General features: G+C 69.7%; 52 protein-coding genes and 1 tRNA gene (1 of these 53 only partly in view). 16 read left to right on the top strand and 37 right to left on the bottom strand.

Annotation, left to right across the window (positions count from 1 at the left end):
- Positions 1–315: the start of a UbiA family prenyltransferase gene (locus tag ACPL7H_RS16710; protein WP_424797918.1), read on the bottom strand. Its footprint begins 489 nt before the window's first position; the window shows 315 of its 804 coding nt (coding positions 1–315); the start codon lies at positions 313–315; its stop codon lies off the left edge, out of view.
- 73 nt (positions 316–388) lie between these two features.
- On the opposite strand from ACPL7H_RS16710, the gene ACPL7H_RS16705 reads away from it, so the two are divergent.
- The 3 genes from ACPL7H_RS16705 to ACPL7H_RS16695 are packed head-to-tail and all read left to right on the top strand — an operon-like array spanning position 389 to position 3,006.
- Entirely contained in the window at positions 389–1,453 is a 1,065-nt protein-coding gene (locus ACPL7H_RS16705; protein ID WP_424797917.1) for a type III polyketide synthase, read from the top strand.
- On the top strand, positions 1,450–1,980 hold the full coding sequence (locus ACPL7H_RS16700) for an isoprenylcysteine carboxyl methyltransferase family protein (protein WP_424789118.1): 531 nt from the start codon (positions 1,450–1,452) through the stop codon (positions 1,978–1,980). Before ACPL7H_RS16705 ends, ACPL7H_RS16700 begins: the two co-directional genes overlap by 4 nt.
- A gap of 3 nt (positions 1,981–1,983) precedes the next feature.
- Entirely contained in the window at positions 1,984–3,006 is a 1,023-nt protein-coding gene (locus ACPL7H_RS16695; protein ID WP_424797916.1) for an NAD(P)/FAD-dependent oxidoreductase, read from the top strand.
- On the opposite strand, the gene ACPL7H_RS16690 is transcribed toward ACPL7H_RS16695, so the two are convergent.
- Positions 2,959–3,210 carry a CDGSH iron-sulfur domain-containing protein gene (locus ACPL7H_RS16690; protein WP_424797915.1) on the bottom strand — a complete coding sequence of 84 codons (252 nt, stop codon included), beginning with the start codon at positions 3,208–3,210 and terminating at the stop codon, positions 2,959–2,961. The genes ACPL7H_RS16695 and ACPL7H_RS16690 overlap by 48 nt on opposite strands.
- 20 nt (positions 3,211–3,230) lie before the next feature.
- Positions 3,231–4,322 carry an iron-containing redox enzyme family protein gene (locus tag ACPL7H_RS16685; RefSeq protein WP_424797914.1) on the bottom strand — a complete coding sequence of 364 codons (1,092 nt, stop codon included), beginning with the start codon at positions 4,320–4,322 and terminating at the stop codon, positions 3,231–3,233.
- 165 nt (positions 4,323–4,487) lie between these two features.
- Between ACPL7H_RS16685 and ACPL7H_RS16680 the strand changes: the two genes are divergently transcribed.
- On the top strand, positions 4,488–6,368 hold the full coding sequence (locus ACPL7H_RS16680; protein WP_424797913.1) for an acyl-CoA dehydrogenase family protein: 1,881 nt from the start codon (positions 4,488–4,490) through the stop codon (positions 6,366–6,368).
- A 93-nt stretch (positions 6,369–6,461) separates the two neighbouring features.
- Positions 6,462–7,706: an amidohydrolase gene (locus tag ACPL7H_RS16675; RefSeq protein ID WP_424797912.1), complete on the top strand. Its 1,245-nt coding sequence runs from the start codon at positions 6,462–6,464 to the stop codon at positions 7,704–7,706.
- Here the strand turns inward: ACPL7H_RS16675 and ACPL7H_RS16670 are convergent, their stop codons facing one another.
- The gene (locus ACPL7H_RS16670) at positions 7,707–8,408 is read right to left on the bottom strand and encodes a hypothetical protein (protein WP_424797911.1); all 702 of its coding nucleotides are present in this window, start codon (positions 8,406–8,408) and stop codon (positions 7,707–7,709) included.
- A 224-nt stretch (positions 8,409–8,632) separates the two neighbouring features.
- Between ACPL7H_RS16670 and ACPL7H_RS16665 the strand changes: the two genes are divergently transcribed.
- From ACPL7H_RS16665 to ACPL7H_RS16645, 5 genes are read left to right on the top strand one after another with little or no spacing between them, the layout of a single operon-like run.
- Positions 8,633–10,471 (top strand): ABC transporter substrate-binding protein, encoded by a 1,839-nt coding sequence (locus ACPL7H_RS16665; RefSeq protein WP_424797910.1) that lies wholly within the window; start codon positions 8,633–8,635, stop codon positions 10,469–10,471.
- On the top strand, positions 10,472–11,539 hold the full coding sequence (locus ACPL7H_RS16660; RefSeq protein WP_424789126.1) for an ABC transporter permease: 1,068 nt from the start codon (positions 10,472–10,474) through the stop codon (positions 11,537–11,539). It begins immediately after the preceding gene.
- Positions 11,536–12,450, top strand: coding sequence for an ABC transporter permease (locus tag ACPL7H_RS16655; RefSeq protein WP_424797909.1), 915 nt, complete (start codon positions 11,536–11,538; stop codon positions 12,448–12,450). The genes ACPL7H_RS16660 and ACPL7H_RS16655 overlap by 4 nt, the downstream gene beginning before the upstream one ends.
- A gap of 5 nt (positions 12,451–12,455) precedes the next feature.
- On the top strand, positions 12,456–13,472 hold the full coding sequence (locus tag ACPL7H_RS16650; protein ID WP_424797908.1) for an ABC transporter ATP-binding protein: 1,017 nt from the start codon (positions 12,456–12,458) through the stop codon (positions 13,470–13,472).
- Entirely contained in the window at positions 13,469–14,506 is a 1,038-nt protein-coding gene (locus ACPL7H_RS16645; protein ID WP_424797907.1) for an ABC transporter ATP-binding protein, read from the top strand. The genes ACPL7H_RS16650 and ACPL7H_RS16645 overlap by 4 nt, the downstream gene beginning before the upstream one ends.
- Before the next feature lie 19 nt (positions 14,507–14,525).
- Here the strand turns inward: ACPL7H_RS16645 and ACPL7H_RS16640 are convergent, their stop codons facing one another.
- The 15 genes from ACPL7H_RS16640 to ACPL7H_RS16570 all read right to left on the bottom strand — a co-directional run bounded on the left by ACPL7H_RS16640 (position 14,526) and on the right by ACPL7H_RS16570 (position 34,874).
- Positions 14,526–15,386: a S66 peptidase family protein gene (locus tag ACPL7H_RS16640; RefSeq protein ID WP_424797906.1), complete on the bottom strand. Its 861-nt coding sequence runs from the start codon at positions 15,384–15,386 to the stop codon at positions 14,526–14,528.
- A gap of 58 nt (positions 15,387–15,444) precedes the next feature.
- The gene (locus ACPL7H_RS16635; RefSeq protein WP_424797905.1) at positions 15,445–16,278 is read right to left on the bottom strand and encodes a M55 family metallopeptidase; all 834 of its coding nucleotides are present in this window, start codon (positions 16,276–16,278) and stop codon (positions 15,445–15,447) included.
- 36 nt (positions 16,279–16,314) lie between these two features.
- The gene (gene pyk / locus ACPL7H_RS16630) at positions 16,315–17,739 is read right to left on the bottom strand and encodes a pyruvate kinase (RefSeq protein WP_424797904.1); all 1,425 of its coding nucleotides are present in this window, start codon (positions 17,737–17,739) and stop codon (positions 16,315–16,317) included.
- Between the two features lie 53 nt (positions 17,740–17,792).
- Positions 17,793–19,265, bottom strand: coding sequence for a glutamate synthase subunit beta (locus ACPL7H_RS16625; protein ID WP_424797903.1), 1,473 nt, complete (start codon positions 19,263–19,265; stop codon positions 17,793–17,795).
- Positions 19,258–23,841, bottom strand: coding sequence for a glutamate synthase large subunit (gene gltB, locus ACPL7H_RS16620; RefSeq protein ID WP_424797902.1), 4,584 nt, complete (start codon positions 23,839–23,841; stop codon positions 19,258–19,260). The genes ACPL7H_RS16625 and gltB overlap by 8 nt, the downstream gene beginning before the upstream one ends.
- Before the next feature lie 121 nt (positions 23,842–23,962).
- The gene (gene lgt, locus ACPL7H_RS16615; RefSeq protein ID WP_424797901.1) at positions 23,963–25,081 is read right to left on the bottom strand and encodes a prolipoprotein diacylglyceryl transferase; all 1,119 of its coding nucleotides are present in this window, start codon (positions 25,079–25,081) and stop codon (positions 23,963–23,965) included.
- Positions 25,081–25,908, bottom strand: coding sequence for a tryptophan synthase subunit alpha (gene trpA, locus ACPL7H_RS16610; protein WP_424797900.1), 828 nt, complete (start codon positions 25,906–25,908; stop codon positions 25,081–25,083). Before trpA ends, lgt begins: the two co-directional genes overlap by 1 nt.
- Complete coding sequence (gene trpB / locus ACPL7H_RS16605; RefSeq protein WP_424797899.1) at positions 25,905–27,155, bottom strand: tryptophan synthase subunit beta; 1,251 nt, start codon at positions 27,153–27,155, stop codon at positions 25,905–25,907. Before trpB ends, trpA begins: the two co-directional genes overlap by 4 nt.
- Positions 27,152–27,967, bottom strand: a complete 816-nt coding sequence (gene trpC, locus ACPL7H_RS16600) for an indole-3-glycerol phosphate synthase TrpC (protein ID WP_424797898.1) — start codon at positions 27,965–27,967, stop codon at positions 27,152–27,154. The genes trpB and trpC overlap by 4 nt, the downstream gene beginning before the upstream one ends.
- Before the next feature lie 99 nt (positions 27,968–28,066).
- Positions 28,067–28,522, bottom strand: a complete 456-nt coding sequence (locus ACPL7H_RS16595; protein WP_424797897.1) for an HGxxPAAW family protein — start codon at positions 28,520–28,522, stop codon at positions 28,067–28,069.
- Between the two features lie 36 nt (positions 28,523–28,558).
- Entirely contained in the window at positions 28,559–29,239 is a 681-nt protein-coding gene (locus ACPL7H_RS16590) for a Trp biosynthesis-associated membrane protein (protein WP_424797896.1), read from the bottom strand.
- The gene (locus ACPL7H_RS16585; protein WP_424789141.1) at positions 29,236–30,822 is read right to left on the bottom strand and encodes an anthranilate synthase component I; all 1,587 of its coding nucleotides are present in this window, start codon (positions 30,820–30,822) and stop codon (positions 29,236–29,238) included. Before ACPL7H_RS16585 ends, ACPL7H_RS16590 begins: the two co-directional genes overlap by 4 nt.
- The gene (gene hisI / locus ACPL7H_RS16580; RefSeq protein WP_424789142.1) at positions 30,819–31,187 is read right to left on the bottom strand and encodes a phosphoribosyl-AMP cyclohydrolase; all 369 of its coding nucleotides are present in this window, start codon (positions 31,185–31,187) and stop codon (positions 30,819–30,821) included. The genes ACPL7H_RS16585 and hisI overlap by 4 nt, the downstream gene beginning before the upstream one ends.
- A gap of 43 nt (positions 31,188–31,230) precedes the next feature.
- Positions 31,231–33,024: an ABC transporter ATP-binding protein gene (locus ACPL7H_RS16575; protein ID WP_424797895.1), complete on the bottom strand. Its 1,794-nt coding sequence runs from the start codon at positions 33,022–33,024 to the stop codon at positions 31,231–31,233.
- 2 nt (positions 33,025–33,026) lie between these two features.
- Positions 33,027–34,874, bottom strand: a complete 1,848-nt coding sequence (locus tag ACPL7H_RS16570; RefSeq protein WP_424797894.1) for an ABC transporter ATP-binding protein — start codon at positions 34,872–34,874, stop codon at positions 33,027–33,029.
- Positions 34,875–34,981: 107 nt separating this feature from the next.
- On the opposite strand from ACPL7H_RS16570, the gene ACPL7H_RS16565 reads away from it, so the two are divergent.
- Positions 34,982–35,596 carry a TIGR03085 family metal-binding protein gene (locus ACPL7H_RS16565; protein ID WP_424797893.1) on the top strand — a complete coding sequence of 205 codons (615 nt, stop codon included), beginning with the start codon at positions 34,982–34,984 and terminating at the stop codon, positions 35,594–35,596.
- 14 nt (positions 35,597–35,610) lie between these two features.
- On the opposite strand, the gene hisF is transcribed toward ACPL7H_RS16565, so the two are convergent.
- The 13 genes from hisF to ACPL7H_RS16500 form a co-directional block, all read right to left on the bottom strand.
- Positions 35,611–36,384: an imidazole glycerol phosphate synthase subunit HisF gene (gene hisF / locus ACPL7H_RS16560; RefSeq protein ID WP_424797892.1), complete on the bottom strand. Its 774-nt coding sequence runs from the start codon at positions 36,382–36,384 to the stop codon at positions 35,611–35,613.
- The gene (locus ACPL7H_RS16555; RefSeq protein WP_424797891.1) at positions 36,381–37,355 is read right to left on the bottom strand and encodes an FKBP-type peptidyl-prolyl cis-trans isomerase; all 975 of its coding nucleotides are present in this window, start codon (positions 37,353–37,355) and stop codon (positions 36,381–36,383) included. Before ACPL7H_RS16555 ends, hisF begins: the two co-directional genes overlap by 4 nt.
- Before the next feature lie 33 nt (positions 37,356–37,388).
- Positions 37,389–38,783, bottom strand: coding sequence for a Pup--protein ligase (pafA, locus tag ACPL7H_RS16550; RefSeq protein ID WP_424797890.1), 1,395 nt, complete (start codon positions 38,781–38,783; stop codon positions 37,389–37,391).
- Entirely contained in the window at positions 38,780–39,487 is a 708-nt protein-coding gene (prcA, locus tag ACPL7H_RS16545) for a proteasome subunit alpha (protein ID WP_424797889.1), read from the bottom strand. The genes pafA and prcA overlap by 4 nt, the downstream gene beginning before the upstream one ends.
- A complete protein-coding gene (prcB, locus tag ACPL7H_RS16540; protein WP_424797888.1) occupies positions 39,484–40,320 on the bottom strand; it encodes a proteasome subunit beta in 837 nt (278 codons plus the stop codon). The genes prcA and prcB overlap by 4 nt, the downstream gene beginning before the upstream one ends.
- A complete protein-coding gene (locus tag ACPL7H_RS16535; protein ID WP_424789151.1) occupies positions 40,317–40,508 on the bottom strand; it encodes a ubiquitin-like protein Pup in 192 nt (63 codons plus the stop codon). The genes prcB and ACPL7H_RS16535 overlap by 4 nt, the downstream gene beginning before the upstream one ends.
- Positions 40,509–40,575: 67 nt before the next feature.
- Positions 40,576–42,174: a depupylase/deamidase Dop gene (gene dop / locus ACPL7H_RS16530; protein ID WP_424797887.1), complete on the bottom strand. Its 1,599-nt coding sequence runs from the start codon at positions 42,172–42,174 to the stop codon at positions 40,576–40,578.
- Positions 42,175–42,212: 38 nt separating this feature from the next.
- The gene (gene arc / locus ACPL7H_RS16525; protein WP_424797886.1) at positions 42,213–43,871 is read right to left on the bottom strand and encodes a proteasome ATPase; all 1,659 of its coding nucleotides are present in this window, start codon (positions 43,869–43,871) and stop codon (positions 42,213–42,215) included.
- A gap of 78 nt (positions 43,872–43,949) precedes the next feature.
- Positions 43,950–45,023, bottom strand: coding sequence for a tRNA (adenine-N1)-methyltransferase (locus tag ACPL7H_RS16520; protein WP_424797885.1), 1,074 nt, complete (start codon positions 45,021–45,023; stop codon positions 43,950–43,952).
- Between the two features lie 11 nt (positions 45,024–45,034).
- Positions 45,035–46,150: a site-2 protease family protein gene (locus ACPL7H_RS16515; protein ID WP_424797884.1), complete on the bottom strand. Its 1,116-nt coding sequence runs from the start codon at positions 46,148–46,150 to the stop codon at positions 45,035–45,037.
- Between the two features lie 25 nt (positions 46,151–46,175).
- Positions 46,176–46,898, bottom strand: a complete 723-nt coding sequence (locus ACPL7H_RS16510) for an HAD family hydrolase (RefSeq protein WP_424797883.1) — start codon at positions 46,896–46,898, stop codon at positions 46,176–46,178.
- Positions 46,899–46,980: 82 nt separating this feature from the next.
- Complete coding sequence (locus ACPL7H_RS16505) at positions 46,981–47,499, bottom strand: DUF2231 domain-containing protein (RefSeq protein WP_424797882.1); 519 nt, start codon at positions 47,497–47,499, stop codon at positions 46,981–46,983.
- A 121-nt stretch (positions 47,500–47,620) separates the two neighbouring features.
- Positions 47,621–48,322: a YqjF family protein gene (locus ACPL7H_RS16500; protein WP_424797881.1), complete on the bottom strand. Its 702-nt coding sequence runs from the start codon at positions 48,320–48,322 to the stop codon at positions 47,621–47,623.
- A 73-nt stretch (positions 48,323–48,395) separates the two neighbouring features.
- Here ACPL7H_RS16500 and ACPL7H_RS16495 point away from each other — a divergent pair, with 73 nt between their 5' ends.
- Both ACPL7H_RS16495 and ACPL7H_RS16490 read left to right on the top strand, forming a co-directional pair.
- Positions 48,396–49,745 carry a cytochrome P450 gene (locus ACPL7H_RS16495; RefSeq protein ID WP_424797880.1) on the top strand — a complete coding sequence of 450 codons (1,350 nt, stop codon included), beginning with the start codon at positions 48,396–48,398 and terminating at the stop codon, positions 49,743–49,745.
- Between the two features lie 83 nt (positions 49,746–49,828).
- Positions 49,829–50,656: a PAC2 family protein gene (locus ACPL7H_RS16490; protein WP_424797934.1), complete on the top strand. Its 828-nt coding sequence runs from the start codon at positions 49,829–49,831 to the stop codon at positions 50,654–50,656.
- 8 nt (positions 50,657–50,664) lie between these two features.
- Here the strand turns inward: ACPL7H_RS16490 and mshC are convergent, their stop codons facing one another.
- Together mshC and ACPL7H_RS16480 are read right to left on the bottom strand one after the other, a co-directional pair.
- Positions 50,665–51,954 carry a cysteine--1-D-myo-inosityl 2-amino-2-deoxy-alpha-D-glucopyranoside ligase gene (mshC, locus tag ACPL7H_RS16485; protein ID WP_424797879.1) on the bottom strand — a complete coding sequence of 430 codons (1,290 nt, stop codon included), beginning with the start codon at positions 51,952–51,954 and terminating at the stop codon, positions 50,665–50,667.
- A gap of 5 nt (positions 51,955–51,959) precedes the next feature.
- Entirely contained in the window at positions 51,960–52,832 is an 873-nt protein-coding gene (locus ACPL7H_RS16480) for an undecaprenyl-diphosphate phosphatase (RefSeq protein ID WP_424797878.1), read from the bottom strand.
- Positions 52,833–52,875: 43 nt separating this feature from the next.
- Here ACPL7H_RS16480 and ACPL7H_RS16475 point away from each other — a divergent pair, with 43 nt between their 5' ends.
- Positions 52,876–53,841 (top strand): aldo/keto reductase, encoded by a 966-nt coding sequence (locus ACPL7H_RS16475; protein ID WP_424797877.1) that lies wholly within the window; start codon positions 52,876–52,878, stop codon positions 53,839–53,841.
- Positions 53,842–53,858: 17 nt separating this feature from the next.
- Here the strand turns inward: ACPL7H_RS16475 and ACPL7H_RS16470 are convergent, their stop codons facing one another.
- Positions 53,859–54,173, bottom strand: a complete 315-nt coding sequence (locus ACPL7H_RS16470; RefSeq protein ID WP_424797876.1) for a DNA primase — start codon at positions 54,171–54,173, stop codon at positions 53,859–53,861.
- Between the two features lie 53 nt (positions 54,174–54,226).
- On the opposite strand from ACPL7H_RS16470, the gene ACPL7H_RS16465 reads away from it, so the two are divergent.
- Positions 54,227–54,448: a DUF5703 family protein gene (locus ACPL7H_RS16465; protein WP_424797875.1), complete on the top strand. Its 222-nt coding sequence runs from the start codon at positions 54,227–54,229 to the stop codon at positions 54,446–54,448.
- 6 nt (positions 54,449–54,454) lie between these two features.
- On the opposite strand, the gene ACPL7H_RS16460 is transcribed toward ACPL7H_RS16465, so the two are convergent.
- Both ACPL7H_RS16460 and ACPL7H_RS16455 read right to left on the bottom strand, forming a co-directional pair.
- Positions 54,455–55,759 carry a M20/M25/M40 family metallo-hydrolase gene (locus tag ACPL7H_RS16460; RefSeq protein ID WP_424797874.1) on the bottom strand — a complete coding sequence of 435 codons (1,305 nt, stop codon included), beginning with the start codon at positions 55,757–55,759 and terminating at the stop codon, positions 54,455–54,457.
- Positions 55,760–55,878: 119 nt separating this feature from the next.
- Positions 55,879–56,091 (bottom strand): hypothetical protein, encoded by a 213-nt coding sequence (locus tag ACPL7H_RS16455; protein ID WP_424789167.1) that lies wholly within the window; start codon positions 56,089–56,091, stop codon positions 55,879–55,881.
- Positions 56,092–56,624: 533 nt separating this feature from the next.
- Between ACPL7H_RS16455 and ACPL7H_RS16450 the strand changes: the two genes are divergently transcribed.
- Positions 56,625–56,710: transfer RNA gene (locus tag ACPL7H_RS16450), tRNA-Leu, on the top strand.
- The last annotated feature ends 401 nt before the right edge of the window (positions 56,711–57,111 follow it).

Raw genomic sequence — 57,111 nt, 5'->3', positions numbered from 1 at the left:
CGCAGCCCAACCCAGCGCCAGGCTCGAGGCGAGACACACCAGCGCCGATGCGACAAGAGCCGCCACGACCGTCGCTTTGGTCAACTCGCCCGTGGCCAGCGGCTTGTCCGTACGCCCCACAGCCCGGTCCCGATCGGCGTCGAGCAGGTCGTTGGACCAGCCGATCGTGAACTGCCCGGTCAGCACCGCCAGCGCCACGACGACGATGGTCCCGGCGTCGTGACCTGCCTCCAGAGCCAGCAGCGTCGCCAGGGCGGTGACCACCACGGTAGGAGCGGGATGGGTGGCACGCAGCAGAGCGATGACGATGCGCACCCCCTGAGGCTACGCGGTCCCACCGGCGTCGGCACAGGACGCGAACCCCGGCGAATATCCGTACGCTCGAGAAATGACACAGGTGCTCGCCGTCGCGCCGGTGCTTCCTGCGCACCGGTACAGCCAGAGCCAACTCACCGATGCACTGGTGCCGATCATCGGAGTGGACGCCCCCGGCGAACGCATGCTGCGGCGCATCCACGGCGGTTGCGAGGTGGACTACCGACACCTGGCACTGCCCCTGGAACGTTACGCGGCACTGTCCGATTTCGGGCAGACCAACGACGCATTCATCGAAGCCTCCGTCGAGTTGGGTGCCCTCGCCCTGACCAACGCCCTGCGGGAGGCCGGCCTGACCCCGCAGGATGTCGACCTGGTGGTCTCGGTCACGATCACCGGGCTCGCCGTGCCCTCGCTCGAGGCGCGGATAGCCGAACGGGTGGGGTTGCGCCCCGACGTGGTGCGGCTGCCCATCGTGGGCCTCGGGTGCATGGCCGGCGCCGCAGGCACGGCGCGGCTGCATGACTTCCTGCGGGGACGGCCCGACGGCGTTGCTGCCCTGATCAGCGTGGAGCTGTGTTCCCTGACGATCCAGCGTGGTGACGACTCCGGTGCGAACCTGGTGGCCAGTGGGTTGTTCGGCGACGGCGGTGGCGCGCTCATCGCGACCGGAGCGGATCACCCGAGCGTGCCGAGCAGCACCGGCCCGCGGGTGCTGGACTCGGCCAGCCGCCTCTACGTCGGAACCGCCGAGGCCATGGGCTGGGACGTGGGCAGCACCGGTCTGCGCATCGTGCTGGGAGCGGAGGTACCCGATCTGGTTCGCGACAACGTGGGCGACGACGTCGCGGCATTCCTCGCCCGCAACGGCCTGTCCATCGCCGATGTGGGCTGGTGGGTGTGCCACCCCGGTGGACCGAAGGTGATCGACTCCCTCGCCGAGACCCTCGGCCTGCCGCACGAGGCCCTGGAACTGACCAGCCGGTCCCTGCGGGAGGTGGGCAACCTCTCCTCGGCCTCGGTCCTGCACATCCTGCGGGCCGCCTTGGACCGCTCGCCCGATCCGGGTACCTTCGGACTGATGATGGCGATGGGTCCGGGATTCAGCCTGGAACTGGTGCTGTTGGAGGCCCGGTGACCTCCCAGATCCTGTTCACCGTGCTGATCGCGGCCGTCGGGCTGGAGCGGGTGGCTGAACTGATCGTCGCGCGCCGCAACGCCGCGTGGGCCTTCGCCCGTGGTGCCTGGGAGGCCGGTGCCGGCCACTACCCGGTGATGGTGGTGCTGCATACCGGGCTGCTCGCCGGTGCCCTGGCGGAGGTGTGGTTGACCCCGGTCCCGTTCGTGCCGGTACTCGGGGTGACGATGCTGGTGCTGGCGTTGGGCTCCCAGGGATTGCGCTGGTGGTGCATCTCCTCCCTGGGGCGGCGCTGGAACACCCGGGTGATCGTGGTACCCGGGCTGCCCTTGGTCCAGGGCGGCCCGTACCGGTGGCTGCGCCACCCCAACTACGTGGCCGTGGTGGTGGAGGGATTCGCCCTGCCGCTGGTGCACTCTGCCTGGATCACCGCGGCGGTGTTCACGGTGGCCAACGCCGCGCTGCTCACCGTGCGCATCCGGACCGAGAACCGCGCGCTCGTGGCCGCAGCACCGGCACAGGGCTGAGGCGTGGCCGTTGACCTGGTCATCGCCGGCGCCGGCCCCGCCGGTCTGGCCGCCGCACTGCACGCGGTCGCGGCCGGAATGTCGGTGGTGGTGCGTGAGCCGCGCGAGGGCGTGATCGACAAGGCCTGTGGGGAGGGCGTGATGCCCGCGGGGATCGCCCACCTGGAGCGACTCGGTGTGCACCCGAAGGGGCAGGACCTCAAGGGAGTGCGGTACTGCGCTCCGGGCCGGCAGGCCGAGGCGCACTTCCTGGGCCCGCCCGGTCGCGGGGTGCGTCGCACCGAGTTGCACCGCGCACTGCTGCAGGCCACCCGCGAGGCCGGTATCCCCATCGAGCAGACCCGGGTACGGGCCGTCGAATCCCAGGCCAGGGGCGTCGTCGTCGATGGCACGGTGGCCGGGTACCTCATCCTGGCCGACGGCCTACACTCCCCCGGGCGCCGGATGCTCGGGCTGGACCGGCCCACCCGTGGGCCGGGACGGTACGGGTTGCGCCAGCACGTACGCCGTGCGCCGTGGACCGACCATGTCGAGGTGCACTGGTCCGCACACGCGGAGGCCTATGTGACCCCGGTCGCCGAGGACGAGGTCGGCATCGCGATCCTGACCAGCCAGCGGGCACCCTATGAGACCCAGCTGGCCGAGTTCACCGACCTGCGGGCGCGCCTGGCCGGGGCGGCGCCCGCCTCCTCGGTGCGCGGCGCCGGACCATTGCGCCAGCATGCCCGACGGCGAGTGGCCGGCCGCGTCCTCCTGGTCGGCGATGCCGGGGGGTACCTCGATGCGATCACCGGTGAGGGCGTCAGCCTGGCGCTGGCCCAGGCCCAGGGTGCGATCGAGGCGATCGTGCAGGACCGTCCCGGCAACTACGAACGGACGTGGCGGCGGATCGTGCGCCGCCACTCCATCCTGACGCGGGTGCTCATGGTTGCGGGCGCCTCCCCGCTCCGGCCGCACCTGGTACCGGCAGCCCAACGCCTACCATGGTTGTTCTCCGCCGCCGTCAACGAGGTCGGACGCGCCTGAGCAGGGCTCGGTCCGGAAGCCGATCGCCTTGTGGCTGCCGTCGCAGAACGGCTTGATGGCCGACGCCCCGCAGCGGCACAGTGCCACGGTCCGGCGCTCCATGGGGATGGGCGTGCCATCGGCCGCGACGATGGTGACACCACCCCGGACCAGGAGCGGTCCGTTCGGATAGGCGGTGATGCTCGGTTCAGCGGGCTGGTTCATACAGTTCCTCCGTCACGGGGTCAGGCATCGGTCAGCGGCTTGCGCAGGGAGGAACGACCCTGCTGCCAAGCATCCAGCAGGTGCGCCCCGACCCAGTCATCGACCCTCAGGCAGGCCAAGGCGCCGAACATGATGTCCTCAAGGAGGGCCGGCTCATCCTCGGCGAGCGAGCCGGCCATGTCGTGCCCGGCGATCTGTTCGTGAACGGCGTCGGCCTCCACATGCTCATCGAAGTACCAGGTCATCTCCGGTCCGAACCCGAGCCGGCGGAAGCCGTCACCGTAGTGCCGGTTGGGGATCGAGGAGGTCATCTCGAAAGCCGCGAGGTGCCCGACCACGGCACCCCGCAGCCTGCGGTTGATCCCGAACATGGACATCAGGTTGTGCGAGGCCAGCGTGACCGCCGGGACATGGTCCACGTAGTGCCCGTAGTGGTCGCAGAGGCCGGCCCCACGCACCGTGCCGGCGAAGATCGCCGAGTGCATCCGTCCGGGATTGCCGCCGCCGTACTCATCGGCCTGGATCTCCACCAGGGCGGCCTTGGCGCGGCCGGTCAGGCGCGGGATGGCCCAGGAGTGCGGGTCCGCCTCCCGGAGGGTGTAGATGCTGCGGTGTACCAGGAACTCCCGGACCTGCTCTGCGGTGGCGTGCTTGGCCACATAACGCGACAGACTCGGACCGCTGGGGGCGGGAGCGGTCAGGTCGAACAGCGCCTCGGCAACCGCCCCCGCCGTGGCCGCCGGCAACTCAGGAGGCCGGATCCGCTCCCGCAACGCGGACTCGAAGGCGTGCTCGAGGTCGGTGCGCAGCCGGATCAATTCGGGGGACCACTCCCACCGGTCCCCGAACGCGTCGAAGGATCCGTAGGCCAGGCTGTAGAGCGCGAACAGGCTCAGTTGCACATCGTCGTCGGTGATGACCTCACCCGCGCGCCCGAGCGCGTGGTCCCCGATCGTGGCCAACTCACCGACTCCGTCCATACCAGGACCGCTGAGGAGATTGAGCAGGTACGAACTCAGTTCCCCGCGGGGTGAGAAGGGGCTGAACGGTGCTGAACCCGGCGGGAGTGCGGCCACGGTCCGGACCTGCTCGCCGAGGGTGTCTTGAGTCATGTTTGCGCTCCCGTATCGGGCCGCGCCGCGGTGGCGCGAGCCTGAACGCACTTTCTCACCGGCATGTGCGGTGTGCATCTCGGCTCGGGGCCCACATCACCACCGTTGCCGCCGCCGCCGGGATACCCGAGACTAGGGGTACCCGCGTCGATGCAGGAGGCCGTCATGGTGCCGAGACCCGAAGTGGACGAACGCGAGGCCCGACGGGTCGCCGAACAGTCCCGGGACACCCGGTGGGACCAGCCGAGTTTCGCCAAGGAACTGTACCTGGGCCGCTTCCGACCGGAGATCCTCCAGAACCACCTGGCCCCGGATTCCGACCCGGATGAAGGCGGCGAGGCCTTCCTGGGGCGACTGCACGAGGTTCTGGCCGGCATCGACGGCGCCGCGATCGAACGCGAGGCCAAGGTCCCCCAGGGCGTCCTCGACGCTTTGGCGCAGGCCGGGGCCTTCGGGATGAAGATCCCGACCGAGTACGGTGGTGCGGGCCTGGGGCAGGTGTACTACAACCGCGCGCTGATGCTGGTGGGAACGGTCAGCCCCGCGCTCGGTGCGTTGTTGTCGGCGCACCAATCGATCGGGGTACCCGAGCCGGTACGCCAGTTCGGCACCGAGGAGCAGAAGGCACGGTTCCTGCCCAGGTGCGCCGCCGGTGAGATCTCCGCATTCCTGCTGACCGAGCCCGACGTGGGCTCCGACCCTGCCCGTCTGCACCTGAGAGCCACCCCCGACGAGGACGGCAACTACGTGCTCGACGGCTCCAAACTGTGGGCGACCAACGGGTCGATCGCCGATCTGCTGGTGGTCCTGGGCCGGGTCCCGGAGCAGGACGGACACCCCGGCGGGATCACCGCGTTCGTGGTCGAGGCGGACTCCCCCGGCATCACCATCGAGCGGCGAAATGCGTTCATGGGTCTGCGCGGCCTGGAGAACAGCCTGACCCGCTTCAGCAACGTCGTCGTTCCGGCCGCGAACATGCTCGGCCAGGAGGGCCGGGGCTTGAAGATCGCGCTGAGCACGCTGACCACCGGGCGGCTGTCGATCCCGGCAATGTGCGTCGCGGCCAGCAAGTGGTCCCTCAAGATCGGCCGGGAGTGGGCACGGGAGCGGGTGCAGTGGGGCCGGCCAGTGGGCGAGCACGCCGCAGTGGCGCACCGGATCGCCTTCATGGCCACCAACACCTACGCCCAGGAGGCGGTGCTCGAACTCACCTCCCGGCTCACCGACGCCGACCGCGCCGACGTGCGGATCGAGGCAGCCCTGGCCAAGCTCTTCACCTCCGAGCGTGCCTGGCTGATCGCCGACCACCTCGTCCAGATCCGTGGGGGCCGCGGGTACGAGACCGCCGACTCCCTACAAGCCCGCGGCGAGCGTGCGGCGCCGGTGGAGCAGGTGTTGCGCGACCTGCGCATCAACCGGATCTTCGAGGGATCCACCGAGATCATGCACCTGCTCATCGCCCGGGACGCGGTCGACACCCACCTGTCGGTGGCCGGTGACATCATCGACCCCGAGGCCACCGGGCAGGACAGGGCCCGCGCCGCCGTCCGGGCTGCGCGCTTCTACGCCGCCTGGCTCCCCGGTCTGCTCGCCGGCCAGGGGATGGTGCCGGGGTCCTACGCCGACTTCGGCCCGCTGGCCACGCACCTGCGTTTCATCGAGCGGGCCAGTCGCCGGCTGGCCCGGTCCACCTTCTACGGGATGGCCCGCTGGCAGGGCGGGCTCGAGCACAAGCAGGGCTTCCTGGGCCGGGTGGTGGACATCGGCGCCGAACTCTTCGCGATGACCGCGGTGTGCCTCCGCGCGCGGACGCAGCAGGAGGACGGCAGCGCCCCGAATTCTGCTCGGTTGGCCGCGTCGTACTGCCGTCAGGCGCGGCGCACCGTGGCCCGGCTGTTCCACGAACTGTGGATCAACACCGATGCCTCGGATGAGCGGACCGCCCGAGCCGTACTCCGCGGGGACCTCAGCTGGCTGGAAGCGGGAATCCTGGACCCCTCCGAGAACACCGGGCCCTGGATCGCACCGGACGAGGCCCTGCGCTAGCAACCTGGGGCCCAGCATGCGGACGCCGCCGGCATGCCTGTGTCCGCACCGACGCGACTCTGCGAGGCTCAGGTCACCAGCGAACGGAGGACTATGCCCACCAGCGAGACGCAGAGCCCTGAGACGCCCTTCGATCCCGTGCTACGCGAGCAGGTGATCGAGCGTGCCACCAGCCTGCTGGACGAACTCGACGAACTGGCCGGCGCCCTGCACGCCGACCCCGAGACGGCATTCGACGAGCACCGCTCCGTTGCCCGGATCGCCGACCTGCTCACGCGCCACGGCGCGGACGTGGAGGTGGGGGTCTACGGTTTACCGACGGCGTTTCGCGCCGGCGCCGGCACGTCCGGCCCTAAGGTGGCGATCCTGGCCGAGTACGACGCCCTGCCCGAGATCGGGCATGCCTGCGGACACAACCTGATCGCCGCAATGTCGACCGGGGCGTTCGTAGTGGCCCGGGACCTGCTGTCTGATGCCCACGACGGCGCCCCTGCGTCGGGTGCCGGCACCGTGGAACTCATCGGCTCCCCGGCCGAGGAGGGCGGTGGCGGCAAGGAACTCATCCTGCGGGCCGGCGGCTTCGACGACGTCGACGCCGCCCTGATGGTCCATCCCGGCAACACCGACCGACTCGACGGGATGTTCCTGGGCATGCGGCATGTGGAGGTCACCTACACCGGGACAGCGGCCCACGCCGCGGCGGCCCCGGAGCGCGGGTACAACGCCCTGGATGCCGTGGTCACCGCCTACCAGTCGGTGGCCCAGGTGCGCCAGCACATCCTGCCGACCGACCGGGTGCACGGCATCATCACCGACGGCGGTCAGGCGCCCAACATCGTCCCGCACCGAGCGGCGGCGCACTTCTACGTACGCTCCGCCGGTGTGGACAGCCTACGTCACCTGTCCGCCCGGGTGGACGCGGCCCTTCGCGGTGCGGCGACGGCCACCGGCACCACCGCCGAGATCGTCTGGGACCGCCAGCCGGCCTACCTGCCGGTCCGCACCAACTCGGTCCTGACCCGGAGCTTCGCGGGTGTGCTCTCCGGTCGGCGCGACCTGGCCGCCAGATCCGGCGGCGGTGCCTCCACGGACATGGGGAACGTGAGCCAGGTGGTCCCGGCGATCCATCCCAGTCTCGACACCACCGGCGCCGACATCCCCGCCCACACCGCCGAGTTCGCCGCCTCCACCCGCACTCCCCCCGCCCGGGACGCCCTGTTGGAGGGGGTGATCGGGATCGCGGGCACCGTGCTGGACGTGCTCAGTGATCCCCAGGTGCTGGCAGCCGCCCGGGCCGAGTTCGCCGAGACCGGCGGGCCCGTGCGCTGGCAGGACTGATCAGTCCACCTCCAAGGAGTCCACCAGTTGTGCGCAGCCGGCCTCGATCACCTCGCGCTCGCTGGTCCACTGGCAGTACAGGTGCAGGAGCTGGTCCTGGGAGAAGAGCCAGTAGCCGAGGTAGTCGTAGTTGCTCAGACTCACCGACTGGGTGATCGCGGGGTGGCCGGCCAGCAGCGTCATCTCCGCCTCAGAGATCTCCTCGGCCCCGATCTGGTCGCGGTAGTCCGCCAGCCGGTCCTCCACGGCCGCCAACGGCACCCGGTTGCACCCGTCGGCGGCGCCATCCCAGTCCAGGCCGTCGTAGATCGCGACATTGACCACGTTCAAGATCACCGGATCCTCCACCGGCTCGGCCACCCACAGGTCCACCAGGTTCTCCACCGGATTGTCCTCGTAATAGGAGAACGTCTCCACGAACCCCTCCGGGGTGGCCCACTGGGCACCGGCCAGGTCCAATGACGCCAGCATCAACCCCTCGTCCTCATCCAGGGCGTCCGGATCACCGCACTCCAGGAACTCCGGGGGCAGGGTGACGCGATCACGATCGCCGCTGTCATCGCCGTCGGGCTTCTTGGCCTGGTCGGCTCCCGGAGCAGCCCCACCCGGGTCCTGGACCTCATCCTCGGGGGTGCACCCCAGGAGCATCCCGGTCAGCGCTGCCGCAGCAAGCGCCGCTGCCCAGCGGTTCGCGCGCATCACGACGTCCTCCTGTCGACCGATCTCACCGGGCCCTCGGCCCCGCCGATCAGATTAACTCAGTGTCCACCGGAGGATCTGCGGCCCTGGTGAAATGTGTGTCGTGGCACACACGGGTAACCAAGCACCGCTATGGTGGTGCATCTGGCAAACCGTTGACCATCCCCGGCCGCGGTTGTCAGGACACCGACGTCCAGTGCCACGCTGATCAGGAGGCCGAACGAATTATGACCCACGGACGAGGAATGTGGCGCAGAATCGCCGCCACCGCGGGGGCGATCGCCGTAGGAGCGGCCCTCACGGTCCCGGCCCATGCCGCCGGTGAGGAGGAGGTCGAGGACGACCTCGACGAACAGGGCGAGTACGAGGAGTTCGCCGGTGACGACGTCCTGACCATCGCCACCGGCCAGTCCATCGAGAACTGGAACCCCTTCATCCAGATCTACGTGATCGAGCACCAGTTCCGGCAATTGCAGTACGAGCCCTTGGTGCGGATGAGCGCGGAGGACTACAGCCCCACTGAGGGACTGGCCGAAGACTGGGAGGAGTCCGAGGACGGGCTCACCTGGACCTTCCACCTGCGCGAGGCCACCTGGCACGACGGAGAGGAGTTCACCGCCGACGACGTGGTGTACACCTACCACATCATCGAGAACGACCCGGTGATCAGTGCCCGCAATGCCGACGTGGTGGAGTTGATCGAGAACGTCGAGGCGATCGATGACCGGACCGTGGAGTTCACCCTGAGCAGCCCTTCGGTGAACCTGGAGGGCAGCGACCAGGTGATCGTGCCCGAACACATCTGGTCCGAGTACGAGGGTGAGTGGAACGAGTACGGAAACGACGACTTCCCGATCGTCGGGATCGGTCCGTACCAGATGGTCGACTTCTCCACCGACGCCTTCATCCGGTACGAGGCCTTCGATGACTACTGGCAGGGCGCGCCCGGTTTCAGTGAACTGGTCTACCAGTACTACACCGAGCCGGACACCGCGGTCGCAGCCCTGGAGGCCGGTGAGGTCGACCTGGTCGGCGGGTTGAACGAGGCCCAACTGGGCCGGGTCGAGGGCCTGGACCACATCACCACGAACGTGGCCCCGGACCGGCGCTGGCTGGCGTTCCGGTTCAACACCGGTGCCGTCACCCGCGATGGTGAGGAGTTCGGCAGCGGGCACCCCGCCCTGGCCGACCCGCAGGTGCGCCGCGCGCTGCACCACGCGGTGGACAAACAGGAACTGATCGAACGAGTCCGCGGCGGCTACGGCGAGGTGGCCCACTCCATCGTGCCGAACGTGTTCAGCACGATCCACTGGGAGCCCAGCGACGACGAACGGATGGACTTCGACCTCGATGAGGCCGGCCGCTTGTTGGATGAGGCCGGCTATGAGATGGGCGACGACGGCGTGCGTGTCGGTCCCGACGGCGAACCGTTGTCGCTGGTGTTCGGCGTGGACGCCGGCAACGCCGAGCGCGAAGGCACGGCCCAGTTCATCGCCGAGTGGTTCAACGAGATCGGCGTGGAGACCGAACAGCGCATCTCCGAGGACGTCCAGGACGAGTTCGACGAGGGCAACATCGACCTGGCCTTCACCGGCTGGGGCATCAACCCGAACCCGACCTACAACCTGAACCGGCAGAGCTGTGGGCAGTTGCCCGCCGCACCCGGCGACGGCACCACGGACACCTTCTACTGCAACGAGGAGTTCGACTCGCTGGTGCGGGACCAGGAGTCCGAGACCGACCCGGACGCCCGGGCGGAGTTGTTGTTCGAGGCCCAGCGGATCCTGTACGAGGACTCCCCGATCATCTTCCTCTGGTACCCCACGGTGATGGAGGCCTACAACAGCACCGCTGTCGGGGACTTCACCACCCAGCCGGCCGATGAGGGCATGATCATGGGCCAGATCGGCTCCTGGGCCTACCACTCCGCGAGCCCGACCGGCGAGAGCGTCGGCGGGGCGAGCACCGCCGTGCTCATCGGTGTCGGTGTGGTGGTGCTGCTCGGGGTGGCCGTCCTGGTGGTGGTCCTGGTGCGTCGTCGTCAAACCGCCGAGGAACGCGAGTAGATGACGTCCGATGCAACGACCGCGCTGCCGGCCGGGTCCGAGGACGACCCGGCCGGTGGCGCGCCGGACGACGGCGCCCGATCGGGCGCGGGCACGGGGCTGGCGAAGTATCTGCTGAACCGGGTCAGCGGCGCGATCGTGTCGCTGCTGGCGGTGCTGTTCACTGCGTTCTTCATCTTCCGGATCCTGCCCGGGGACCCCATCCAGAACCTGATGACGGACATGCAGTCGGCCTCTCCGGAACTGGAGCGGGCACTGCGGGCCGAGTGGGGTCTGGACGACCCCCTGCACATCCAGTTCTGGTCCTACCTGACCGGAACCCTCAGCGGGGACTTCGGCACCTCGATCCAGTACCAGGTCCCGGTTCTGCAACTGTTCGCCGACCGGGTGTTGCCCACGGTGCTGCTGGGTGGGGTGGCGCTCATCCTGTCTGTGCTGATCGGGTTCTCGCTCGGCGCGAAGTCGGCCTGGCTGAACGGCTCGAAGTTCGACCGGCGCAACGTCAACATCGCGCTGATCTTCTTCTCCGCTCCCACCTTCTGGGTGGCGATGATCGCCATCATCATCTTCTCCCGGGAACTGCGCCTGTTCCCGACCGGGCGGATGGTCTCGGCGCACACTCCGGACCGGTTCTGGCCCCAGTTCCTCGACATCGCCCACCACATGGTGCTGCCCACCATCACGCTCACCGCGATGATTTACGCCGGGTACCTGCTCACCATGAGGGCCTCGATGCTCGACGAGATGGGCAATGACTACATCACCACCGCGCGCGCCAAGGGGTTGCGTGATGTGGTGGTGCGGCGCCGGCACGCGATGCGCAACGCCCTGTTGCCCACCACGACGTTGGTGTTCATGGCGATCGGCAACGTCATCAACGGTGCGCTGGTCACCGAGATGATCTACACCTGGCCCGGCCTCGGCTACACCTTCTTCCAGGCGATCGCGGTGCCGGACTACCCGGTCCTGCAGGGACTCTTCGTGATCTTCGCCTCGGCCACGGTGCTAGCCAACCTGGCCGCGGACATCCTGTACTGGTTCATCGACCCGAGGGCGCGCAAGACATGAGCACCGAGAACGCCGCCGCCACCGTGCGCAGCGCGCGCGCACTGCGTATGCGCCGCTGGCGCCAGTCCATGCGCACCATCTGGAACGACTTCCGCCGGCAGCGATCCGGGGTCGCCGGCCTGATCGGGCTGAGCGTCTTCGTGATGATCGCGATCATCACCCCGATCGTGGTCGCAGAGGAGTCGCTCAGCGTGACGCAGGCGACCGGTGGCCGGATGGCACCGCCCACCTCGGAGTACTGGCTGGGCACCGACGAGTTCGGCCGGTCCGTGCTGCTGCTGACCCTGTACGGCACCCAGGTCACCCTGGTGATCGGGATCGCCGCGGCCCTGGTGGCGATGGTGATCGGCACGTTCGTGGGCATCGTCGCGGGGCACTTCGAAGGCCGCGTCTCCTGGGTGCTGATGCGGATCGCCGAGTGGTTCATGAACCTGCCCACCCTGGTGCTGGCGATCGTGCTCGTGGTTGTGCTGGGACGGAGCATGTGGGTGCTGATCATCGCGATCGGCATTACCTCCTGGGCCGGGACCTCCAGGGTGATCCGGGCGCAGACGCGTGGTATCGAGGGCCGCCCCTACCTGGAACGTGCCCGGGCCCTGGGTGCCGGGCACTGGCACCAGATGGGCCGGCACGTGCTGCCCAACGTCACCCCGCTGGTGCTCGCCAGCACCATCATGGCGATCGCCGGGGCGATCCTGACCGAGTCCACCCTGGCGTTCCTTGGGCTGTACGACCCGAACAACCTTTCCTGGGGCATGCTCCTCAACCGCGCCTGGTCCAACGGTGCGATGAGCGCCGGGGCCTGGTGGTACGTGCTGCCCCCGGGCTTCATGATCCTGCTCGTGGTGCTGAGTTTCACCCTGTGCGGCCGGGCCCTGGAAGTGGCCCTCAACCCCCGATTGCGTCGGTGAGCCTCGTGACACTGCTTCAGATCCAGGACCTGCACGTCACCTACTCCGGCTCACGCGGGACCCTCCCCGCGGTGCGCGGGGTCGACCTGAGCCTGGACCCGGGCCGCACCATCGGCCTGGCCGGTGAGTCCGGGTGCGGCAAGTCCACCCTGGCCGCGGCGATCCTGCGGTTGCTGCCCCCGCAGACCGAGGTGACGGGCAAGATCCTGCTCGACGGCAAGGACGTTCTCGACATGTCCTTCGGCGCGCTGCGCGCGGTCCGGTGGTCCTCGGCGTCGATCATCTTCCAGGGCGCGATGCACGCGCTGAACCCGATGCACAGGATCGGGGCGCAGATCGCCGAACCGATCCTGCTGCACGAGCAGGTCGAGGAGAAGGTCGCGCGCAAGCGGGTGGCCGAGTTGCTCGACCAGGTCGGGCTCCCGGTGTGGCGGTCCTCGAGTTACCCCCACGAACTCTCCGGCGGGCAACGCCAGCGGGTGATGATCGCCATGGCCCTGGCGTGCAACCCGGACCTGATCATCGCCGACGAGGCCACCACCGCGCTCGACGTGATGGTCCAGGCCCAGGTCCTGGACCTGATCAGCAACCTGGTCCGGGAACGTGACGTGGGGATGATCATGATCAGTCACGACCTGTCGGTGCTGGCCGATACCTGCGACGAGGTGGCGGTGATGTATGCCGGCAAGGTGGTGGAGCAGGGCCGCGCGCACGAGGTGTTCGCCGGCGCCCGCCACCCCTACTCCGACGCGCTCGCCTCCGCGTTCCCGGTGATCGGGGACGTCGAGGCCCGGCACCGCCCGCGCGGTCTGGCAGGGGACCCGCCCGATCCGACCGACCTGCCGAGCGGGTGCACGTTCCACCCGCGCTGCCCGGTGGCCCGGGACGACTGCCTCACCGTGGTCCCGCCGCTGGAGGCCCTGGCTGAAGATCCGCAGCGCCGCAGCGCCTGCCACGTCGCCCAGGACGGTCTGCCGATCCGCACGCCCGCTCCCGTCCGACTGGAGGAGTCCACCACGTGAGTGACCAGATCCTGTCCGCACGCGACCTGCACGTCACCTTCGGCCTTCCCGATGGCCGTGAGGCCAAGGCGGTTGCCGGGGTCAACCTCGACGTGGCCCCCGGGGAGATCGTGGCCCTGGCCGGTGAGTCCGGTTGTGGCAAGACCACGCTGGCGCGCACGCTGCTCGGGCTGGAGGCGCCCACCGCCGGCACGGTGACCTTCGGTGGCAGGCCGCTGGGCACCAAGGTGCGGGAGTTGCGTGCCTTCCGGAAGAAGGTGCAGTTGGTACTGCAGGACCCCACTGGCGCCCTCAACCCCCGGCACACCGTCTACGACGCGGTCGCCGAGGGTCTCCGGATCCACGGGATCGACGACGACGAGCACACCCGGGTCTGCGAGGCACTCGCCCAGGCCGGGCTGCGCCCGCCCGAGCGGTTCCTGCTGTCCTACCCGCACGAACTCTCCGGCGGCCAGCGTCAGCGGGTGGTGATCGCCGGGGCACTGGCACTGGATCCGGCCATCATCATCGCCGACGAGCCGGTGGCCTCCCTGGATGCCTCGGTGCGCGGGGAAATCCTGGCGCTGCTGCTGCGCCTGCGCCGGGACTTCGGCCTGGGCGCCCTGGTCGTCACCCACGATCTCGGTCTGGCCTGGTCCATCGCGGACCGGATCGCGGTGATGTATCTGGGCCGGATCGTGGAACTGGGCGATGTGGAACAGATCCTCACCGACCCCCAGCACCCTTACACGAAGGCGCTGGTCTCGGTGCTGCCGGACTCCCCCGTCGGCGATCACATCGTGCTCGCCGGTGAGCCACCCGATGCCACGTCGGTGCCGGGCGGGTGCCGGTTCCACCCGCGCTGCCCGGTCCTGGCCAGTGGTGAGGCGGACCAGGCCGGGGTCGCGTCCGACTGCCGCACCGTGGATCTGCCGGTGCTGGCCGCCCACTCCTCCGAGCGGCAGGTGGCGTGTCACTACGCCCATCGGGTGCTCGGAGCGAGCCTGGGTCCGGGTGCCGGTTTGATCGAGCAGGTGCGGGCCGACCTGACCTGACCTGCCCGCGTCCACCGACTCAGGCCAGGGCCGGTTCGTACAGGTGGATCCCGGCGTCCTCGACCCCCGCGCGCACTCCCAGCGGGACCGTCGCCGAACGGGAGCCATGACCGAACCCGACGTCGGTCAGCACCGGCACACCGAGTGGGCTGAGGCGGTCGATCAGGACCTCATCGACCCCGTCCTCGCAGTCGTGCCAGGACCCAGCGACCACCGCGGCGACGCCGGTCAGCCAGCCCGATCGCAGGAGTTCGGTGAGCATCCGGTCGATCTGGTAACGCTTCTCATCCACGTCCTCGATCACCAGGATCGACCCGGCCGCGCTCGGTGGTCCGGTGGGCCCACCCACGCCGCTGGCGAGCAGGCTCAGGCATCCGCCCATGGTGATCCCGCCGGCCCGTCCGCCGATCAGGGCACGGGCTCCGGTGGCGCTGATGGTCCGGACCAGTTCGGGTTCGAAAAGCATTCTGCGCAGCATCGCCCTGGTGGGTTCGTCGCTGGTGAAGGGTTCGGCACCGATCATCGGGGCGTGCAGGGTGACCACACCGAGGCGGGTGCCGATGGCCTGGTGCAGGGCTGTGACGTCGGAGTACCCGGCCAGGATCTTGGGCCGGGCCCGGCCCATCGCCTCGAAGTCCAGGAGGTCCACCATCCGGAAGGCACCGTACCCGCCCCGGGCACAGAGGATCGCATCGATCCGGGGATCGCACCAGGCGGCCTGGAAGTCGCCGGCCCGTTGGGCGTCGGTGCCGGCGAGGTAGTCCAGTTCGGGGTGGGTCGCCACAGCATGGGGGGCCACGGCCACCTCCAGGCCCCAGGAGCGCAGCACCTGCACGCCACGCTCGAGCCGGTCGGGCGGGACTGGGCCGCTCGGGGACACCACCGCCACGGTGTCCCCGCGCCGCAGCCGGGGCGGCCGGATGCGCTCGGGCTCCACCTCAGCCGTACCGGTGCTCGGTGGCCGCAGAGACCAGCGTGCAGACGGCCTTGAAACACCGGATCATGTCGTAGGCCGTGGCGCTGGTGAACTCCACGGTACGGTCCCCGGTCCGCACCACCGTGGGCACCACTGTCGCGGCCTCGGCGAGTTGGGTGGCATCGGTCTCGACCTGCACCGTGAAGGGACCCTGGTTCACACCCTCGACCTGCCCGGCGAGGGACATCGCGGCGGCGGCGGACTCCTTGATCTGGGCGTGGGTACGCGCGGGCGGCCGGCAGTCCGCGGTGTACCGAGCCACGTGGTCCTTGACCGCCACCGTGCGCGCCGCCGGCGCGTACGTGGCGGCATCGGCACAGGTGCGATCATCACCGGTGATCAGCACGACCGGCACGCCGTACGCGGCTGCGACGTGGGCATTCAACAGCCCCTCACTGCCGATCCGACCGTTCACGAGCACGTTGGTCAACGACCCGGGGATGTAGGTGTGCGAGAGCACGCCCTGGGTCCCGGCCGCGGTGTGATAGCCCAGGAAAGCCACGCCATCCACCGCGCCGCGCTGGATACCCTCGACCATCGTCAGTTCCTTGTGCCGCCCGGTGATCATCGTGGCCCGTGGGTCCAGTTCCTCCAGGAGCAGGTTGCGCATCGTCGAGTGGGCCTCATTGACGAGCACCTCGCTCGCGCCCCCATCGAAGAATCCCTCGATAGCGGCGTTGACGTCGGAGGTGAACAAGGGTCGGCAGCGTTCCCACTCGGGCGCCCCCGGTTCGCAGTCCGCGGGCCAGGTGACGCCGGTGGCGCCCTCCATGTCCGCCGAGATCAGTATCCGCATCGTCCCACCGTAGCCGCGCACCCTTCGCCGTTTGGTTCAGCGCGCGGGGAACTCCTCCCCCACGGTGTGCAACCGGATGGAGTTCGTGGTGCCCGATTTCCCGGGGGGCATTCCGGCGACGACGACCACCTGGTCCCCGTCCGCGGCGAGGTCATCCCCGCGTAGCACGCTGTCGAGCTGGTCGACCATGTCGTCGGTGTGCTGGACCTGGTCCACGGTGAAGCTCTGGATTCCCCAGGACAGTGCGAGTTGGTTCCGGACACCTTCATCGGGGGTGAACGCCAGCAGCGGGATCGCCGAACGGAGCCGGGACATCCTGCGCGCGGAGTCACCGGACTGCGTGAAGCAGGCCAGGTACTCCGCCCCCAGGGTCTCTCCGATCTGGGCGGCGGCCTTGGTGATCACACCCCCTCTGGTGTGCGGTGTGGCCCGTAGCCGGGTGACCCGTTCCAGGCCGTGCACCTCGGTGTTCGTGATGATGCGTGCCATCGTCTCGACGCACTCGATCGGATACTGGCCCACCGAGGTCTCCCCGGACAGCATCACCGCGTCGGCGCCGTCCAACACGGCGTTGGCGCAGTCGGAGGCCTCGGCGCGAGTGGGCCGGGGCGCGGAGATCATCGACTCCAGCACCTGGGTGGCCACGATCACCGGTTTGGCGTTGCGCAACGCCAGTTCGGTGGCGCGCTTCTGCACCAGCGGCACCTGCTCCAGCGGGAGCTCCACGCCCAGGTCGCCGCGGGCCACCATGATGGCGTCGAAGGCATCGACGATCTCCGCGAGGTTGTCCACCGCCTGGGGCTTCTCGATCTTGGCGATCACCGGCACGGTGCGTCCCTCCTCGTCCATGATCGCCTTGACGTCGTCGTAATCGGCTGCGGAGCGCACGAAGGACAGCGCGATCATGTCCGCCCCCAGGCGCAGCGCCCAGCGCAGGTCCTCGGCGTCCTTCTCCGAGAGCGCCGGAACGTTCACCGCGACCCCGGGCAGGTTCAGTCCCTTGTTGTTCGACACCGGGCCGGGGACCTCCACGCGGGACACCACGCGCGGGCCGTCCACCTCGGTGACCCGTACCGCGACCCGGCCGTCGTCGATGAGGATCCTGTCGCCGGCGTGCACGTCCCCGGGCAGGCCCTCGAACGTGGTGGACACCAGATCCTTGGTGCCCGGGACGTCCTCGGTGGTGATGGTGAAGACGTCACCCTCGTCGAGGTCGTGGCCGCCCTCGACGAAGCGTCCGAGCCGGATCTTGGGACCCTGCAGGTCCACCAGCACCGCCACCGCACGCCCCGAGGCCCTGGCCGCAGCACGCACGTTGGCGTACACCGCCTCGTGGGTGGCGACGTCGCCGTGGCTGCGGTTGATCCGGGCCACGTCCATCCCGGCATCGACCAGTTTCTGAACCATGTCCATCGATTCGGTGGCGGGACCCAAGGTGCACACGATCTTCGCTCTTCGCATGGCTCCAACCCTATTGTGTCTGCGGGGTGGCTCGTGCCACTGCCCCGGGCCGCTCACCCGACTTTCATCGCTACCGTGCCGGCCGCGATCGGGGCGGGAAGTTCGGTGTGCCCACGCAGGTAGGAGTCCACCGACGCCGCCGCCGATCTGCCCTCCGCGATCGCCCACACGATCAGGGACTGCCCGCGGCCACAGTCGCCGGCCACGTAGACGCCGGGCACGCTGGTGCCGAAGTCCTCACCGCGGACGATCCGGCCCCGCTCATCGACCTCCACCCCGAGTTGGCTCAGCAAGCCGTCGGCGGGCACACCGGTGAAGCCCATCGCCAGCAGGACCAGTTGTGCCGGGATCTCCCGCTCGGTCCCCTCGATCGGCTCCAGGCGTCCGGAACTGAGGTCCACCTCCACCACCCGCAGCGCCCGCACCCGGCCGTCGTCGTCGGCCAGGAACTCCGCGGTGGAAGTGGCGTAGACGCGTTCTCCACCCTCCTCGTGGGCGCTGGAGACGCGGTACAGCATCGGGTGGGTCGGCCAGGGCTGGTTCTCCGGACGTTCGACCGGTGGCTGGGGCATGATCTCCAGTTGCAGCACCGAGCGCGCTCCCTGACGGTGCGCGGTACCCACGCAGTCGGCGCCGGTGTCACCGCCGCCGATCACCACCACATCGGCGTCGGTCGCCAGGATCTGATCGGGGACGTCCTCACCCACAGCGGCCCGGTTGGCCTGGGGCAGGAACTCCATCGCCTGATGGATCCCGGCCACGTCGCGCCCGGGTACGGGAAGGTCGCGGGCCAACTCGGTGCCCATGGCCAGCACGACCGCGTCATACCGCTCACGCAGGTCGGCGCCGCTGAGGTGGCCCGGACCGCCAATGTCCACCCGGGGACGGAACCGGGTTCCCTCGGCCTCCATCTGCGCCAGCCTGGCATCCAGGTGACGCTTCTCCATCTTGAACTCCGGGATCCCGTAGCGCAGCAGCCCGCCGACCCGGTCCGACCGTTCGAAGACCGCCACGGTGTGCCCGGCCCGGGTCAGTTGCTGGGCGGCGGCGAGCCCGGCAGGGCCGGAGCCGATCACCGCCACGGTGGAGCCGGTGAGTCGGTCCGGGATCTGCGGGGTGACCAGGCCCTTGTCGAAGGCGACGTCGATGATGGTCTGCTCGATGTTCTTGATCGTCACCGGCGGCTGGTTGATCCCGAGCACGCAACTGGTCTCGCAGGGCGCGGGGCACAGTCTCCCGGTGAAGTCGGGGAAGTTGTTCGTGGCGTGCAGCCGCTCGATCGCCTCGTCCCACCGGCCGGTGCGGGCCAGGTCGTTCCACTCCGGGATCAGGTTGCCCAGCGGGCAGCCGTTGTGACAGAAGGGGATGCCGCAATCCATGCAGCGGCTCGCCTGCCGGGTGAGCATCGCCGAGTCCTCCGCGCGACGCTCTTGCACCTCCTTCCAGTCCCGGATCCGCACCGGTACCGGTCGGCTGGCGGGCAGTTCGCGTTCGCGCACCCGCAGGAAGCCTCGGGGATCAGCCATGGGTCGCCTCCAGCACTCGGTTCCAGATATCGGGTTCACTCAGGTCCGCGCCGGCGGCCTCGACCTCGGCGAGCACGTCGGTGACGCGGGTGAAGGCCAGCGGCACCACCTTGGTGAAGCGACGGGCCAGGTCTTCGGGATCGGCCAGGAGGTGTTTGGCCACCGGGGAGTCGGTCTGCTCGGCGTACTCGGTGAGCAGCGCGGTCAGTTCCGCCACGTCCGCAGCGCTGACACCGGACAGGTTCAGGTCCCCCGACGCCAGGGCCTGGGCGTTGATCAGCTCCGCCTCGAGGTCCAGCACGAAGGCCGTCCCCCCGGACATGCCGGCGGCGAAGTTGCGCCCCGTTCCGCCCAGTACCACCACCGTGCCGCCGGTCATGTACTCACATCCGTGGTCACCGACGCCCTCGACCACGAGGGTGGCGCCGGAGTTGCGCACCCCGAACCGCTCCCCGGCGGTGCCGCGCAGGAACACCTGGCCGGAGGTGGCCCCGTAGGCGATCACGTTCCCGGCGATGACGTTCGCGGCGGCGTTGAAGGTGGCCTCGGCCGGTGGCCGTACCACCACCCGTCCACCGGACAGACCCTTGCCGACGTAGTCGTTGGCGTCCCCGAACAGGCGCAGGGTGATCCCCGGCGGCAGGAACGCTCCCAGGGACTGCCCGGCCGATCCGTACAGGGTGACGTCGATGGTGTCCCGGGGCAGACCCTCGCCCCCGTAACGGCGGGTCACCTCGTGACCGAGCATGGTGCCCACGGTGCGGTTGATGTTGCGTACACCGACCTCGATCTGCACCGGTTCGCCCCGTTCCAGGGCGGCGTCGGCGCGGGCGATGAGGTCGACGTCCAACGCCCGATCCAGCGCGTGGTCCTGGCTGATCCGTTGCCGTGGATGGGACCCCGGCGGCAGTGACGGCTTGGCCAGGATCGGGGTGAGGTCCAGTCCGGCGGCCTTCCAGTGGTCCACCGCGGCGGAGGTGTCGAGCAGGTCGACCTCTCCGATCGCCTCATCCAGCGACCGCAGCCCGAGTGAGGCCAGGATCTCCCGAACCTCCTGTGCCACGTACTCGAAGAAGGTGACCACGTCCTCGGGTCGGCCGGTGAAGCGCGCGCGCAGGTCCGGGTTCTGGGTGGCCACCCCCACCGGGCAGGTGTCCTGGTGGCACACGCGCATCATCACGCAGCCCGAGACCACCAGCGGGGCGGTGGCGAACCCGTACTCCTCCGCGCCCAACAGGGCCGCGATGACCACGTCCCGGCCCGTCTTGAGCTGGCCGTCGGTCTGGACCACGATCCGGTCCCGCAGGTTGTTCAGCACCAGGGTCTGCTGGGTCTGGGCCAGGCCGATCTCCCACGGCGCCCCGGCGTGCTTGAGCGAGGTCAGCGGGCTCGCACCGGTACCGCCGTCATGGCCGGAGATCAGCACCACGTCCGCGTGCGCCTTGGACACGCCGGCCGCGACCGTGCCCACGCCGATCTCGGAGACGAGTTTGACGTGCACCCGGGCCGCGGGGTTGGCGTTCTTGAGGTCATGGATGAGTTGGGCGATGTCCTCGATCGAATAGATGTCGTGGTGGGGTGGCGGTGAGATCAGCCCGACCCCGGGGGTGGCGTGCCGGGTCTTGGCCACCCAGGGATAGACCTTCGCCCCGGGTAACTGCCCGCCCTCACCGGGTTTGGCGCCCTGGGCCATCTTGATCTGCAGGTCCTGGGCGTGCACCAGGTACTCCGAGGTCACCCCGAACCGCCCGGAGGCGATCTGCTTGATCGCGCTGCGTCGTCGTGGGTCGAGGAGTCGCTCGGTGTCCTCCCCGCCCTCTCCGGTGTTGGACTTGGCTCCGAGCCGGTTCATCGCGATCGCCAGCGTCTCGTGGGCCTCGGCGGAGATGGATCCGTAGGACATCGCCCCGGTGGAGAACCGTTTCACGATCTCGCTGACCGGTTCGACATCGTCGATCCCGATCGGCGCGCGCCCGGAGTCGGCGAAGGTGAACAGCCCTCGCAGCGTCATCAACCTGCTGGCCTGGGAGTCCACCCGGTGCGTGTAGTCCTTGTACAACTCATAGTTGCGGGTCCTGGTCGAGTGCTGCAGACGGAAGACCGTCTCGGGGTCGAACAGGTGGGGTTCGCCCTCGCGGCGCCACTGGTACTCCCCTCCGATCTGCAGCCGCCGGTGCGCCGGGGCGATACCACTTCGGGGATAGGCGGTGGCGTGCCGGGCCGCCACCTCGGCGGCCAGCACCTCCAGGCCCACCCCACCCAGGGGCGTCGAGGTCGCCGTGAAGTAGCGGTCGACGAGGTCCTGGGCCAGCCCGAGTGCCTGGAACACCTGGGCACCACGGTAGGAGGCCATGGTGGAGATGCCCATCTTGCTCATCACCTTCAGGACTCCCTTGCCCAGTCCCTTGATGAGATTGTGCACGGCCCGTTCCGCGGAGATGTCGCTGAGCACACCGGAGTGGACCAGTTCCTCCACCGACTCCATCGCCAGATACGGGTTCACCGCGGCGGCGCCGTATCCGACCAACAGGGCCACATGGTGTACCTCGCGCACGTCACCGGCCTCGACCAGCAGGCTGATCCGGGTGCGGGTGTGCTTGCGCAGGGTGTGGTGGTGCACGGCCGCGCACAGCAGCAGGGACGGGATCGGAGCCAGGAGGGCGTCCGAGTCACGGTCGGAGAGCACCACGAAACTGCTGCCCTGCTCGATCGCGGCGTCGACTTCGGCGAAGATCTCCTCCAAGCGGGCCTGCAGCGCGCTCGCGCCGCCCTCCACCCGGTACAGCCCGGAGATCGTCACCGCGGCGAAGCCTCGCCCCGGGCCCGGGGTGCGGTGGACGTTCTTGATCTTGGCGAGTTGATCGTTGTCGATGACAGGGAAGGGGAGCACGAGTTTGCGGGCATGCTCGGGGGTGGCCTCCAGCAGATTGGGCTCGGGACCGATGGCCCCGCCGACGGCGGTGACGAGTTCCTCGCGGATGGCGTCCAGCGGCGGGTTCGTCACCTGGGCGAAGAGCTGGGAGAAGTAGTCGAACAGCAGGCGGGGGCGCTCGGAGAGGACCGCGATCGGCGTATCGGTACCCATCGACCCCAGTGCCTCCGCACCGGTGGCCGCCAGCGGCCGCAACAGGATGCGCAGTTCCTCCTCCGTGTATCCGAAGGTTTGCTGCCGGCGCAGCACCGAGGACCGGGAGTGCGCCACGTGCTCCCGCTCGGGCAGGTCCTCCAGGTTGATCTGGTTGTCTGCCAGCCACGTCTGGTAGGGATGGGCCCGGGCCAGTTCGGACTTGATCTCCTCATCCTCGATCACCCGGCCGGCGCCGGTGTCCACCAGGAACATCCGGCCCGGGGCGAGTCGTCCCTTGCGCACCACCTCGGCGGCGGGCAGGTCGAGCACGCCGGACTCGCTGGCCAGGACCACCAGTCCGTCGGCGGTGATCCAGTACCTGCCCGGGCGCAGCCCGTTGCGGTCCAGCACCGCGCCGATGTAGCGCCCGTCGGTGAAGCACATCGCCGCAGGTCCGTCCCAGGGCTCCATGAGGGCGCCGTGATAGGCGTAGAACGCGCGTCGCTGCGCGTTCATCGAGGTGTGGTTCTCCCACGCCTCGGGAATCATCATCAGCACCGCGTGCGGAAGGGACCGACCCCCAAGGTGTAGCAGTTCCAGCACCTCATCGAAACTGGCCGAGTCGCTCTGCTCCTCACGGCACACCGGCATCAGCGGCGCCAGGTCACCGAGCGCAGGGGAGGCCAGGGTGCCCTCCCGGGCAGCCATCCAGTTCCGGTTCCCGCGCACGGTGTTGATCTCCCCGTTGTGCGCCACCGCACGGAACGGTTGCGCCAGTGGCCAGGAGGGGAAGGTGTTGGTGGAGAACCGGGAGTGCACCAGCGCGATCTCGGAGGCGAATCGCGGATCGGATAGGTCGGCGAAGAACGGTTCCAACTGGGTGGTAGTGACCATGCCCTTGTACACCAGCGTGCGGGATGACAGGGAGGCGAAGTACACCCCGGCCTCGTGCTCGGCCCGCTTGCGCAGCCGGTAGGTCCGCCGGTCCAGATCCAGCCCGTGCAGGGCGCCGGCCGCATCGGCGACCACGAGATGGCGGAAGGTGGGCATGCAGGCCCGGGCGGTGGGTCCGACCAGGCCGTCCTGCACCGGCACATCCCGCCAAGCGAGTACGTCCAGGCTCTCCTCGGCGGCGATCCGCTCCACCTGCTCCGCAGCACTGTCGGCGCCGGCTGCGTCCAGCGGCAGGAACGCCATCCCGATGGCGTAGTACCCGGCGGCCGGAAGTTCCGCCTCGATCACCGCTCGCACGAACGCGTCGGGGACCTGGGTCAGAATGCCCGCGCCGTCGCCGGAGTCCGCCTCGGCGCCGACCGCGCCCCGGTGGTCCAGGTTCGCCAGTGCGCGAAGTCCGGCGTCGACGATGTCGCGACCGGGCGTGCCCCGCAGCGTGGCCACGAACGCAACTCCACAGGCGTCACGTTCGGCGGCGGGATCGTACAGTCCGTGCGCCGGAGGGATGGCGCTGTACGTTGCGTAGGGTCCTGCGTGCTGCGGGCTACCGCTCATCCGATCATCCTTGCCGCCACCAGGTCAGATCATCTGGTGGACTTTACCGACTCTTGAAGGTTGGGCAAGATAAGCCCATAACGGATTTACAGTACCTATGCTGTCAAGCCGTGAAGGGTCACTAGGCCCTACCCACGTCCTCCGGATCGATCGTGGAGGCATCGGGGTCGATGTGCGCCCCCGTGCCCCGACCGGGGCTCGTCCCCGCCGCGGTGTCGTCGTCTGTCGACCCGCCGTCACCGGGTGCCTCGTCGCCGGGTGACGACTCGCCGTCACCCGGTCCCTGGTCGCCGGGTGACGGCTCGCCGTCACCGGGTGCCTCGTCGTGGTGAGTCGGCTTGCGGTCGCCGGATGCCTCGTCGTCGTGGCCCTCGCCCACCTCTTCGTCCGCGGGCTCGCGCCCCGGCAGCCACACACTCGTGTCGTGGTGGGAGCCCCGCCTGCGCAGTACCACGAACGCGATCAGCGCCGCCACCGCCAGGCCGAGGGCAGCCCAGGCGTTCAGCCGGATACCGGCGAACTCCAGGGCCGGGTCCATCCGCAGCCCCTCGATCCAGAACCGCCCCGAGGCGTACATCAGCACATACAGGGCGAACACCTGGCCACCGCCGAGCCGCAGACGCCGGTCCAACAGCACCAGCAGCGCCGCCATGAACAGGTTCCAGATGAGTTCGTACAGGAACGTCGGGTGAACCAGCGTGCCCGCCTCGAGGCCGTGCGCGGCCAGGATGTGCCCGTCGATCTGCAGGCCCCACGGCAGGTCGGTGGGACCACCGAAGAGTTCCTGGTTGAAGTAGTTGCCCAGCCGGCCCACCGCCTGGGCGACCAGCAGCGCCGGCGCGATGGCATCGGCCATCGGAGCCAGGCGCAGGCCCTTGCGACGCAGTACCAGCCAGCCGGCCAGGGTGCCCAGGGCGATGGCACCGATGATCGCCAGACCCCCGCGCCAGATGTACAGCGCCTCCAGCGGGTCCGCACCGGGCCCGAAGTAGGAGGGGTAATGGGTGAGCACGTGGTAGATCCGGGCACCGATGATGCCCGCCGGGACGGCGACGATCAGCATGTCCGCGAACGCCCCGTCCGGGCCGCCCCTGGCCCGGTATCGCCGGATGGTGATGATGCTCGCGAGCAGGATCCCGGTCAAGATCGCCAGCGCGTAGGCGCGCAACGGCAACGGCCCGAGGTACCAGACCCCCTGAGCGGGACTCGGGATACCCGCGGTGGCGAGCAACTGGCCCATCAGTGCTCCCGACTCACGGGCGACCGGTCAGCCGCGCGCACGCCCTCGGCGAGCTCAGCGGTCAGCGCACTCAGGTCAGCAAGGCCCGCGTCCCGGTCACCATCGGTGCGGACCAGGGTGCGGACCAGTGCCGAACCCACGATCACCCCGTCGGCGTAGGCCGCCACCTGGGCTGCCTGCACGCCGTTGGAGACCCCAAGGCCCACACACACCCGGCTCGCACCGGCGGCGCGGGTCGCAGCGACGAGATCCGCCGCGCGCGCCCCGACTTCGGCCCGGGCGCCCGTCACCCCCATGGTGGAGGCGGCGTAGACGAAGCCGCGGCACGCCGCCGCCGTCATCGCCAGACGCTCGGTGGTGGAACTGGGCGCCACCAGGAACACCCGGTCCAGGTCATGCTCCTGCGCCGCACTGATCCACTCCTGGGCCTCATCGGGAATGAGGTCCGGGGTGATCAGGCCCGCTCCCCCGGCGGCCGCAAGGTCCCGCGCGAACTCGCGCAGCCCGTACCGCAGCACCGGATTGTAGTACGTCATCACGAGCGTGGGGGCGCCGGTGGCGGCGACCTCGCGGACGGCGTGCAGGACGTCGGTGGTGCGGGTGCCGGAGTCCAGGGCCGCTTGCACGGTCTGCTGGATGACCGGCCCGTCCATGCCCGGATCGGAGTAGGGCAGTCCGAGTTCGATGATGTCCGCCCCGGCCGCCACCGCGGCCTTGGCCGCGGCGATCGAACCCTCCAGGTCCGGGTAGCCCACCGGCAGATAGACCATCAGTGCGGCCCGGCCCTCGGCCCGGGCGGCATCGAGTACAGCAGCGGTGGCGCTCATTCGGCGTCCGGCTCCTCATCGATCAGGCCGAACCAGTCGGCCGCGGTGGCCACATCCTTGTCACCACGCCCGGACAGGCTCACCAACAGGGTGGCCTCGGAGCCGTCGCCGGCCGCCTCGGCCAGTTCAGGGCCCAGTTGCAACGCCCCGGCCAACGCGTGGGCGCTCTCGATCGCCGGGATGATGCCTTCGGCGCGGCACAACAGCGCGAAGGCGTCCATGGCCTCGGTGTCACTGATGGGGCGGTACTGCGCACGCCCGATATCGGCCAGCCAGGAATGCTCCGGGCCAACCCCCGGGTAGTCCAACCCGGCCGAGATCGAATGCGAGGGCAGGGTCTGACCGTCGGCGTCCTGCAGCAGATAGGAGTGTGCGCCATGGAAGACGCCCGGTGAGCCCTTGGTGATGGTGGCAGCGTGCCGGTCGGTGTCCACCCCGTCACCGGCCGCCTCGCAACCGATCAGGCGCACCTGAGCATCATCGAGGAAGGCGTGGAAGATGCCCATCGCATTCGATCCGCCACCTACGCAGGCCACGACCGCATCGGGGAGTACCCCGTAGCGCTCCAGCACCTGGGCCCGGGCCTCGGTGCCGATGATCTTCTGCAGGTCCCGCACCATGGTGGGGAACGGGTGCGGGCCCGCCACCGTTCCGAAGACGTAGTTGGTGGTCTCGACGTTGGTGACCCAGTCCCGGAAAGCCTCGTTGATCGCGTCCTTCAGGGTGCGGGTGCCGGTGCGCACCGGCACTACCTCCGCTCCGAGCAGGCGCATCCGGGCCACGTTCAACGCCTGGCGCCGGGTGTCCTCCTCGCCCATGTAGATCGTGCACTCCAGGCCGAACAGGGCAGCCGCCGTGGCCGTGGCCACGCCGTGCTGCCCGGCGCCGGTCTCGGCGATGATGCGCTTCTTGCCGACCATCTCGGTGAGCAGGGCCTGGCCGAGCACGTTATTGATCTTGTGGGAGCCGGTGTGGTTCAGGTCCTCACGCTTCAGCAGCACCCGGACTCCACCGGCATGCTCGGCGAACCGGGGCACCTCGGTGATCGGGCTCGGCCGGCCGGTGTAGTCGGCGTGCAGGGCGTTCAACCGGGCGGCGAAGTCCGGCTCCGTTCTGGCCTTCTCCCAGGCCGCGGAAAGGTCGTCCAGCGCGGCGATGAGAGCCTCGGCCACGAACCGGCCGCCGAAGTCACCGAAGTAGGGGCCCACGGCCAGGCGCAGTTGCTCGGCGCGATCCCGCAGGGTCATCGGGACCGGACCGCACGCAGGGCCGGGTGCGAACCGGCGGCCACCATGTCCGCCACCGCCGCCCGGGCATCTTCTCCGGTCACCAGCGCCTCCCCGACCAGCACCGCGTCGGCACCGGCGCGGGCGTACTCGAACACGTCGTGCGGCCCTCGCACACCCGAAGCCGCGACCTTGACGATGCCGGAGGGCACCAGGGGGGCGAGTTCGTTGAACCTGTTCCGGTCCACCTCCAGGGTGTGCAGGTTCCGGGCGTTGATGCCCAGCACCGAAGCCCCGGCGTCCACGGCGCGGTCCACCTCCTCGGCGGTGTGCGCCTCGACCAGCGCGGTCATCCCCAGCGAGTGGATCCGCTCGGTCAGGGCCGTGAGCACGTTCTGCTCCAGTGCCGCCACGATCAGCAGCACCACGTCGGCACCGTGGGCCCGGGCCTCCCACACCTGGTAGGGCGTGACGATGAAGTCCTTGCGCAGTACCGGTACGTCCACCACGGCCCGTACTGCGGACAGGTCGTCCAGGGAGCCACCGAACCGGCGGGACTCGGTGAGCACGCTGATCACGCACGCTCCCCCGGCCTCGTACTCAGCGGCCAGTTTCGCCGGATCGTCGATCGGCGCCAGGGAGCCCTTGGACGGGCTGGACCGCTTGACCTCGGCGATCACCGTGACGGCATCGGTCTTGGCGATGACCTCGCGGGCCTGCATCGCCGAGGGGCGCGCGTCCGCGCGCTGCTTGAGCTCATCGAGGCTCACGTCGGCCTCGCGTGCGGCGAGATCCTCACGGACCCCTGCCACGATCTCCTCCAGAACAGTCACGCTGCACTCTCCTCCCGGTCCCATCGTAGGGGCCCGAGGTCGTGTGGATGACCGTGGGCCCGACCCGACGCCTCCGGATGGGAACGCGTGAGCGTCGGACTACCTGTCGGCGTCCTGCGCCTCGGCCTCCCGGTTCTGACCCCCGTCGCCCTCGGCGGACTGGACCTGGGCGGCCGGGGACTTCCCGTCGTGAGCCTCCGGTGCCTCGGGAGGGGCGCCCTGCAGGTCGGACTTGCGCGATTCGGCGGCGATCGGACCGGGGCTGCGTAGGTGCGCCAACTCGTCATCGGGGTCCGGCCTCGCGGGCTGGCTCGGTTGACCCATCCCCAATCCGCGCAGCACCAGTGAGATCACCGCACCGACCACCAGCACGATCACGCCGGCCAGGATCACCGGGTTGGACGGCAGGATGATCCCGATCGCCACGATCACCGCACCCACGGCCGACACGCCCATCAACGCCCAACCCGCCGGTGTCCCACCGTGGTTGGCGTGCGGGGCGTGCGACGGCGGTTCGGACGGTGGCAACGGCGGGTACTGGGACGAGTTCGACATGGGTGCAGATCCTCCTGGAATGTGGCTGGACACAGCCTATCGCTCCCGACCGGAGGCATCGCGCCCAGCGCCCCGCTCGCCGGGCTCGTCGTGCCCGCTATGCCCGCTGTGCGCATCGTCGTCGGTCGCGCTGGGATCCAGGCCACTACTGAGCGCATCCCAGTCCGCCCGGGAAGTGGCCTGTCCGGTCGCAGCACCGCTTGCGCGCGTCCCGGCCGGCCCAGCACCCTCGGGACGCACCACAGCGCGCTCATATCTGGCCGCCGCCGGCGCCCAGGTACCGGCCCGGAACGGCAACACCAGGGCCACCAGGACGGTCGATGCCAGCAGCACCACCACCACCCAGGGCCACACGGTCAGTTCGGCCGCGCCGGTGATCTCCCGGACCCCGCCGACCTCCCCGGCCGCCGAGCGCGCCGCCGGGTCCGGGTCGGCGATCAGCACGAGCCCGGCGATCAGCGCCACCACCGCCGCCAGGGCCGCCGCTGCCGGTGCGAGGATCCGCACCACCGGGCCGGACAGACCCACGGCCAGTCCCGCGACCACCACGACCAGGGCCGCGCTGGGCACCACGGGCGCCGCTCCGGCACCGGAGACCCGCACCGGCTGGGGGCCCAGTGTCGTCACCGCCTCGGCACCGACCCAGGTGAGCAGGCTCAGGCCGAACGCGCCGGCGCCCAGCAGCACCAGCACCAGGACCATCCGGCCGCGGCTCATTCCCTCGCCCCGGCCACCACGGTCCGCACCCCCGCGGCCCGCTGCACCGCCCGGACAGCCGCCGCCGCCTTGTTCCGGGACTCGACGTACTCGCTCTCGGGGTCGGAGTCGGCCACGATCCCACCGCCGGCCTGCACGGTGGCCCGCCCGTTCTTGATCACGGCGGTGCGGATCGCGATCGCCATGTCCATGTCCCCGGCGAAGTCGAAATAGCCCACCGCACCCCCGTAGATCCCGCGGCGCGCCGGTTCGAGCTCGTCGATGAGCGCGATCGCCCGTGCCTTCGGCGCGCCGGAAAGGGTCCCCGCCGGGAAGGTGGCGGTGAAGGCCTCCAGCGCCGTGGCGTCGGGCCGCAGATGCCCGGTGACGGTGGAGGCCATGTGCATGATGTGGCTGTAGCGCAGCACCTGCATCAGTTCCACCACGGTGACCGTGCCGGGTTGGCACACCCGGCCCAGGTCGTTGCGGGCCAGGTCCACCAGCATGATGTGCTCGGACCGTTCCTTGGGGTCGGCGAGCAGTTCCTCGGCCAGTTCCTTGTCCTGCGCCGGGGTGGCTCCCCTGGGCCTGGACCCCGCGATCGGGAACCCGGTCACCTCGCGGCCCTCGACCTTCACCAGCGTCTCCGGGGAGGAGCCCACCACATAGAAGTCCTCCCCTTCGGTGTCGGCCAGGTGCAGGTAGTACATGTACGGGCTGGGGTTGATGGTGCGCAGCACCCGGTAGACGTCCAGCGGGTCGGCGGGGCTGTCCAGGTCGAGTCGCTGGGACAACACCACCTGGAAGACCTCCCCGTCCACGATTGCCTGCTTGGCGGTGCGCACCCCGGAGAGGAAGTCCTCCTTGGGGGTGCGGAACCGCAAATCGGGCTCGACGGCGGCGTCACCGGTGACCAGTGGCTGGGCGGGCGCGGGCGCGACCATGGCCTCCTGCATGGCGTCCAGGCGAGCCACGGCGTCGTCGTAGGCCTCCTCGACGCGGGCGTCGGTGTCATCGAAGTTGATCGCGTTGGCGATCAACCACACCGACCCCCCGGCGTGGTCGACGGCGGCGAGGTCGCTGACCAGGCCCAGGCACACCTCCGGTACGTCGAGCTCGTCCGGGGCGTGCCCGGGCAATGAGGGCTCCCATTGATGGATCACGTCCCACCCCATCGAGCCGACGAGGCCGCCGGTCAGCGGCGGTAGGCCCTCGATGGCGGGCGTGTGCAGTTTCTCCAGCGCCTCACGCAGCACCTCGAGCACCGGACCGGTGGTGGGGATGCCGGCCGGGACGTCACCGCGCCAACGGGCCCGGCCCTGGTGGCACGTCAGTACCGCCCGGGCCCGGACGCCCACGAAGGACCAGCGCGACCAGACCCCGTCGGCACCGGCCGACTCCAGGATGAACGTGCCCTCCCGTCCCGCGCTGAGCCGGCGGTACAGGCCCACCGGGGTCACGTCGTCGGCCAGCAGCCTGCGAACCACCGGGATCACCCTTCGGTGGTCGGCAGCCATCGTCAGGAAGTCCTCCCGGGTCGGCCAGGTGTGGCCCCAGGGCAGGTCGGTGGGCGAATTGGGTGTGCCCGGGGCGGGCGCGTTCATGCCCGCACCGCCGAGAGTGCACCGCCGGCGTCGAAGCAACTGTGGGTACCGGTGTGACAGGCCGGGCCGTGCTGGCGTACCTGCACCAGCAGCGCGTCGCCGTCACAGTCCAGTTCCACCCCGCGCACTTCCTGGACATTGCCCGAGGTGTCACCCTTGCGCCAGTACTCGCCGCGGGAGCGGGACCAGAACGTCACCCGCCCGGAGGTGAGGGTGCGATGCAGGGCCTCATCGTCCATCCAGCCGACCATCAGCACCCGTGCGGTGCTCTCCTCCTGGATGACGGCGGCCACCAGGCCCTGGTCGTCTCGTTTCAATCGCGCGGCGACCTCGGGCGCCAGCGTTGCGGGGGATTCTTCAGGCACGGTGTCATCCTCCCACGCCCGCGGCGGTCTTCCACGCCCGCGCTCAACTGCTCTGCACCACCCAGGAGGCGTACATGTCGGCGTACCGGCCGCCGGCCTGCACCAGTTCGTTGTGCGGCCCGAACTCCACGATCCGTCCGGCGTCGACCACCACCACCAGATCGGCTGCCTCGGCGGTGGACAGCCGGTGCGCGATGGCCACCGAGGTGCGTCCGGCGGTCAGGGAGGCCAGCGCCCGGCTGATCCGGGCCTCGGTGGCAGGGTCGACGGCGGAGGTCGCCTCATCCAGGATCAGCACGTCCGCATCGGCCAGGTAGGCGCGGGCGATCGCGACCAGCTGGCGCTCCCCGGCGGACAGGGACTCCCCCCGCTGGCCCACGTCGGTGTGCACCCCGTGGGGCAGGGTGGCCAGCCAGTCGTCCAGGCCCAGGTCCCTCATCGCGGCGGCGACCCGTTCGGCGCCGGCGCGGGTGCGTCCGTACGCGACGTTCTCGGCGATGGTGCCGTCGAAGAGGAACCCCTCCTGGGGCACGATCACCACCCGCTGGCGCAGATCGGCCAGCGCGATCCGGCGCAGGTCCACCCCGTCCAGGCTCACCGTGCCGGTGGCCGGATCCATGAACCTGGTGAGGAGTTTGGCCAGGGTGGTCTTGCCCGAACCGGTCTCCCCCACTATCGCCACCCGGGCCCCAGCCGGAATGTCCAAGTTGATGCCGGTCAGCACGGGGTCACCACCGGGATAGGCGAAACTCACGTCGGTGAAGTTCAGGGCCGCCGGGCCGCGCGGCCCGAGCGGAGCGGGTTCGGCAGGCTCATCGATATCCAGCGGGGTGTGCACGATCGCGATCACGCGCCGCCACCCGGCCACGGCGTTCTGTAGTTCGTTGAGCACCTCGGTGGCGCTCTGCACCGGGCCCACGAAGATCTGCACCAGGAACAGGAACGCGAGCAGGACGCCGATGCTGATGCCCCCGTCCAGTCCCAGGTACACCCCGGCCACCACGACCCCGCCGAGCGCGACCGAGGACAGCAGCACCCCGGAGGAGAAGGCGATCGAGGCGTAGGTCTGGGCGCGTACCGCGGCGTCGCGGTGGCTGGTGATGGCCTGCTCGATGCGGCCCCTGGTCCGCTCACCCGCCCCGTAGGCGCGGATGGTGGAGGCACCCACGACCGCCTCGGAGACCGCAGCCAGCATGGCACCGACGCGTACCCGAACCTCGCCGTAGGCCTTGGAGAGGGCCTTCTGCGCCCGCGGCGCCAACAGCATCATCGGCACGAACGCGGCCCAGACCAGCAGGGTGAGTTGCCAGGAGTAGACCAGCATCACCACGGTGGCCCCGAGGATCTGCAGCGAGGACAGGATGAGCATCAACCCGCCCCACTGCACGAACAGCGAGATCGTGTCCACATCCGAGGTGACCCGGGAGACCAGCGACCCGCGGCGCTCGGTGTTCTGGGTCAGGGAGGACAGATCGTGGATGTGCCGGAAGGCGCGAACGCGTAGTTGGGCCAGGCCACCCTCGGCTGCGCGGAACAGCCGGTAGTTCACCCAGGACGTGCACGCTCCGGTCAGCAGCAGTCCAACCGCGGCGATCGCGCACAGGCGCATCACCAGGCCCACGTCCACCCCGCCCGGGGCCAGGATGCCGGCATCGGTGGTGCGTTGCACCGCCAGCGGCACGATCAGGCGACCCGCAGTGGCCACCAGGGCCAGGGCCAGGGTGAACCCGATTCCGACGCGCATGGCCGGGGAGAGTCGGATCCCTTCGGCGACGGTGCCGAAGACACCGAGTTCGGAGGCCTCGGAGATGCGTGCGGAGGCTCTCTGCTCGTTCATGGTCACTCCCCCTCCCCCTCGCGCTCCTGGCGTTGCACCTGGTAGGCGGTGACGATCTGGCGGTAGCCGGCATCGCGGGTGAGCAGTTCGGCGTGGGTGCCCCGATCCACCACCTGCCCGCGCTCGAGGTGCAGCACGGAGTCGGCCATCGCGATGCTCGCGGTGCGGTAGGCCACCAGCACCACGCTGACACCGCCCACGTGCTCACCCAGGCCGCGCAGGATCTGCTGCTCCACCATGGGGTCCACCGCCGAGGTGGCATCGTCCATGATCAGCAGCCGGGGGCGGCGGATCAGGGCGCGGGCGATCGCGAGGCGCTGGCGCTGCCCCCCGGAGAGGCTGGAGCCGCGCTCGCCGATCACCGTGTCCAGGCCCTCGGGCAGGTCCTTGATGAACCCGTCGGCGCGTGCCACTTCCAGTGCGGACCACACGTGCTCGTCGGTCCATGCCGACGACTGTTCGAGGGTGACGTTGTTACGGACCGTGTCCTCGAACACGAATGCCTGCTGGGACACCAGGGCCACCGCCCCGGTGCGATGGGCGGTGGACACCTCGCGGGCGTCGAGGCCGTCGTAGCGCACCACCCCGGAGGTGGGGTCGCTGAGCCGGGCGAGCAGGTCCACCAGCGTGGACTTGCCCGAACCCGTGGAACCGACCACCGCGAGGATCTGGCCGGGCTCGACGGTGAAGGAGGCGTCCTTGAGCAGGTCCTGGGTACCGGCCGAGCCGTCCGCGTCGCGGCGCGGCACCGTCAGTGTCACGCACTCGGCGGACAGGTGCATCCCACCACCGGCGGTGAGCACACCGGTGCCCTCGCTCAGGTACCCGCGGGCGTCCACCACCCGGGAGATCCGGGCGTGCCCGACCAGGGACCGCGGCAGGTCACCGAGCACGAACCCGATGGCCCGTACCGGGAAGGTCAGGATGGTCAGCAGGTACGCGGTGGTGACCACCCCGCCGGTGTTCATCAGGCCTGCCTCGATCCGGACCGCACCCACGGCCAGCACCCCCAGCGTGGCCAGGGCGGGCAGGTACTCGATCGCGGGATCGAACACCGAACGGATCCGACCGACGCGCACGTTCGCCGCCCGCAGGTCGTCTGCTGCCGCGGCGAACCGCTCCTCCTCCAGCGCCTCGGTACCTAGCGCCTTGACGACGGCGGCGGCCTCGAAGCTCTCGTGCGCGGAGTCGGCGACCACCGCTCGCTGATGCTGCACCTCGGTGACGGCTGGGTTGACGAAGCGCCGGTAGACGGCGTTGAGCACCAGCACCATCGGGAGCACCGCCACCCCGATCAGCCCCGTGACCGGATCAGCGATCAGCATCGCGGCCGAGGCGATGGCGATCATCACCAGCACGCCCAGCGCGAACGGCAGGGCCTGGAACACCCCGCCGGCGGCCTCGGCGTCGGCGTTGGCGTTGGAGAGCAACTGTCCAGCCGGGTGCCGCCGGTGCCAACTCATCGGCAGGCGCAGGTACTGCCGGGTGACCAGGCGGCGGTGACCGGCCTGCACATCCATGGTGCCCCGCCCGGCGAAGACGCGGCGGAGCGCCACACTCAGGGCGGTGACCAGGCCGATGCCGAGGAGCACCAGACCCGCGATCCAGATGCGGGCTGTCGGGACGGCGGACCCGGACAGTGCCGGTACCACCACGGAGTCGGTGATCTGACCAAGTGCCCATCCCGAGCCCACCAGTGCGGCCCCGTAGACGGCGCTGGCGGTGATAGCGACGGCGAACGTGCGTTTCTGCGACGCGATTCCCCGGCCGATCAGCAGCAGCGAGCGGCGCAGCGCGCCACCGGGAAGTGCGTACGCCCGAGAGCTTGCTGCCTCAGGCGGTCCTGCCATGACGGGGTCTGCTCCTCGATGGTGATGTGCGCACCATCGTCCCACACGCCCTCTACCGCCATGTACAACGACACTGTGACGTGGGTCCTGTTGTGCGATCGTGAGGGATGGACTGGTATCGCTGGGAGCAGCGCGAGTTGGCGAACACACTGCGGGCGGTTGGCCCCGACGCCCCCACCCTGTGCGAGGGGTGGCGAAGCCGCCACCTGGCCGCCCACCTGTACCTGCGGTTGCACCGCCCGGGACAGTTCCTCGCCGGACTCCTGCCCGGACTGACCGATGCGGGCACCCGCACCATGGAGTTGGGTGAGGCCCATGCCGATCCGGAGGCTTACGAGGGATTGCTGGATCGGTTCCTGGCCGAGCCTGCCGCCTGGAACCCGATGGCACTGGCCGGGGATGCGATCCACCTGCTGGAGTACGTGGTGCATCACGAGGATGTCCGCCGCGCCGACGGGCCGGTTCAGCCGCGCGATCTGGCGCCGGAACAGTTGTCTACCCTATGGGTGCAGGTCCGCCGGGCAGGCAGGACCACCCAGACCCGGGACCGCACCGGGATGGTGCTGGTGGTGCCCGGTGGACCCAGGGCGGTGGTGCGCCGCGCACGGCACAGCATCGCCGTCACCGGCGATCCGGTGGAACTCGCGCTGTACCTGACCGGTCGCGCCGAGCAAGCCGACGTCGACGTCGTCGCGGTCGCAGCGCAGCAGCCGACGCTGTGAGCAGTGATCTGCAGTCAGCGACGCACGGTGAACCCGGCCCCGGCCAAGGCGTCCTTGACCTGACCGATCGTGAGGCTGCCGTAGTGGAAGACGCTGGCCGCCAGCACCGCATCGACTCCGCAGTGGGCGACCGCAACGAAGTCCTCGACGCTGCCGGCGCCTCCGGAGGCGATCAGCGGGACGCTGACCCGCTCACGCACCGCCGTCGTCATCTCCAGGTCGAATCCGGCTGTGGTGCCGTCGGCGTCCATGGAGTTCAACAGGATCTCCCCCACCCCTGATTCGGCCGCCCGCACCGCCCAGGTCACCGCGTCGATGCCGGTGCCGCGCCGCCCGCCATGAGTGGTGACCTCGAACCCAGATCCGGTCGTGGTCCCCTCGGGCGACCGACGGGCGTCCACGCTCAGCACCAGCACCTGGGACCCGAACCGCTGCGCGATCTCCTCGATCAACTCCGGACGCTGGGTCGCGGCTGTGTTCACCCCGACCTTGTCCGCTCCAGCGCGCAGCAGCGCATCCACGTCGGTGACGGTGCGCACGCCACCGCCGACCGTCAACGGCACCGACACCTCCTCTGCGGTGGTGCTGACGACGTCCACGGTTGTGGCCCGGTCCTCGGTGGAGGCCGAGATGTCCAGGAACGTCAACTCGTCAGCCCCCTCGGCCACGTACCGCTTGGCGAGTTCGACGGGGTCGCCCGCATCGCGCAGATTGGCGAAGTTCACCCCCTTGACCACCCGTCCGCCGTCCACATCCAGGCACGGGATCACCCGTAGCGCCACGCTCATCCGGTGTCCTCCTCCTCGTTGCCGCCGTCCTCGCCGCCGTTCTCGCCGTCCTCGCCGCCGTCCTCGCCGCCGTTCTCGCCGCCGTTCTCGCCGTCCTCGGGGTCCTCGCCGTTCTCCTCCATCGCCGAGACCGCGAGCACATCGATGAGGAACACCAGCGCCTCGGTGCCGAACGCCAGTTCCGGGGGCGTCACCAGGATCAACCGGGATCCGACCTGCTCATCGACCAGCCCGTTCTGCCAAGCCGGGATCAGGCCGGTGAAGGGGATCGTGGTGGGCAACATGCCCTCCCCCCAGAGGGTGTCGGTGATCTCGCCGGTGCTCCAGGAGTAGGTGGAGTAGCGCACCGTGACGGCCTGCCCGTCGCGGACCTGGGGGCCGTCACCACGCAGTACCGGAACCACCTGCAGGTCCGCCGGTGGGTCGGCATCAGGTACCTGCACCACGGGGATCCCGTCGTCGTCGGTACCGACCTGCGGGGTCTGGTCGTCGTTCTTGGGTGCCGGAACCGGTTCGCCCCAGGCGGTGGTGTGGCGGATGTCGTACACCAGCACGGTGGGGTTGGGCCGTTCCCGGGTACCAAGTTCCACCCGGAGCAACCGCGAACCCTCGGTGCGTCCGAGGAGTTCGGCATGCAACACCCCGGCGTCCTCACCGAGCACCATGATCTCCGGGGACTCCTGGTAGTTCTCCCTGATCGTCTCCCCGGTCACCGCGTCGATGGCGAGGTAGGACAGCATCACCGCGGCGGCATCGCGCAGTTCGGTTCCCTCGCCGGTGATGATCTCCTCGGTGTAGGGCGCCGAAATGCTCAATGGCGTCTCGAAGTCGACCCGGGGCATCGTGCCGAACTCCCCGGAAACCCAGACCTCGCCGTCAGACTCCGGATCCGGTTCCTGCCGGCAGGCCACGGCCGCACCGAGCGTGGCCAGGCTCAGCGCACTCAGGACGGTTCGGCGGGATGGCAACACAGATCCAGAGTCTACGGCTCCCGAGCCACTGCCTCAGATCACCGGCATCGGACCCGGGTGGGCCTCATCCATGCTGGCGATCAACCGGTCCACCCGCTCATCGGAGGAGCGGAACGGGTCCTTGCACAGCACCGTGCGGCCGGAGTAGTCGTTCAGTTTCAGGTGCACCCAATCCACGGTGAAATCCCGGCGGCGCTCGGTTGCGGCACGGACGAAGTCGCCCCGGAGCTTGGCCCGGGTGGTCTGCGGCGGTGTGGTGGTCGCCGTCTCCACCTCCTCCACCGAGACCATCGTGGCGGCCAGGCCGCGGGCCTCCAGTTTCGGGAACAACCCGTGCCGCGGTGAGATGTCGTGATAGGCCAGCAGCAGCCGGCTCACCCGGGCGTCGGTCAGCGGCAGGTTCTTCCCGGCCAGGTACCGGTCCAGGAGCCGTTTCTTGATCACCCAGTCGAGTTCGGTCTCAACCGGTTCGAGGTTCCCGGTGCGCAACCCCTCCAGCCCACGCGACCACAGGTCCAGCACCCAGCCGTCGTAGGGGCCGTGCTGGTCGCTCTCGGACAGGTAGGTGCGGGTGCGCTCCAGGTAGTACTCCTGAACTTCCAGGGCACTGGCCGTGGTGCCGTGCGCCAGCGGAACCTGGGTGGAGGTGGTCAGGTCGTGGGAGATCTGGCGGATCGCCCGCACCGGGTTGGCGAAGGTGAAGTCACGCAGGATCACCCCGGCTTCCAGCATCCGCAGGATCAGGTCGGTCATGCCCACCTTGAGCATCGTGGTGGTCTGGGACATCGAGGAGTCCCCGCTGATCACGTGCAGGCGGCGGTACAGGTCGGCGTCGGCGTGCGGTTCGTCCCGGGTGTTGATGATCGGGCGGGACCTGGTGGTGGCCGAGCTGGTCGCCTCCCACATGTGGTCGGCACGCTGGGAGAAGCAGTACCGGGCCCCACCGCTCCCGGGCAGCACGTGCCCGGCGCCGGTGAGGATCTGGCGGGTGATGAGGAACGGGATGAGCGCGTGGGCGGTACGGCTGAAGTCCGAGCGCCGCCGGATCAGGTAGTTCTCGTGGCACCCGTAGGAGTTCCCCGCCGAGTCCAGGTTGTTCTTGAACATGTGGATGGTGCCGTCGATACCGTCGGCGGCCATCCGTTCCTGGGCGTCGGCCAACAGCCCGACCATTATCTGCTCGCCGGCCTTGTCCTGAATGAGGAGCTGGCGGAGGTCATCACACTCGGCCGTGGCGTACTCGGGGTGGGACCCCACATCGAGGTACAGGCGCGCACCGTTGCCCAGGAACACGTTCGACGACCGGCCCCAGGCCACTACCTTGCGGAACAGGTACCGGGCGATCTCCTCGGCCGACGGCGTGCGTCCCGAGGTGGTGTCCGAGGTGATGCCGAACTCGGTCTCCAGGCCGAAGATGCGCGCGGTCATTCGTTCAGCAACGATTCCAGGGCACTCGCATCGAGCCGACGGAACGCCCGGCGGAGCCGAGTCCGGTCCAATACGGCCGCTTCCAGGCCGGTAGCGGGTATCCGGCGCCGTTTCCCGCCCTCCTCGACCTCCGCATCCGGACTGCCCAGGGCGCTCACCGCCAGGCGCATCACCTCGCTCAGCTCCAGGCCGGTGCGCCACTGCTCGGCCACGATCCGGCCGAGCCGGTCCGCCGCACCACCCATGACCACGAAGCCGTGCTCGTCGCTGACCGACCCGTCGTAGGAGAGCCGGTAGATCTGGTCGGTGTCCTGATCCGCGCCTACCTCGGCGACGGCGATCTCGACCTCCAGTGGCTTGGACTCGGTGGTGAACACCGCCCCCAGGCTCTGCGCGTAGGCGTTGGCCAGGCCCCGGGCGTTGACGTCGGTGCGGTCGTAGGAGTAGCCACGCAGGTCCGCGTAGCGGATCCCGGCCACCCGCAGGTTCTCGAACTCGTTGTACTTGCCCACCGCGGCGAAGGCGATCCGGTCGTAGATCTCGGAGATCTTGTGCAATGCCCTGGAGGGGTTCTCGGTGACGAAGGCGATCCCGCCGACGTAGCCCAGTGCCACCACCGAGCGGCCGCGCGCGATGCCCTTGCGCGCGAAGTCCGCCCGGTCCTTCATCAGTTGTTCCGGGGAGACGTAGTACGCCTGCGTCATGACCGGTCTCCTTCCTCGGTCTCGGCGAGCCGGGCGTTGATCTCCTCGGCGTGTCGGCCCAGGTCCGGCGCCGGGATCCGGGTGAACCCCTCGACGTCGATGCGCACCACGACCGGGTAGATCTTGCGCAGCAGGTCCGGGCCGGCCGTTGCCGAGTCGTCATCCGCCGCGTCGACCAGGGCCCGCAGCGCGGTACGCACCGCGGCGTCGGGATCGAGGTCGGGTTGCCAGAGCTTCTTCAGTGAACCGCGGGCGTAGACCCCGCCGGATCCGACGGCGTGGTAGTCACGTTCCTCATACCGCCCGCCGACGACGTCGTAGGAGAAGATCCGACCGGTCCCCTCGCCCTGGTCGTAGCCGCCGAACAGCGGGATCGCGGCCAGACCCTGCAGTGCCAGGGGGAGGTTGGAACGGACCATCGTGGCCAGCCGGTTCGCCTTCCCCTCCAACGACAACAGCGCACCCTCGATCTTCTCGAAGTGCTCCAACTCGAGTTGGAACAGGCGCACCAGTTCCACTGCGAGGCCGGCGGTGCCGGCGATCCCGATCGCGGAGAACTCGTCGGCGGAGAACACCTTTTCCATCCGCCGGTGCGAGATCTGGGAACCCATCGTGGCGCGCCGGTCCCCGGCCATCACCACACCACCGGGGTAGGTCAGCGCGACGATGGTGGTGGCGTGGGGGGCCGGTAGCGAAGCCACGTCCAGTTCCTGCCCGGCATAGCGTCGCCCGGGAAGGAGTTCGGGTGCCGCCTCAGCCAGGAATTCAGTGAACGAGGCGCTGCCCGGACGGGTGTAGACCGCCGGCAGCCGGTCCCCGGCTGCGCCGGTCACTGGCCGCCCTTCTGCACGAAGCCGCGAACGAACGTCTCCGCGTTGGTCTCCAGCACCTCATCGATCTCATCGAGGAGCGCATCGACCTCGGCATCCTGTGCGCGGGCACCCGCGCCGGTCGGGGCCGGAGTGGGTACGTCGTCGTCGGGCGGGTCGGACGGGCGCTTCTGCTCGAACTGGCGGGCCACCGATGCCTCCTAGTTATGCCGGGAGAACTGTTGCCTCGATCCTACGACGCGCGGGCTCGCCCCGGCGTCATGGATTGCCGAGTGCGGCAATCAGATCCTCCGCCCGCGGGTGCGCAGCCAGCAGATCACCCACGTGCTCGGCACTGCCCCGGTAGGGGTCGGAGGTCGGCACCCGCGTCAGGTGTGCCCGGCCGGGCAGGTCGAAGACCACCGCGTCCCAGTTCGCCGCCTCCACCTGGGGACCGTACCGCCGGAGCGTCTCGCCGCGGAAGTAGGCCCGGGTGTCCGACGGAGGGTTGGCGATGGCGTGCTCCACCTGCTGGTCGTCGACCAGGATCTCCACTCCCCCCGCTGCGGCCAGGCGGGCGTAGACACCCTTCTCCGGGCGTAGATCGGACCACTGCAGATCCATCGCGGCCAGGCGGTGGTCGTCCCAGTCCGTCCCCCGGCGGGCGCGCATGCCCTCCAGCAGGCGGAGTTTGGCCACCCACTCCACCTCCCGGGCGCACTGGGCCGGGTCGGTGGCCAGCCTGGACAGCACCTCGCGCCATCGCACCAGGACGTCCCGGGTCTGCTCATCGACCCGGCCGCGCTCGTGCAGCGCCGCCCCGATCACGTCCGCGTAGATCTGCTGGATCTGTACCGCGGTCATGCTGCGGCCATCCTCCAGGTCCACTTTCTCCCCCAGGGTCAGGTCCCGGCTGATCGTGCGGACCGCCGCGACCGGGTCGGCCAGTCGGAGCGCGGACAGTTCCAGCGGGACCTGCCCGGTCTCCAGCAGCCAGAGCAGGAGCGCGGTGGTCCCGAGCTTCAGGTAATTCGACACCTGGACCAGGTTGGCGTCACCGATGATCACGTGCAGGCGCCGGTAGTCGCGGGGATCGGCGTGCGGTTCGTCCCTGGTGTTGATGATCGGGCGGCGCAGGGTCGTCTCCAGGCCGACCTCCGCCTCGATGAAGTCGGCCCGCTGGGAGATCTGGTAACCGGGGTTCTCGCCATGCTGACCAAGGCCCACCCGGCCCGCACCGCAGAAGATCTGCCGGGTCACCAGGAACGGGGTGAGGTAGTCCACGATGTCACCGAAGGGCACCCGGCGGTCCACCAGGTAGTTCTCGTGGGTGCCGTAGCTCGCACCCTTGCCATCGGTGTTGTTCTTGTACAGGGTCACAGTGGGCATGCCGGGGATCTGGGCGAGCAACCTGCTGGCTCGCAGCGCGATCTCGTCGCCGGCCCGGTCCCAGGTCAGCGCTGCCAGCGGTCCGGTGGTCTCGGGTCCGGAGTACTCCGGGTGGGCGTGGTCGACATAGAACCTGGCTCCATTGGTCAGCACGGCGTTGGCCACCAGCCCCTGATCCGGCTCCGGCGCGCCGCGGCGCTGCTCCCGGATGGCCGGCAAGTGTGCCGCCAAAGCGGCCCCGCTCGCCTCGGATCCAGGGGTATCGGTGAGTTGGCTCGGATGGGCCGCCCCGCGCTCCAGCCGCCAGCCCCGGGCATCGTTGAGCGGATCCTCATCGGAGTAGTCCCACCGCGGTGAGGTGCCTTCCGGGAGCGCGTGCCGGGCGTAGGCGGTGACCACCTGGGCCGACATCAGCATCGGGTTCAGCCCGGGACTGTCGCCCATGATGCCGAACTCGGTCTCCATGCCCACGATCCGCCGCACACTCACCCACCCAGCCTAAGTGGCCCCGCCGGTCGGCTGCGCGGCTAGAGGTACTGGCCGGTGGGGCGCACGGACTCGATGGTGCGGCCGGCCTCGGGTGAACCCTTGTGCTGAACGATCGTGCGGATGAACACGATCTGCTCACCCTTCTTGCCCGAGACCCGCGCCCAGTCGTCGGGGTTGGTGGTGTTGGGCAGATCCTCGTTCTCCTTGAACTCCTCCATCGCGGCGTCCAGCAGGTGTTCCACGCGGATGCCCCGCACCCCGGAGGCGAGCAGGTCCTTGATGGCCTTCTTCTTGGCCCGGTCCACCACGTTGGCGATCATCGCCCCGGAGTTGAAGTCCTTGAAGTACAGGATCTCCTTGTCCCCGCTGGCGTAGGTGACCTCGAGGAACTGGTTGTGCGGTTCGGTGGCGTACATCCTGCCCACCACCTGCTCGATCATCGCCGCCACGGCACAGTCCGCGTTGCCGTCGTGCTCGGCCAGGTCGTCGGGGTGGATCGGCAGGTCGGCCGTGAGGTACTTGCTGAATATGTCCCGCGCGGCCTCGGCGTCGGGTCGTTCGATCTTGACCTTCGCGTCCAACCGCCCGGGCCGCAGGATCGCCGGGTCGATCATGTCCTCCCGGTTGGAGGCACCGATCACGATGACGTTCTCCAGCCGTTCCACACCGTCGATCTCGCTGAGCAACTGGGGCACGATCGTGGTCTCCACGTCCGAGGACACCCCGGTGCCGCGGGTGCGGAACAGCGACTCCATCTCATCGAAGAACACCACCACCGGGATCCCCTGGGAGGCCTTCTCCCGGGCCCGGGAGAAGATGAGGCGGATGTGCCGCTCGGTCTCCCCGACGAACTTGTTCAGCAGTTCGGGGCCCTTGACGTTGAGGAAGTAGGACCGCGCCCGACCGGCGGCGTCGGTTTCGGCGTCCTGGGCGGTGGCGGTCCTGGCCAGCGAGGTGGCCACCGCCTTGGCGATCAGGGTCTTTCCGCACCCGGGCGGGCCGTACAGCAACAGCCCCTTGGGGGGTTTGAGACCGTGTTCGCGGAACAGTTCCGGGTGGGCGAACGGCAGCTCCACGGCGTCCCGGATCTGGTCGATCTGGGCCGCCAGGCCACCGATGTCGGAGTAGTCCACGTCCGGGACCTCCTCCAGCACCAGGTCCTCCACGTCCGAACGCAGGATTCGCTCGAAGGCGAACCCGGTGCGCCCGTCCACGGTCAGGGTGTCCCCCACCCGTACGTGCTCGTCCTGCAGCGACCCGGCCAGTCGCACCACGCGCTCCTCATCGGAGCGGCCCAGCACCAGAGCCCGGTCCTTGTCGAGCATCTCCCGGACCGTGACCAGTTCCCCGGCCGGCTCGAACCCGCCGACGCCGACCACGGTCATCGCCTCGTTCAGTTGCACCTCCTGGCCCAGGGTCAACTCCTCCAGGGCCACCGAGGGTGAGACCCCGAGCCGCAACTTGCGGCCGGCGGACATCACATCGGCGGTGCCGTCGGAGTGCGCGCGCACGAACAGTGCATAGGACCCCGGCGGCTTGCTCATCTCCTCCAGTTGGGTGCGCAACTCCACCAGTTGGGAACGCGCAGCGCTCAGTGCCTCGACCAGGCGTTCGTTCTTGCCGGCGAGGTCGATCGCCTGCTGGCGCAGTTCACGCTCGCGCCCCGAGGGCGCCCCACCGGTGTCCACTGAGGGCATCGAAACCTCCTGGTCACCACTGTAAGCCAGGACCGACGACGACGTCGCAGCGGAGTCGGCCTGGTGGCCGCACCCTGATCAGGGGGCTGGGTCTTGGTCAGGGGCTGGGGCTGGGTCGGCCCCGGCACCGGATCGTTCTTCCGGTGGGTTCGGGGAGTCGGCGGCGGCCGCGCGCCGGCGCTGCTCGCGGCGCACCTTGCGCAGTCGCTTCGCGCTCAGGTCCCGCTCGGCCAGGTCAGCGGAGAGAGCGGCCTCGTCGAAGTCGGCCGCCGGTTCGGAGTAGGCCCCCGGCGCCGGACGACGACGGCGCAGCGGTGCCGGGGTGCCCGGTGCCATCCGCCTGGTGGTGAGCAGGAATCCGGTGTGGCCGATCATGCGGTGCTCGGGCCGCACCGCCAGGCCCTCCAGGTGCCAGCCGCGCACCATCGACTCCCAGGCCACCGGCTCGGTGAACCGCCCGTCGGCCTTCAGGTCCTCGGCCAGCCGGGAGAGTTGGGTGGCGGTGGCCACATAGGCCAGCAGTACCCCACCGGGGGCGAGCGCGACGGCGCACACCTCCAGGTTCTCCCACGGCGCCAGCATGTCCAGCAGGATCCGGTCCACCGAGCCCGGTTCGGCGCGCTCGGGCAACACCTCGGCCAGGTCCCCTACCGCCAGTTCCCACGCGGGGTGGTCACCGGCGAAGAAGTCGGTCACGTTGCCCTGGGCGATCTCGGCGAAGTCGGCGCGACGCTCCACCGACAGCAGCGAACCGTGATCACCCACCGCCCGCAGCAGCGACAGGGTCAGCGCCCCCGAACCCACCCCGGCCTCCACCACGCGCGCCCCGGGGTAGATGTCGGCCTGGGTGACGATCTGCGCGGCGTCCTTGGGGTAGATCACCGCGGCACCACGGGGCATGGACAGCACGTAGTCACTCAGCAGTGGTCGCAGCGCCAGGTAGGCCACCCCGCCACTGGTGGTGACCACGCTGGCCTCGGGCGCACCGATCAGTTCGTCGTGGGCGAAGGAGCCCCGGTGGGTGTGGAAGACCTTGCCGGTCTCGAGCACGATGGTGCTCAGCCGTCCCTTGGGGTCGGTCAGTTGCACCTTGTCGCCCGGTCGCAGCAGGCCTCGGCGGACCTGGGCTCCGGTAGGGATGTCGTGGCTCACGGCCGGTGAGTCTACGCGCCCAGCGCGTCGATGACGTGCTTCACGTCGAGCACCCCGCGGATGCCGGTCCGCCCGCTCGCCGGCGCGCCGAGCACGACGATCGTGCCGGCACCTGCCTGTGCAGCCCTGGCGACCTGGGCGACCGCCTCACTTCCGCGGGTGGTGGAGATCACCGCCACCGGGGGCACCGGCACCGAGACGGCGCCGAGCGTGGTGTACGGCCGGGACGGCGCGGGCACCGAAGCGGCGGCCTGGTGCTGGACCAGTCCGGTCGGGGCGCCGTCGGCGGCGGTCAGCACGGTCACCGTGTGGCCCCCGCCGGCGCGGTCCCAGTCGGTCAGGCTGGTGGTCTCGGGCAGCACGAGCGCCGGTTGCACCAGGGCGCTCAGATCCACTCCGGCGGTGGCTCGTTGGGCCTTGGCCCGGCGCACCTCGGCCTGCGCACCGAACCACAACACCCCGGCGATCAGCACTGCCCAGACCAGGCGGAACGTGCCGGCTGCGCCCAGCAGCAACGGCCACAGGCCCCAGAGGGCCACCCCCAGGGCCAGCACCTGGCCGCCACGGGCGGCCACCATCGTGCCGCTGGCGCGGTTGCCGGTGAGTTTCCAGACCGCCGCCTCCAGGATCCGGCCCCCGTCCATCGGCAGGCCCGGGAGCAGGTTGAACGCCGCCAGGACGGCGTTGACGTACACCACCGCGGAGAGCATCACATCGGCGTCGCTTCCCCGGCCGGCTGTGATCGGTATCCACATGAGCCCGGCGATCAGGGCGTTCGCGGCCGGTCCGGCCACCGAGACCACAGCCGAGCGGCCCGGCCGGTCCAGGCCGTGGTCGAAGGCGGTGTGCCCGCCCCACAGGGTGAGCACGTACTCGGTCACGGGCACCCCGTAGAGCCGGGCGGTGAGCCCATGAGCCACCTCGTGGACCAGGATCGAAGCCAGCAGACCCGCCGGCAGCAGCGCCGCGATGAGATAGGTCCGCGGCGAGTCGCCGAGCAGCGCCTGGAAGGTGGGCAGGAAGAGCACATACAGCACCGCCCCGAGCACCACCGAACCGGGCCCGAGGATCAGCGGCGTTCCCGCGATCCGCCCGATCCGCCAGCCCCGGGTGCGTGAGCGTCTCATCCCCGCCTGGTGCTTCCGGGCATCCTCACCGGCGCTGCCGGCAGGCGGTGAGGATCTGGCGCAGGTGGTGTACCGATACCCCCTCGAGGGTGTCCAGCAGGACCCTCCCGGGTGCGGCGGGGATGGGCAGCAGCGCCGGAACCCCGATGGTGCAGGCGCCTGAGGCCTGCGCGGCGGTCAGCCCCGGGACGGAGTCCTCGATCGCGATCGAGCCGGCGGCGCTGACGCCCAGCCGGTCCATCGCAGTGAGATAGGGCTCGGGGTGCGGCTTTCCGTTGCTGACGGTGTCACCGGTGACCACGGCGGAGAAGGTGCCCTCGGGCAGGGAGTCGATGAACACCTCGGCCAGTTGCGCGTACGACATCGTGACCAGTGCCAACGGCACGCGCCGGGCGCGCAGTTCGTGCAGGAGTTCGGCCGCCCCGGGTCGCCATGGGATGCCGCCGTCCGCGACCCGGAGGGTGACCCGGTCCAGCAGGGTCTGCACGATCTCCTCGGTGGTGCCGCGGATCCCGGCCCGTTCGCGCAGGTGCTGGGCCGAGACCGACAAGGGCAGCCCCACCAGTTCCAGGGCGAGGGACTCATCCCAGGTTCCCCCGTGTTCGGCGCACAGTTCCTGCTCAGCGGCGAGCCAGTGCGGCTCGGAGTCCATCAGGGTGCCGTCCATGTCCCATAGGACCGCTTCCAGTGGGTACCGCGGCTCAAGGGTCTCCTGACCTGCGAGAACGCTCTGAGAAGGGACATCCAAGGTGGGCTCCAGCCGTCGTCATCCGCGAAACGATGTGCAGGAACAGGCTAGTCGCATCGAAGTGCCCGGTACCGCCACCGGATCAGCCGTGGTCGAAATGCTCGTGACGTGACCCCACCTTGCGGGCCACCGTCAGATGGCCCCCGAGTTGACCTGCGGCTGCCAGGGCGCCATTGGCGAGCACGCTGAGCGCCACACCGGCACCGTGACGACCGCGGCGGCGCAGCAACCAGGAGGCAGCGTGCAGCCCGAGGGCCACCGAGTTGGCGCCGGCGTGTACCAGGCCCACCCGCCGGCTGCGGGTGTCGGTGCCGGCCCACTCGGCCCACCCGGTGATCGCGGTCGGCAGCGCTGCCAGGATGCCGAAGCCCAGCAGTCGCCTGGCGGCGGGGCGGGCGCGGGCGCCGCCGGTCACGTCCAGCACCGCCGTGCTGAGCCAGGCGCCGATCGGTGCGTCGCTGAGCAGGGGATGCAGTGCGTGTCCCAGTGCATGACCGTGCAACATCCGCCGCCGGCCCGCATCGGCGACCAGTGCATCAGCCAACGGCTGGACCGAATCGGCGTAGTCGTCCAACACGTCGGCTTCTTCGATCCGACTCATCATGCGGACCAGCGTGGGCAGTTGTGCGTCAGGGGTGCCCCACGTGCATCCCGGGCAATCCGGTAGGCGTGACCGAGCGGGCCGTTGAACTGGCTCGCGCCGCGGGCCGGATAGGACCGTCTCACAGCGGCCGGGGCATCCCGATGCGCACGTGCACCAGTGGGGAGAAGTGCACCACCGGTGGCGCGTGCGGGTGCGGTAGTGCGTTCGCGGCGAACAACGCGGCCGGATCACACCTGGCCCGCGCGGTGTGCAGCGGCCAGGGCTCGTGCTCGATCGGGGTGCGCCAGATCCGACCCCACGCATGGCTGTACCCGTTCCACCTCCCGGTGAGAAAGTCCTCGAGCGGGCTCGGATCCTCGATCCGCTCGCCGGCCTCCACCTCCGCGCCGAACCACCCATGGCCCGCTCGGCGCCGGGAGGTGTACTGCACCACGCGGCCGCGCTCACGCTGATCCGTGGTCGAGCGCTGGTAGGGCAGGCCGAGTTGGCGCAGCAGCACGGTGACGGGCAACCGTGAACACTCCAGGGAGAAGAACCAGACCCCGTCGTGCCCGTCTTCGTCGCGTACGTATGTACGCACGTTCACCTCGGTGAAGTCCGGCACGAGCGCGAAAGCGCCCTCCGGTGCACCGAAGTACTGCATCCGGAAGGGCGTGATGCTCACCCATGCGGCGTCCTCGAAGGTGTCCACCGCCAGATCCGGCGGTATCAACGCCTGCAACCTCGCCGCCTCGATGGGCCAGTGCAGGAAGGTCAGGTCTCGCCAGTGCTGAACATTGACCGCGACGGGTACCCGGTGCTCCGGATGTCGACTGGGCATCGTGATCCTCCGCCTCTGCCGGTGCCACCGGATCCGCAGATGCTGAGCAGTACGGGACGGCTTAGCCTCGAATATGGTTTCTCACGCCAACTCCGACCGCAACCCCGCACCCGAGGTTCCGTCCGCCTCCCTCCTGGACGGGCTACGTGCGCTGACCCGGGTTCTGATGCCGGTGGCGGCCGGCGGTGCGATCGTGCGCCGCCCGCGGATGATGCTGCTCTCCCAGAAGGCGGGCCTTGACAAGCGAGCTGTGCGCACCATGCAGCACCTGCGAGACCGTTACGGCCCCGGACCGGTTCAGGTGCGGATGCCCTGGCGCCGGTTCACCTTCCTCCTGGAACCGGACCAGGTGCACCGGGTGCTGAACGAGTCACCGGAACCGTTCTCCCCCTCCACCCGCGAGAAGCGCGGGGCCCTGGGTCACTTCCAACCCGAGGGGGTGCTCATCTCCTCCCCCGAGGAACGCACCGTCCGCCGCCCCTTCAACGAACAGGTCCTGCAACCGCAGCGCCGTCCCCATGAGCACGGGCAGCGGATGCACGAGGTGGTCGCCGAGGAGATGAACGCCCTGCTGGACCATGCCCGCCTCAGCGGCACCCTGGACTGGCCGGTGTTCGCGACCGCCTGGCACCGCATGGTCCGCCGCGTCGTCCTCGGCGATACAGCCCGCCGCGACCACGCCGTCACCGACGATCTGCTGCGCCTGCGCAAGGACGCCAACTGGTCCTTCCTCAAACCTGCCCGAACGAGGCGCCGGCAACGGTTCCTGGAGCGGCTGGCAGACTACGTGGAGCGGGCCGAGCCGGGCAGTCTGGCCCAGATGGTGGCCCGCACCCCCGGCCCCGAGGGCACCGCCAAGCACCACCAGATCCCGCAGTGGCTGTTCGCCTTCGACGCCGCGGCCTGGGCCACCTACCGTGCGTTAGCGCTCCTGGCCACCCATGACGGGCATGCGGGCACCGCCCGGGAAGAGGTCGAAGCCGCGGGGGCCGGCGCTGACTTTCCGTACCTGCGTGCCTGCATCCTGGAGTCACTGCGCCTGTGGCCCACCACCCCCGCGATCCTGCGAGACACCACCCAGGCCACGACCTGGGCCGGCGGGATGCTCCCCGCCGGTGCCTCCATCATCGTGTTCGCCCCGTACTTCCACCGCGACCACGCCCGCATCTCCCGCGCGCACCGGTTCACCCCGGACCTGTGGCTGCGCGCGCGCACCGACGAGGACTGGCCGCTGGTGCCGTTCAGCGGTGGGCCCGCGATGTGCCCGGGGCGGAACGTGGTACTGCACACCGCCGGCGCGGCGTTGGCGCAGCTGGTCAGCGCCGAGGAGTTCACGCTGGTGGATCCACCGCTGAGCCCCCGGCGGGCACTGCCCGGTGGGATCAGCCCGTTCCACCTGCGATTCCGGCTCTCCGGGCCGTGACGACGTAGGCTATTGGGGTGAGTTCCGTCCCCCGCCACCGCCGTAGCGAAGAGCCCGACCCGGCCGATGAGATCCCCCCTGCCATGATGCTGGCCTCCTTCGAGGGCTGGAATGACGCCGGTTCCTCGGCGAGCACCGCGCTGAAGATGATCGCCGATGCCTGGGACGCCCGGGAGATGCGCGAGATCGACCCGGACTCCTACCACGACTTCCAGGTGAACCGACCGGTGGTCCGACGCACCCCGGACGGCTCCCGCGCGCTGACCTGGCCCTCCACCACCATCTCGGTGACGGTGACCCCGCAGACCGGTCGGCGCCTGGTGCTCGCCCGCGGCACCGAACCCTCACTGCGTTGGCGGGCCTACTGCAACGAGTTGCTGGACGCCGCCGAGGACCTGGACGCGGGCACCATCGTGTGCGTGGGCGCCCTGCTGGCCGACGTGCCGCACACCCGGCCGATACCGGTGCAGACCAGTTCGGACGACCCGCGCGTGCAGGCCCTGCTCGGGGTGGAGGACGGCGACTACGAGGGACCCACCGGGATCGTGGGTGTGCTGGCGCAGATGGCGCTGGACCGCGGCCTGCACTCCTTGTCCATCTGGGCCGCCGTTCCGCACTACGTTGCCCAGCCCCCTTCCCCGAAGGCCACCCTGGCCCTGCTGACCGCTCTGGAGGAACTCCTCGGTGAGCCCGTGCCCACCGGGGACCTGGTAGAGGACTCCCGGGCCTGGCAGGACGGGGTGAATGAACTCGCCGAGGAGGACCCGGAGGTGGCCGAGTACGTGCGCCAACTGGAGGAGGCCAAGGACACCGCCGACCTTCCCGAGGCAAGCGGTGAAGCCATCGCGCGCGAGTTCGAGCGGTTCCTGCGCCGCCGCGACACCGGCGGCGGACCCATCTCCGGGAGTTGACCCCGGTTTCAGCCTGCTACTGCGCCCCCACCGGCGCGCAGGTCCACACCGAGCAGAGCATCGACGGCGTCCGCCACCAGGGCGGCATCGGCGGCGGTGGAGGTCCCGTCCGCCCAGGCGTCCACGGCCGCGAGGGCAGCCGGCGTGTCCAGATCCTCGGCGAGCGTCGAACGGACGCGGGCGAGGACGTCCTCGCCCGCCGAGCCCGCTCCCGAACCCGGCTCGCGGCCGGTGGCCTCGGCGCGCTGCAGCGCCCCCTGCCAGCGCTCCAAGCGCCGGGTGGCTTCGGTGAGCAGTCCGGTGGTGTACTCCCAGTCCACGGAATAGTGGTTGGCCAGGACCGCCAGGCGGATGGCCGCCGGTGGTACGTCGTCCAGCAGGTCGGAGACGAATACCAGGTTGCCCAGGGACTTGCTCATCTTCTCGCCCTGGTAGGCCACCAGGCCGGTATGCACGAACGACGACGCCGGCTCAGGAGTCCCTGTCAGCACCCGCAGGTGGGAGGTGCTCATCTCGTGGTGGGGATAGATCAGGTCGGTGCCCCCGCCCTGGACGTGGAATGGCACGCCCAGGAAGCGCTCGGCGATCACCGCGCACTCGATGTGCCAACCGGGGCGGCCCCGGCCCAGCGGACCGCCGTCGAAGTCCGGTTCGTCCGGGCGGGCGGCGCGCCACAGCAGTGGGTCCCTCGGGTGCTTCTTGCCGGGCGCCTCCGGGTCACCGCCGCGTTCGGCGAAGTAGCGGTCCATGGTGGCCTCATCGAGCCGCCCGACACTGCCGGCCCGGTCATCGGCGGCGATGTCGGCGTAGATGTCCGGTCCCCGCTCGTCGTCCCGCGGATGTACCCGGTACGCCCCACCGGCCTGCAGCATCCGCGCGACCGCCTCGGCCACCAGGTCCGTGGTCTCGGCCACCCCGATGTAGTGATCCGGGGCCAGCACGCGCAGCGCGCTCATGTCAGAGACGTACAGGGCCACCTGGTCCCGGGCCAGTTCCTGCCACGACACGCCGGTCTGGCGGGCCCGCTCCAACAGCGGGTCGTCCACGTCGGTGACGTTCTGCACGTAGTTCACCTGCAGGCCGGCATCACGCCAGGCGCGGACCAGGGTGTCGAAGGCGATGTAGGTGGCTGCGTGGCCCAGGTGGGTGGAGTCGTACGGGGTGATTCCGCATACGTAGATCCGCGCCTGCTCCTCCCTCACGGGTTGGGCCAGGCCACCGGTGAGGGTGTCGCGAACCCGGGGCGCGATACCGCCGGCAGGAAGGGTGGGCACGAGAGGGGAAGACCAGGACTGCACGTACCTCACCCTATCGGCGAAATGAGGGCATCCTCCGGCAGCGCTGTCAGCACCCCGGCGGCCAACAGACCGAACACCACCGCAGCCAGGATGATCCGGTAGATCACGAACGGCAGGTAGGAGTAGGTGGACACGATGCGCAGGAACGCGATGATCACCACGTAGCCCACCACTGCGGCCACGAGGGTGGCGAGTGCGGTATTCGCCGGCCCCGCCTGACCGCCGGTGCCGGCGGAGCGGATCAGCTGGAAGAATCCCGAACCCATCACCGCCGGGATCGCCAGCAGGAAGGAGTACCGCGCGGCCGCCTCCCGGGTGTAGCCCATCAGCAGCCCCGCGGTGATGGTGCCGCCGGACCGGGACACCCCCGGGATCAGCGCCATCGCCTGGGCCAGGCCGAACAACAGCCCGTGCTTCCAGGTCAGTTCCCCCAGGGTGCGCCGCTTGGCTCCCACCCGGTCCGCCCAGCCCAGGATCAGGGCGAAGATGGCCAGCACGGCGGCGGTGATGTACAGGTTCCGCAGCGCGTATTCGATGGTGTCGGCGAACGTCAGACCGGCGATCACGATCGGCAGGGAACCCAGAATGATCAGCCAGCCCATCCTGGCGTCGGGATCATCGGTGGAGGTCTGCCGCCGCCAGGGCCCGATCGGCAGCGATTTGAACCAGTGACGGATAATCCGGGCGATGTCCTTGCGGAAGTAGACCAGCACCGCGGTCTCCGTGCCGATCTGGGTGATCGCGGTGAACGCAGCACCCGGGTCGGTGCCGCCGGGCAACAACTCCCCCACGATTCGCAGGTGCGCGCTGGAGGAGATCGGCAGGAACTCCGTGAGCCCCTGCACCAATCCCAGAATGATCGCTTCCCACCATGTCACGACGCCCAAGACTAGACGTCCCGGACCGGTAGCCTTCACTGCCATGGACCTTCGGCGTGTGGGCAACAGCGGACTGCGGGTGGCCTCTGTCGGCCTGGGCACCCTTACCTGGGGCCGCGACACCGATGAACACGAAGCCGAGGAGCAGCTCCGGGCCTACCTCGATGCCGGCGGCAACCTGGTGGACACCTCGGCCACCTATGGCGACGGCACGGCCGAGGAGGTCATCGGCGCGCTCCTGGAACGCAGCGTGGACCGGGAAGAGGTGCTGCTGTGTTCCAAGGCCGGGGTGCGCACCGATGCCGCCGGCACCCGCCCGGACACCTCTCGCGGGGCGCTGCTGGACTCCCTGGACGCCTCGCTGGACCGGCTGGGCACCGACCACCTGGACCTGTGGCTGGTGCAGGCCCCGGACGGGAGCACCCCGTTACGGGAGACGCTTTCGGCGCTGCGTGCGGCGGTGGCGTCCGGGCGCACCCGGTACGTGGGGCTGTCCAACTTCCCGGCCTGGCAGCTGGCCCGGGCGGCGACCCTGCTGGACACCGACGAGACGTTCCTGACCGCTGCGCAGATGGAGTACTCGCTGCTGCAGCGCGGCATCGAGCGGGAACTGGTGCCGGCCGCCGATGCCTGCGGCGTGGGCATCCTGGCCTGGTCCCCGTTGGGACGTGGGGTGCTGTCGGGCAAGTACCGCCGCTCGGTGCCGGCTGACTCCCGGGGAGCCTCTCCGCACCTGCGGGGCTTCGTCGAGCCGTACCTGACCGCTCACGCCCGCTCTGTGGTGGAGGCCGTGTCCACCGCCGCCGAGGGGCTGGGCCGCTCCCCCATCGAAGTAGCCCTGGCCTGGGTGCGGGATGCACCCGGGGTGGCCTCCGCCGTCGTCGGGGCTCGTAGCCCGGCACAGTTGCGCGGTTCGCTGGCCGCATCCGACCTGGAACTACCCGGGCAGATCCGGCAGGTGCTCGATGAGGTCACCGAGGTGGAGTTCGGCTATCCCGAGCGACGATGATCGCGCCCGCGCGTTTCTCAGCGGTCGGCGTCGGGTTCGTCGAGTTCGTCCACCGCCGGCAGATCGTCGTCGTCATCGTCGTCCACATCGATGACGACGACGTCGACGTCCCAGTCGTCGTCATCGTCGTCGCCGTCGTAGACGACGAACGGGGTGTCCACCTCGTAGGCGTCGTACAGCGCCTCGTCATAGGTGTCGAAGGCGTCCATGAGCGTGTCGGCGGCGTCGATGACGGCCGGAGCGTCGCCGTCCCGGGCCCCGGCGACAGCGTGCAGGTGCGCCGTGAAGGCAGCGAAGAGCCGGTCCAGGGCGGCCTGCGGGTCAGTTGCCATATGCGCACGGTAGCGCGCATTGACCACGGGCGACAGACCTATAAGGTGTGCCCATGCAGGACGTGTCGATACTGCCGGCGCAGGCCGGCTCGGCTCATTACGAAACGCGGGTGTTCACCCTCCCCGCCCGATCCAGCAGGCACGATGTGCGCCGGTTGCTCACCGAGCACGCCGAGTACGGGCGCTGGGAACTGGCCCGGTTGTGCCTGTACGCCGGCGGGGAGCGCAAGGTGTGGCTTCGCCGCAAGATCTACCGGGTGCACTCCACGCTCTGAGCGGGCTCAACAGGTGCGCAGGAACCGCTCCAGCACGCGCACCCCGAACTCCAGCGAGGCCACCGGTACCCGCTCGTCCACACCGTGGAACATCCCGGCGAAGTCCAGTTCGGGGGGCAGCAGGAGCGGGACGAACCCGTACCCGGTGATGCCCAGTTTCGACAGGGCCTTGTTGTCGGTACCGCCGGACAGCATGTACGGCAGCACCACCGCACCGGGGTCCTCGGCGTCCAGGGCGGCGATCATCGCCTCGACCAGGTCTCCTTCGAAGGGGACCTCCAACGCGGTGTCGCGGTGGATCGGCTCCACCCGAACGTGCTCACCGGCAAGTTCGGCGATCTTGTTCACGGTGGCTTCCTCCTGTCCGGGCAGGAACCGCACGTCGATGGTCGCCTCGGCGCTGCCGGGGATCACGTTCGCCTTGTACCCGGCGTCGAGCTGGGTGGGGTTGGCGTTGCCGGACAGGGTGGCTCCGACGAACTTGCTCGCCCCACCCAGGGAGTTGATCAGGACCTGCAGGTCCTCGGGGTTGTCCGGGTCCACGGTGGTGCCGGTCAGTTCGGCTACGCCGTCCAGGAGTTTGCGCACGGTGGGGCCAAGGGTGATGTCCCACTGGTGCGCCCCGATCCGGGCCACGGCCGCGGCCAGGTGGGTGACGGCGTTCTCGGTGTTGATCTGCGAACCGTGGCCGGCGCGGCCCTCGGCGATCAGCCGGGTCCAGGCGATGCCCTTCTCGGCGGTCTGCAGCAGGTAGGCCCGGCGCCCGTTGACCTCCACACTGAAACCGCCGACCTCGCTGATCGCCTCGGTGGCTCCCTCGAACAGTTCGGGCCGGTTGTCCACGCTCCAGTGCGACCCCCACACCCCGCCGGCTTCCTCATCGGCGAAGAAGGCCACCACCAGGTCCCGGGGCGGGCGCCAGCCGGTGCGCTTCATGTCGCGCAGGACCGCCAGGATCATCGCGTCCATGTTCTTCATGTCCACGGCTCCGCGGCCCCAGATCATCCCGTCCATCTCGTCACCGCCGAACGGGTCCATCTTCCAGTCCTGGGCTTGGGCGGGCACCACGTCGGTGTGCCCGTGCACCACCAGCGCGGGCCGTTCCCGGTCGGTTCCCGGGATGCGCAGCACCACATTGGCACGCCGGTCGGTCGACTCGAAGTACTCCGGGTCCCAGCCGACCTCGGTCAGCTTCTCCATCACGAACTCACCGGCCTCCCGCTCCCCCGGGCCGGACCCATCGCCATAGTTGGAACTGTCGATCCGGATCAGCGAACGGCACAGGTCCACCACATCGAGTTCAGGGGTCATCTCTTCCACCAATCCACGTCGTTCCGGCACGGGTGGGCACAAGGCCGCATCTGTTCGCACGATACCGGTCGCGGGTGGGGCACCGCCGACGGCGATCGGAGGCTGCCGTATCCGGCGTGTCAGTATCCGAAGGCCAACGGCGCCTCGTCGTCGGTCTCCACCCACATCGACTTCGCCTGGGTGTACTCCGCCCGTCCGTCGGTTCCGCTGGAGCGGCCGAACCCGCTGTCGGCGAACCCACCGATGGTGACATCACGCCCAGTTTTCGCGCGCCGCGGCGCGGATCGAACCCAGTCTGGCCACCACTGCGACGTTGCGCAGAGCACGGTCATCGAGCACTCGCCGAGTGTGACACAGCCCACGGGGGCACCTGGGGGTCTCAGGGGCGCCCAGACCTGTGCGGCGGATCGGCGCGGATTGCCGCTCGAGGCCGCAGGAGCCCAAGTTCACGCCCACCGAAGGCGTGTGAAGTTCCACGGCCGACACGGCGCCACCATGTTGAGTACGGGTTAACACCTTGTACACTGGTCACCGCCGGGAAAGAGTCCCCGTCCCCCTCGGAGACGTTGAGATCCCGGCTAAGTCGCGACGGCCGAACGGCCCCCCTCTGAACGGCCGGTCGCGCGACGGCCCCGAGGCCTTGCCTCGGGGCCGTCTTATGTCTGCGGCCGCCGATGTGACCGGTTACCCGCCCGAGGACGACGCAGCAGGCCGGGTGCACAGGTGTGCGCAGGCCGCAATGGAAGCCGCGGCGAGGGTGTCCCGCACCACGCCCGCGGCAGTGTGCGCGGGGCGTCCGGGACCCTGTTCGCGTGATATCTTGGCGGGCGTCGTTTGGAGTTCACAGGACACGAGCGACACCCAGGTCCAGGTGGCGGAATTGGCAGACGCGCTAGCTTGAGGTGCTAGTGCCCTTTATCGGGCGTGGGGGTTCAAGTCCCCCTCTGGACACTCACATCTAGACACATCTAGACCCTTCTCGTAGCAGTAAACCGCATCATTTGGCGGTTCTCGCGGTCTTGGTTTCGCATCCTATGGCATCTAGTTCCACGGCGATACCCGCTGCGCAGCACACTAAATGGCACACCGATTAGCACACCAGCCGTAGCGGGGCACCGCCAACTGTCCCCCATCACCGAGGACGTCGAGGTGGCCCCAGGGCTGGTTTACCGGCCGCCCCGGAAAGCGGGACTAGTTGAGGGTCAAGCACCGCGAAACCCGTGAGTCATCTGCCTGCGCATGGGTCTAAGCCTGGATCCACCGATGTAGAAGCGGCGTTGGTGAGCGTGGGGGCATGAGAATGCCCCTCTGACCTGGGAAGATGCGACTTATCTAAGGTCCGTATCGCCAGC

Origin of the sequence: Pseudactinotalea sp. Z1732, from assembly GCF_049724975.1 — a bacterium.
GTDB lineage: Bacteria > Actinomycetota > Actinomycetes > Actinomycetales > Beutenbergiaceae > CALKWS01.
This window is presented reverse-complemented; position numbering and strand designations above follow the sequence as displayed.

What these genes read in the sequence shown, in the direction of transcription:
- ACPL7H_RS16590 (WP_424797896.1), bottom strand. Translation starts at nt 29,239, where the DNA reads ATGAGCCGCGGCCGGATGGTCCTGGTGCTGGTGCTGCTGGGCGCCGGC.
- ACPL7H_RS16515 (WP_424797884.1), bottom strand. Translation starts at nt 46,150, where the DNA reads ATGAGACGCTCACGCACCCGGGGCTGGCGGATCGGGCGGATCGCGGGA.
- ACPL7H_RS16625 (WP_424797903.1), bottom strand. Translation starts at nt 19,265, where the DNA reads ATGGCTGATCCCCGAGGCTTCCTGCGGGTGCGCGAACGCGAACTGCCC.
- ACPL7H_RS16655 (WP_424797909.1), top strand. Translation starts at nt 11,536, where the DNA reads ATGAGCACCGAGAACGCCGCCGCCACCGTGCGCAGCGCGCGCGCACTG.
- ACPL7H_RS16665 (WP_424797910.1), top strand. Translation starts at nt 8,633, where the DNA reads ATGACCCACGGACGAGGAATGTGGCGCAGAATCGCCGCCACCGCGGGG.
- ACPL7H_RS16500 (WP_424797881.1), bottom strand. Translation starts at nt 48,322, where the DNA reads ATGCCCAGTCGACATCCGGAGCACCGGGTACCCGTCGCGGTCAATGTT.
- ACPL7H_RS16585 (WP_424789141.1), bottom strand. Translation starts at nt 30,822, where the DNA reads ATGAACGCGCCCGCCCCGGGCACACCCAATTCGCCCACCGACCTGCCC.
- ACPL7H_RS16490 (WP_424797934.1), top strand. Translation starts at nt 49,829, where the DNA reads ATGATGCTGGCCTCCTTCGAGGGCTGGAATGACGCCGGTTCCTCGGCG.
- ACPL7H_RS16465 (WP_424797875.1), top strand. Translation starts at nt 54,227, where the DNA reads ATGCAGGACGTGTCGATACTGCCGGCGCAGGCCGGCTCGGCTCATTAC.
- pyk (WP_424797904.1), bottom strand. Translation starts at nt 17,739, where the DNA reads ATGCGAAGAGCGAAGATCGTGTGCACCTTGGGTCCCGCCACCGAATCG.
- ACPL7H_RS16470 (WP_424797876.1), bottom strand. Translation starts at nt 54,173, where the DNA reads ATGGCAACTGACCCGCAGGCCGCCCTGGACCGGCTCTTCGCTGCCTTC.
- ACPL7H_RS16565 (WP_424797893.1), top strand. Translation starts at nt 34,982, where the DNA reads ATGGACTGGTATCGCTGGGAGCAGCGCGAGTTGGCGAACACACTGCGG.
- ACPL7H_RS16460 (WP_424797874.1), bottom strand. Translation starts at nt 55,759, where the DNA reads ATGACCCCTGAACTCGATGTGGTGGACCTGTGCCGTTCGCTGATCCGG.
- ACPL7H_RS16635 (WP_424797905.1), bottom strand. Translation starts at nt 16,278, where the DNA reads ATGCGGATACTGATCTCGGCGGACATGGAGGGCGCCACCGGCGTCACC.
- gltB (WP_424797902.1), bottom strand. Translation starts at nt 23,841, where the DNA reads ATGAGCGGTAGCCCGCAGCACGCAGGACCCTACGCAACGTACAGCGCC.
- arc (WP_424797886.1), bottom strand. Translation starts at nt 43,871, where the DNA reads ATGCCCTCAGTGGACACCGGTGGGGCGCCCTCGGGGCGCGAGCGTGAA.
- hisF (WP_424797892.1), bottom strand. Translation starts at nt 36,384, where the DNA reads ATGAGCGTGGCGCTACGGGTGATCCCGTGCCTGGATGTGGACGGCGGA.
- ACPL7H_RS16705 (WP_424797917.1), top strand. Translation starts at nt 389, where the DNA reads ATGACACAGGTGCTCGCCGTCGCGCCGGTGCTTCCTGCGCACCGGTAC.
- ACPL7H_RS16660 (WP_424789126.1), top strand. Translation starts at nt 10,472, where the DNA reads ATGACGTCCGATGCAACGACCGCGCTGCCGGCCGGGTCCGAGGACGAC.
- ACPL7H_RS16495 (WP_424797880.1), top strand. Translation starts at nt 48,396, where the DNA reads ATGGTTTCTCACGCCAACTCCGACCGCAACCCCGCACCCGAGGTTCCG.
- trpA (WP_424797900.1), bottom strand. Translation starts at nt 25,908, where the DNA reads ATGAGCGCCACCGCTGCTGTACTCGATGCCGCCCGGGCCGAGGGCCGG.
- ACPL7H_RS16595 (WP_424797897.1), bottom strand. Translation starts at nt 28,522, where the DNA reads ATGTCGAACTCGTCCCAGTACCCGCCGTTGCCACCGTCCGAACCGCCG.
- ACPL7H_RS16675 (WP_424797912.1), top strand. Translation starts at nt 6,462, where the DNA reads ATGCCCACCAGCGAGACGCAGAGCCCTGAGACGCCCTTCGATCCCGTG.
- ACPL7H_RS16685 (WP_424797914.1), bottom strand. Translation starts at nt 4,322, where the DNA reads ATGACTCAAGACACCCTCGGCGAGCAGGTCCGGACCGTGGCCGCACTC.
- ACPL7H_RS16455 (WP_424789167.1), bottom strand. Translation starts at nt 56,091, where the DNA reads ATGACCGTGCTCTGCGCAACGTCGCAGTGGTGGCCAGACTGGGTTCGA.
- prcA (WP_424797889.1), bottom strand. Translation starts at nt 39,487, where the DNA reads ATGACGCAGGCGTACTACGTCTCCCCGGAACAACTGATGAAGGACCGG.
- ACPL7H_RS16475 (WP_424797877.1), top strand. Translation starts at nt 52,876, where the DNA reads ATGGACCTTCGGCGTGTGGGCAACAGCGGACTGCGGGTGGCCTCTGTC.
- ACPL7H_RS16680 (WP_424797913.1), top strand. Translation starts at nt 4,488, where the DNA reads ATGGTGCCGAGACCCGAAGTGGACGAACGCGAGGCCCGACGGGTCGCC.
- ACPL7H_RS16690 (WP_424797915.1), bottom strand. Translation starts at nt 3,210, where the DNA reads ATGAACCAGCCCGCTGAACCGAGCATCACCGCCTATCCGAACGGACCG.
- ACPL7H_RS16505 (WP_424797882.1), bottom strand. Translation starts at nt 47,499, where the DNA reads ATGAGTCGGATCGAAGAAGCCGACGTGTTGGACGACTACGCCGATTCG.
- ACPL7H_RS16570 (WP_424797894.1), bottom strand. Translation starts at nt 34,874, where the DNA reads ATGGCAGGACCGCCTGAGGCAGCAAGCTCTCGGGCGTACGCACTTCCC.
- trpB (WP_424797899.1), bottom strand. Translation starts at nt 27,155, where the DNA reads ATGACCCTGCGGGATCGCGCCGAGCAACTGCGCCTGGCCGTGGGCCCC.
- pafA (WP_424797890.1), bottom strand. Translation starts at nt 38,783, where the DNA reads ATGACCGCGCGCATCTTCGGCCTGGAGACCGAGTTCGGCATCACCTCG.
- ACPL7H_RS16575 (WP_424797895.1), bottom strand. Translation starts at nt 33,024, where the DNA reads ATGAACGAGCAGAGAGCCTCCGCACGCATCTCCGAGGCCTCCGAACTC.
- lgt (WP_424797901.1), bottom strand. Translation starts at nt 25,081, where the DNA reads ATGGGCCAGTTGCTCGCCACCGCGGGTATCCCGAGTCCCGCTCAGGGG.